This window comes from Burkholderia sp. GW821-FHT14F03 (assembly GCF_058803765.1).
In genome coordinates, this window is the sequence record NZ_JBXAPG010000052.1 from 1 (window position 1) to 50,655 (window position 50,655).

40 protein-coding genes and 1 pseudogene are annotated in these 50,655 nt (G+C 67.5%); 11 read left to right on the plus strand and 30 right to left on the minus strand.

Annotated features, from left to right (window positions below; all coding sequences use genetic code 11):
• Positions 1–20 precede the first annotated feature (20 nt).
• The 4 genes from AC1RQF_RS27705 to AC1RQF_RS27720 all read right to left on the minus strand — a co-directional run bounded on the left by AC1RQF_RS27705 (position 21) and on the right by AC1RQF_RS27720 (position 6,786).
• Positions 21–941: a type VI secretion system protein TssA gene (locus tag AC1RQF_RS27705; protein WP_492873406.1), complete on the minus strand. Its 921-nt coding sequence runs from the start codon at positions 939–941 to the stop codon at positions 21–23.
• A 1,562-nt stretch (positions 942–2,503) separates the two neighbouring features.
• Positions 2,504–4,087, minus strand: coding sequence for a DHA2 family efflux MFS transporter permease subunit (locus tag AC1RQF_RS27710; protein ID WP_492873407.1), 1,584 nt, complete (start codon positions 4,085–4,087; stop codon positions 2,504–2,506).
• Entirely contained in the window at positions 4,084–5,202 is a 1,119-nt protein-coding gene (locus tag AC1RQF_RS27715; RefSeq protein WP_492873408.1) for an HlyD family secretion protein, read from the minus strand. The genes AC1RQF_RS27710 and AC1RQF_RS27715 overlap by 4 nt, the downstream gene beginning before the upstream one ends.
• Before the next feature lie 72 nt (positions 5,203–5,274).
• On the minus strand, positions 5,275–6,786 hold the full coding sequence (locus AC1RQF_RS27720; RefSeq protein ID WP_492873409.1) for an efflux transporter outer membrane subunit: 1,512 nt from the start codon (positions 6,784–6,786) through the stop codon (positions 5,275–5,277).
• Positions 6,787–6,854: 68 nt separating this feature from the next.
• Here AC1RQF_RS27720 and AC1RQF_RS27725 point away from each other — a divergent pair, with 68 nt between their 5' ends.
• On the plus strand, positions 6,855–7,628 hold the full coding sequence (locus tag AC1RQF_RS27725) for an AraC family transcriptional regulator (RefSeq protein WP_273996104.1): 774 nt from the start codon (positions 6,855–6,857) through the stop codon (positions 7,626–7,628).
• Between the two features lie 182 nt (positions 7,629–7,810).
• On the opposite strand, the gene AC1RQF_RS27730 is transcribed toward AC1RQF_RS27725, so the two are convergent.
• From AC1RQF_RS27730 to AC1RQF_RS27785, 12 genes are all read right to left on the minus strand, one after another.
• The gene (locus tag AC1RQF_RS27730; RefSeq protein WP_273996105.1) at positions 7,811–8,626 is read right to left on the minus strand and encodes an ABC transporter ATP-binding protein; all 816 of its coding nucleotides are present in this window, start codon (positions 8,624–8,626) and stop codon (positions 7,811–7,813) included.
• Between the two features lie 30 nt (positions 8,627–8,656).
• A complete protein-coding gene (locus AC1RQF_RS27735; RefSeq protein WP_273996106.1) occupies positions 8,657–9,088 on the minus strand; it encodes an ExbD/TolR family protein in 432 nt (143 codons plus the stop codon).
• Between the two features lies 1 nt (position 9,089).
• On the minus strand, positions 9,090–9,941 hold the full coding sequence (locus AC1RQF_RS27740; RefSeq protein ID WP_492873410.1) for a MotA/TolQ/ExbB proton channel family protein: 852 nt from the start codon (positions 9,939–9,941) through the stop codon (positions 9,090–9,092).
• Between the two features lie 27 nt (positions 9,942–9,968).
• A complete protein-coding gene (locus tag AC1RQF_RS27745; RefSeq protein ID WP_492873411.1) occupies positions 9,969–10,799 on the minus strand; it encodes a TonB family protein in 831 nt (276 codons plus the stop codon).
• 43 nt (positions 10,800–10,842) lie between these two features.
• Positions 10,843–12,489, minus strand: coding sequence for an arylsulfatase (locus AC1RQF_RS27750; protein ID WP_492873412.1), 1,647 nt, complete (start codon positions 12,487–12,489; stop codon positions 10,843–10,845).
• Positions 12,490–12,546: 57 nt separating this feature from the next.
• Positions 12,547–14,202 carry an ABC transporter permease gene (locus tag AC1RQF_RS27755; RefSeq protein WP_273996110.1) on the minus strand — a complete coding sequence of 552 codons (1,656 nt, stop codon included), beginning with the start codon at positions 14,200–14,202 and terminating at the stop codon, positions 12,547–12,549.
• Positions 14,203–14,218: 16 nt separating this feature from the next.
• On the minus strand, positions 14,219–16,582 hold the full coding sequence (locus AC1RQF_RS27760) for a TonB-dependent receptor (protein WP_492873413.1): 2,364 nt from the start codon (positions 16,580–16,582) through the stop codon (positions 14,219–14,221).
• Positions 16,583–16,592: 10 nt separating this feature from the next.
• Positions 16,593–17,669: an ABC transporter substrate-binding protein gene (locus tag AC1RQF_RS27765; protein WP_492873414.1), complete on the minus strand. Its 1,077-nt coding sequence runs from the start codon at positions 17,667–17,669 to the stop codon at positions 16,593–16,595.
• A 36-nt stretch (positions 17,670–17,705) separates the two neighbouring features.
• A complete protein-coding gene (locus tag AC1RQF_RS27770; protein ID WP_273996111.1) occupies positions 17,706–18,647 on the minus strand; it encodes a TauD/TfdA dioxygenase family protein in 942 nt (313 codons plus the stop codon).
• Between the two features lie 585 nt (positions 18,648–19,232).
• Positions 19,233–19,484: a hypothetical protein gene (locus tag AC1RQF_RS27775; protein WP_273996112.1), complete on the minus strand. Its 252-nt coding sequence runs from the start codon at positions 19,482–19,484 to the stop codon at positions 19,233–19,235.
• A 103-nt stretch (positions 19,485–19,587) separates the two neighbouring features.
• Positions 19,588–20,388: a Crp/Fnr family transcriptional regulator gene (locus AC1RQF_RS27780; RefSeq protein ID WP_273996114.1), complete on the minus strand. Its 801-nt coding sequence runs from the start codon at positions 20,386–20,388 to the stop codon at positions 19,588–19,590.
• Positions 20,389–20,492: 104 nt separating this feature from the next.
• The gene (locus AC1RQF_RS27785; RefSeq protein ID WP_273996115.1) at positions 20,493–20,786 is read right to left on the minus strand and encodes an H-NS histone family protein; all 294 of its coding nucleotides are present in this window, start codon (positions 20,784–20,786) and stop codon (positions 20,493–20,495) included.
• Between the two features lie 154 nt (positions 20,787–20,940).
• Between AC1RQF_RS27785 and AC1RQF_RS27790 the strand changes: the two genes are divergently transcribed.
• Positions 20,941–21,183, plus strand: a complete 243-nt coding sequence (locus AC1RQF_RS27790; RefSeq protein ID WP_273996116.1) for a helix-turn-helix domain-containing protein — start codon at positions 20,941–20,943, stop codon at positions 21,181–21,183.
• A 174-nt stretch (positions 21,184–21,357) separates the two neighbouring features.
• Here AC1RQF_RS27790 and AC1RQF_RS27795 read toward each other — a convergent pair whose 3' ends face one another.
• From AC1RQF_RS27795 to AC1RQF_RS27805, 3 genes and pseudogenes are all read right to left on the minus strand, one after another.
• A complete protein-coding gene (locus tag AC1RQF_RS27795) occupies positions 21,358–23,157 on the minus strand; it encodes a methyl-accepting chemotaxis protein (protein WP_492873415.1) in 1,800 nt (599 codons plus the stop codon).
• A 214-nt stretch (positions 23,158–23,371) separates the two neighbouring features.
• On the minus strand, positions 23,372–24,538 hold the full coding sequence (locus tag AC1RQF_RS27800) for an alpha/beta hydrolase family protein (protein ID WP_492873416.1): 1,167 nt from the start codon (positions 24,536–24,538) through the stop codon (positions 23,372–23,374).
• A 176-nt stretch (positions 24,539–24,714) separates the two neighbouring features.
• Positions 24,715–25,501 (minus strand): annotated as a pseudogene (locus tag AC1RQF_RS27805) (transposase).
• 833 nt (positions 25,502–26,334) lie between these two features.
• Here AC1RQF_RS27805 and prnA point away from each other — a divergent pair.
• From prnA to prnD, 4 genes are read left to right on the plus strand one after another with little or no spacing between them, the layout of a single operon-like run.
• Entirely contained in the window at positions 26,335–27,954 is a 1,620-nt protein-coding gene (gene prnA, locus AC1RQF_RS27810) for a tryptophan 7-halogenase PrnA (RefSeq protein ID WP_273996119.1), read from the plus strand.
• Positions 27,951–29,036 carry a monodechloroaminopyrrolnitrin synthase PrnB gene (prnB, locus tag AC1RQF_RS27815; protein WP_273996120.1) on the plus strand — a complete coding sequence of 362 codons (1,086 nt, stop codon included), beginning with the start codon at positions 27,951–27,953 and terminating at the stop codon, positions 29,034–29,036. The genes prnA and prnB overlap by 4 nt, the downstream gene beginning before the upstream one ends.
• A 49-nt stretch (positions 29,037–29,085) precedes the next feature.
• On the plus strand, positions 29,086–30,786 hold the full coding sequence (prnC, locus tag AC1RQF_RS27820) for a monodechloroaminopyrrolnitrin halogenase PrnC (protein WP_273996121.1): 1,701 nt from the start codon (positions 29,086–29,088) through the stop codon (positions 30,784–30,786).
• Positions 30,787–30,810: 24 nt separating this feature from the next.
• Complete coding sequence (gene prnD, locus AC1RQF_RS27825; RefSeq protein ID WP_492873417.1) at positions 30,811–31,923, plus strand: aminopyrrolnitrin oxygenase PrnD; 1,113 nt, start codon at positions 30,811–30,813, stop codon at positions 31,921–31,923.
• A gap of 76 nt (positions 31,924–31,999) precedes the next feature.
• On the opposite strand, the gene AC1RQF_RS27830 is transcribed toward prnD, so the two are convergent.
• From AC1RQF_RS27830 to AC1RQF_RS27840, 3 genes are all read right to left on the minus strand, one after another.
• On the minus strand, positions 32,000–33,325 hold the full coding sequence (locus AC1RQF_RS27830) for an amino acid permease (protein WP_443111510.1): 1,326 nt from the start codon (positions 33,323–33,325) through the stop codon (positions 32,000–32,002).
• A gap of 654 nt (positions 33,326–33,979) precedes the next feature.
• Entirely contained in the window at positions 33,980–35,794 is a 1,815-nt protein-coding gene (locus AC1RQF_RS27835) for an RICIN domain-containing protein (protein ID WP_273996124.1), read from the minus strand.
• 67 nt (positions 35,795–35,861) lie between these two features.
• Positions 35,862–37,850, minus strand: coding sequence for a beta-galactosidase (locus AC1RQF_RS27840; RefSeq protein WP_492873418.1), 1,989 nt, complete (start codon positions 37,848–37,850; stop codon positions 35,862–35,864).
• 113 nt (positions 37,851–37,963) lie between these two features.
• Between AC1RQF_RS27840 and AC1RQF_RS27845 the strand changes: the two genes are divergently transcribed.
• The 3 genes from AC1RQF_RS27845 (at position 37,964) to AC1RQF_RS27855 (ending at position 41,906) form a co-directional block, all read left to right on the plus strand.
• Positions 37,964–38,380: a hypothetical protein gene (locus AC1RQF_RS27845; RefSeq protein WP_492873419.1), complete on the plus strand. Its 417-nt coding sequence runs from the start codon at positions 37,964–37,966 to the stop codon at positions 38,378–38,380.
• Positions 38,381–38,983: 603 nt separating this feature from the next.
• Positions 38,984–39,853: a MurR/RpiR family transcriptional regulator gene (locus AC1RQF_RS27850; protein ID WP_273996127.1), complete on the plus strand. Its 870-nt coding sequence runs from the start codon at positions 38,984–38,986 to the stop codon at positions 39,851–39,853.
• Positions 39,854–40,052: 199 nt separating this feature from the next.
• On the plus strand, positions 40,053–41,906 hold the full coding sequence (locus AC1RQF_RS27855) for a ricin-type beta-trefoil lectin domain protein (RefSeq protein ID WP_492873420.1): 1,854 nt from the start codon (positions 40,053–40,055) through the stop codon (positions 41,904–41,906).
• 142 nt (positions 41,907–42,048) lie between these two features.
• On the opposite strand, the gene AC1RQF_RS27860 is transcribed toward AC1RQF_RS27855, so the two are convergent.
• From AC1RQF_RS27860 to AC1RQF_RS27895, 8 genes are all read right to left on the minus strand, one after another.
• Positions 42,049–42,381, minus strand: a complete 333-nt coding sequence (locus tag AC1RQF_RS27860; protein WP_492873421.1) for a hypothetical protein — start codon at positions 42,379–42,381, stop codon at positions 42,049–42,051.
• Entirely contained in the window at positions 42,378–43,235 is an 858-nt protein-coding gene (locus AC1RQF_RS27865; RefSeq protein ID WP_492873422.1) for a CmcJ/NvfI family oxidoreductase, read from the minus strand. The genes AC1RQF_RS27860 and AC1RQF_RS27865 overlap by 4 nt, the downstream gene beginning before the upstream one ends.
• 16 nt (positions 43,236–43,251) lie before the next feature.
• On the minus strand, positions 43,252–44,013 hold the full coding sequence (locus tag AC1RQF_RS27870; RefSeq protein ID WP_492873423.1) for an SDR family NAD(P)-dependent oxidoreductase: 762 nt from the start codon (positions 44,011–44,013) through the stop codon (positions 43,252–43,254).
• 142 nt (positions 44,014–44,155) lie between these two features.
• The gene (locus AC1RQF_RS27875) at positions 44,156–44,824 is read right to left on the minus strand and encodes a methionine ABC transporter permease (RefSeq protein WP_273996132.1); all 669 of its coding nucleotides are present in this window, start codon (positions 44,822–44,824) and stop codon (positions 44,156–44,158) included.
• A gap of 34 nt (positions 44,825–44,858) precedes the next feature.
• Positions 44,859–45,695, minus strand: a complete 837-nt coding sequence (locus tag AC1RQF_RS27880; protein WP_492873424.1) for a MetQ/NlpA family ABC transporter substrate-binding protein — start codon at positions 45,693–45,695, stop codon at positions 44,859–44,861.
• A 65-nt stretch (positions 45,696–45,760) separates the two neighbouring features.
• A complete protein-coding gene (locus tag AC1RQF_RS27885; RefSeq protein WP_273996134.1) occupies positions 45,761–46,801 on the minus strand; it encodes an isopenicillin N synthase family dioxygenase in 1,041 nt (346 codons plus the stop codon).
• A 204-nt stretch (positions 46,802–47,005) separates the two neighbouring features.
• Complete coding sequence (locus tag AC1RQF_RS27890; protein WP_273996135.1) at positions 47,006–48,025, minus strand: VTT domain-containing protein; 1,020 nt, start codon at positions 48,023–48,025, stop codon at positions 47,006–47,008.
• A 107-nt stretch (positions 48,026–48,132) separates the two neighbouring features.
• Positions 48,133–49,188 (minus strand): serine endopeptidase, encoded by a 1,056-nt coding sequence (locus AC1RQF_RS27895; protein ID WP_492873425.1) that lies wholly within the window; start codon positions 49,186–49,188, stop codon positions 48,133–48,135.
• A 24-nt stretch (positions 49,189–49,212) separates the two neighbouring features.
• Between AC1RQF_RS27895 and AC1RQF_RS27900 the strand changes: the two genes are divergently transcribed.
• Together AC1RQF_RS27900 and AC1RQF_RS27905 are read left to right on the plus strand one after the other, a co-directional pair.
• Entirely contained in the window at positions 49,213–49,701 is a 489-nt protein-coding gene (locus AC1RQF_RS27900) for a hypothetical protein (RefSeq protein ID WP_492873426.1), read from the plus strand.
• A 63-nt stretch (positions 49,702–49,764) separates the two neighbouring features.
• On the plus strand, positions 49,765–50,655 hold an 891-nt coding region (locus AC1RQF_RS27905), incomplete at its 3' end, for an ESPR domain-containing protein (RefSeq protein ID WP_492873427.1).

Sequence of the window (50,655 nt, forward strand, 5' to 3'; positions counted from 1 at the left end):
TCCTAAATTAAGAAATCCAATTACCTGGCCCCTGCCGGGCGCCCTAGCTGGGCTGCCAGTGCCGCCCCTTCCGGATAAAGCTCCGCCATGACCTCCTCGAAGCCCGCGCCCAGCATGCGCCGGACCCGCGACAGGAAGATCGGCGCCGGATGGCTCGGTTCGTGAAGCAGGAAGTATTCGACGATGCGATCGAGTGCCGCCTCCACGTCCTTTCTCGTTGCCAGCTCGCCTCGAATTTCGTACACTTCGCCGCCTCGGCCCTGCTCGACGTCGCGGATCGGCAGTGCATCGTTTGCGGCGGGAGGTCCGTTCGCGCCTAATCGCGACAACGCCAGGTTCAGCAGATTCAGGACGCCCGTCACGTCGACCTGCTGCTCCGCAACACGCATTGATTCACTTATCCTCACAAAGGATTCCTGAATTTCATGCAAAAAATTCGATGCCGAGGTCCTGCTGGCAGGTTCATTGAGGATCGCACCGGCCTCTCCGTTCGCCAGTGCATTCAAAGAGATATCCGTCTCGCCGAAACAGGCACAGCCGAACTGATGCAGGAACTGATGACCCGAAATCCAGCCCAGGTGCAATGCGTGAATTTCTCCGGGCACCTCACCCGCCAACGCGCGCGGATGAATGGCATCGACCGGCAGGCTCATGATGTCGGCCAGCACCCTCACACTCTCGGCCAGCCCGGCAATCCCTCTTCTCGCCATGCACGCGCGGATGTACCAGATCGCCACGCGGATATCCTTCGCCCGCGCCAGCAGCCCCAGACAGGCTTTTTCGATCGACGTCCACTGAAACGCGCTCTCGCCTTTTCGCTGCGGTGCGTTTCCAATTGAGTCGTACTCGCAGACCGCAGCGTCGATCCGTATGAAGTCCTCGTCGAAGTCCAACCCATCGGCCGCCTGCATGGATTGCACTGGTGCACTATCGCTCATCACGATCCTCGAAATTATTCAATCCATCATGTAGGATTACTTATAACTGTACGGACAATTGCTGCAATGCATCGCCATCGGCGCGGCTGCGCCCAAAACGGCGTCAACACCTCGACGCTTGCCGCACGCGCGCCCGGCCGAATCGCGCACGACACATTCAATGCGCGAACGACGACGGCCCGCCTTGCGTATGCGAGTCCCCGTTTTAAATCAGGTCATTGTTTTTTAGGAGGTCCGCGCCCCTGGACTAATAAGCTCGCCAACCCCTGTCGCATCGCGATCAGAGGCGTCTTCCAAGCCCCGTCCATTCAAGTTATTTTGACGCGAATCAAACACCATCAAACAAAGTTTGACGGATGGCATAAACATGCCTATATTCCAATCCGTGAGCCCAAGAGACTCCGAATCGGGTTGCCTGGCGCAACGACGAAGCAATCACAAAGCTGCACAATGAGCATCGTCATATAAACCAGAGGCAATAAACCGATAGGAGACGCACGCATATCGCCACGAGCCGCTCGTATTCGAGTTGTTATTTGCTGCCAGACGCCCCCTGCAACGCCATCACCGCTTTATAAGCATGGGACATCGGCCTAATACAGACGCGATTAACCATCGCAGTCGACAAGACTGCGAGATCTTTCGCGTCAGCCAATGACTCTATTGCATATGCATCTCAGTCATGCGGCAGCATGATCGATCCATCCATGGACAACTGCATCTCCAACAAATCAAGCCAAGCCAAAGAATCATTCATTTCATGGTGTAAATATAAGCGCTCGCCACCCCCATGGCAAGCGCAAAAAATCAATGTCGATTCCCGTGTTTTGTTTCGAATAACTACTCCAATCGCACCTGCACCGGGCTCGCAACCGGTTCCAATTCTGAATAGAACCGGTTCCATAGGATACAATTGTCAAGATAGTTCAGTTTTCAAACATCAATATTTCTTATATTACCTACCAAATCGGCAGGTTTGATTTTTCATAAACAACCGAAGGCGAATAATAAACATCTGAACCGGAAAAATATTCACTCCCCGGTAGTTATAAGCAACATTTACCCCCTCAATCCCCCCATCACCTCTACGAATCAGCGATCGTCGATGCTGAATATACCGACCATCCGGTAATTTAATTTTCACGCACGCCATCACTCGAACCATCCTGCAAATCCGATCCCTCTTCGTTCATATGCTTTGCACTCCACATCAATTAACCAAGACAGGAACAAACACCCTACTCTTCTCACACTGATGGATAGACATGCATTGATCCATCGAAGCACTTCGCCTTTATATAAAGCAGACCTTATTACCTGCATCTTTGATCCGAGCGCGCGTATCAATACGTACTCGCTTTATCAATCAGACAATCAAGAATCCGTATCGATGCATCGCTGTCGTACGCGTACTAGTCAACATCGCATCTTACGACTTCGACAAGGAAGCGCGGCGCGGCGACTGATGGGCTTGCGAGATCGAACGCTGCCCATTCGCCTCCGGTAGCACGTGCGCCCATTCTCGTTTATTAAAAGGATACCGAAGCAATTTAATCCAATTCGCGTCATGCTGTCCGCCGCCTCGATCGCAACAAGAACGCCGCGAGCGTGCAAACGACCATCGCCGCGCCGGCGATCAGGAACGTATCGCTGTAGGCCATCAGCAAGGCCTCGCGCATCACGCGTTGATTGATGAGACCCAGCGCCGCCTCGCGCAACCCGTGCGTCGCCGCGCCGGGCAGCGCGTCCGCGCGCGGCAGGTGCCGGCCCGACAGCACACGCTCCAGCAGCGCCATGCGCTCCTGGAACGCACCCGCGTAAGACGACACCCATTCTCCGATCCGCATTGCGTGCAGCTTCTGGCGCTCCACCACGATCTGGCTCGCGATCGCGATGCCGATCGCTCCGCCGACATTGCGCACCATGTTGAACACGCCGGCCGCCGAGCCGATCTGGTTTTTCTCGATACCCTCGACCGCCATCACGCCCAGCGCGATCACGACGAAAGTCTGGCCGACTCCACGCACGATCAGCGACGGAACAATCACGTTCGCGGCGGCGTCCGCATCGAGATGGATGTTCATCAGGCAGCCGAGCGCGACGCACGCGAAGCCGAGGATGATCAGCACGCGCGGGCTCGTGCGCCGCATCAGCGGCGGCGTGGCAAACGACATCGCGAACTGCACGAGGCCATACGGAATCATCGTCATGCCGATGTCGCGCGCGCTGTAGCCGTGCAACTGGGCAAAGTAGTTGGGCACGAGGAACACCACGCCGAACACCACCGCGCCGAACAGAAACTGCATGAGGCTCGCGATCCCGAAGTTGTAACGACCCAGTAGACGCAGGTTGATGAACGGCTCCGCGCGCCGCAGCTCGATCGCGACGAACGCGGCGAGCCCGAGCGCCGCGACCACCGACAGGACGACGATCTGCTCCGACGCGAACCAGTCCTTGCGGCCGCCCTCTTCCAGCACGATCTGCAAGGTGCTCAAACCGAGCGCCATGGTCGCGATGCCGAACCAGTCGGCACGCCGCAAACGTCCCAGTTCGAGCGGCACCGGCCGGATCGCCCAGCCGATCGCCGCGATCAGCGCGAGCGCGGGCGGAATCTGCAAATAGAAGATCCAGCGCCACGAATACATGTCGGTGAGCCAGCCGCCGAGCGATGGCCCGGCCGCCTGCGCGACGTTGTTCGCGATCGAGAACAGCGCCATCCCGAACGGATGGCGCGACGGCGGCAGTTCGCTCACGATCAGCTGAAACGACAGCGGGATCAGCACCCCGCCGAACGCGCCCTGCAGCGCACGCGCGGCGATCATCGTCGAGATCGACGGCGCGACCGAGCATGCGAGCGAGAACACCAGGAACCCCGACGCCCCCACGAGCAGCACGCGCCGCGCCGAGAACACCGACACGAGCCAGCCGGTCAGCGGGATCACGATGATCTCCGCGACCAGATAGGCGGTCGTGATCCACGAGCCCTCCTCGAAACTCGCGCCGAGCGAGCCGCGGATATCCGGCAGCGACGCGTTCGTCACATGCACGTTCATGCCGGCCATGAAGCAGCCGAATACGCCGCCCAGCACGGCCACCCAGGCCCGGACCGAGACCGTCTCGGCGCGCGCGTCCGTCCCCGCCGCGCTCATGCGCCACCGCCCGACGCGACGCGCGTGTCGACGCGCGCAGTCACGGACATTCCCGCGCGCAGCCCAAGCTCACCCGCCGTCCGGTCGAGCCGGATCTTCACCGGGATCCGCTGCACGATCTTCGTGAAATTGCCGGTCGCATTGTCCGGCGGCAGCAGCGCGAACTCCGCGCCCGAGCCCGGCGACAGGCTCGCCACGGTTCCGCGCAGCGCGTGGCCCGCATAGGTGTCGACGTCCACTTCGACCGGCTGGCCGACCCGCATCGCGCCCAACTGCGTTTCCTTGAAGTTCGCGACGACATACACCTCGCGCAGCGGCACCAGCGCGAGCAGCGGCATGCCGGTTTCCACGTACTGCCCCGGTCGCACCGTGCGCTGCCCGATTACGCCGTCACGCACCGCGCGGATCACCGTGTGCTCCAGGTCCAGCTGCGCAAGGCTCAGCGCCGCGCGGGCGGAGACCAGTTGCGCCTCGGCCTGCGCGATCGCCGCCGCGCGCTGGTCGCGGCGCTTGCGCAGCACCGTCTGCTCGTCGCGCTGCACGCGCTGCCCGGCCTGCGTCCGCAACAAGTCCGCACGCGCCTTCAACGCATCGGCGCGCGCCTGTTCCCAGCGCTGGCTGCTCGCCGCGTCCTCGTCGTGCAGGGCCTGGTAGCGGCGCGCGTCGGCGTCGCGCCGTACGGCTTCCGCCTGCGCGGCGGCCGTCTCCGCACCCGCCTGTTCGATCAGGCCGCGCTGCTGGCCCAGTTGCGCGTCGAGCGTGTCGGCCGCCGCGCGCTCCGCCGCCAGCGTCGCGGCGGCCGCATCGACGGCCGCCTGCGCGCGGACCGCCTTCGCGCGATAGTCGCGATCGTCGAGCGTCGCCAGTACGTCGCCGCGTCGCACCGGCTGGTTGTCGTCCACCGCGACGCGCGCGACATAGCCCGCGACGCGCGGGCTGACCGTCACCACGTCGGCGCGCACGTAGGCGTCGTCGGTGTACTCGATGAAGCGGCCCACGCGCCACCAGTGCGTACCGTAGGCGACGGCAGCCAGCATCAGGCCGGCCGCGCCGGCGATGATCCAGTTTCGTTTGGACGCGCGCGCGGCGCGTTCGGGTGCGACAGTCGTACTCATGATCGATGACGGTATCGGAAGGAAATCGGACCGGCGCCCGTGCGCCGGCTGGAATGACGGTGACGACGGCCGTTACGGCTGCGCCTGCCAGCCGCCGCCGAGCGCGCGGAACAGCGCCACCTGATCGGCCGCCACCGTCTGGCTCGACGCGGCCAGCTCGGCGTCCAGCGCGACGAGGCTGCGCTCGGCGTCGAGCACGTCGAGGAAGTCGAGCGCGCCCGCGCGGTAGTTCAGCTCGGCGAGCCGGAACGCGCGGGCGCCGGCCTCGCGCGCCTCGGCCAGCGCGCCGCGCCGCGACCATGCCGCGCCGTACTGCGCGAGCGCCTGCTCGACCTCGCGCAGCGCGAGCAGCACGCGCGCGTCGAACGCCGCATCGGCGGCGACGCTGTCGGCGCGCGCCGCGCCGAGCTGGGCGCGGCTCGCGGCACGATTCGGAAAGCGCCAGCGGATCAACGGCCCGACGCCCCAGCTCAATGCATAGGGATCGCCGAGCGACGTGGGGCCGCCCGTGGTCGACAGCAGGTCGACCGACCCGCCGAGCACGATCGACGGATACTGCGCCGCGCGCGCGACGCCGACCCGCGCGCGGGCCGCCGCGAGCCGCTGTTCGGATTCGCGCAGATCGGGCCGGCGTCGCAGCAGCAGCGCGCCGTCGCCGACCGGGAACGGCCGGGCCAGCGTCGGCGTCGTCACGCAGCGGGCCGCATCGGGCGGAAACGCGGCGGGCGGCCGGCCGGTCAGCACCGCCAGCTCGTAGAGCGCCGCCTGCCGCTCGCCGCGCAGCGCCGGCAGCACCGCGCGGGTCTCGTCGGCGAAGCTCCGGGCGCGCGCCAGCGCCATCCCCGACACGAGCCCGCGCGCCCGCTGCCTGCCGGTCAGACCAGCGACCCGCTCGGCCACCGCGAGCGAGCGCTCGGCCACACCGATCCGTTCGCCGTATGCGCACACCCGCGTATAAGCCGCCGCCGTATCGGCCGCCACCGCGACCCGCATCGCATCCGACGCCGCGCGCGCGGCGTCGGCGTCGGCGCGCGCGGCGGCGCTCAGGTTCCGGACCCGCCCCCACAGATCGACCTCCCACGACAGCGCGAACGACGGCGCGTAGCCCCAGCGGGTGTCGGCGGCCGACTGTCCGCGCGCGGCGGCGACGATCTGGTCAGGCGCATGCTGGCCGTAGTCGACGCCGAACCCGAGCGTGGTGTCCGGCAGGCGCGCGGCATCCGCTTGCGCGAGCAGCGAGCGCGCCCGCGCGACATTCGCGGCCGCCACTTTCAGGTCGAGGTTCGCGGTCAGCGCGTCATGCACCAGCCGGTCGAGCACCGGATCGTCGTAGAGCCGCCACCATGCATCGGCGGGCGTATCGGCCGAAATGGGCGCGCCGGACATGGCGTCGAACGAAGCGGCAGCGGCCGATGCCGCCGTGAGCGAGCGCGGCCCGGGCGGCGCATCGACCGCGCAGCCGGCCAGCGCGGCCACGAGCGCGGCGGCGCTGGCGATGCGCGCCGCGCGGCGGCGGCGTGACGGATGGCGCAAGCCAAGCGAAGACACATCGCGAATCATCTGAACCTTCGGAATCGAACCCATGATGGCGTTCATGGTAAGGTTGCGCCCCCAGGTTGATCTCCCGCGCACTACGCATTCATCGTCGCGAAATGGACAGTTTCTTTCTCTCACTCGAGCAACAGGAAACGGACCGGCAGGTCGCCGTGGTCGCGTCCGACACGCCTGCGGGCACCTCGTATCCGCCGCATGCGCATCGTCACGGTCAGTTGATCCACGCGATCTCGGGCGTGATGGTGGTGCACGCGGACGGTGGCCGCTGGGTCGTGCCGACAGGCCGCGCGGTCTGGGTGCCGCCCGGCGTCTCGCATGCGATCGACGCCGCCGACGCGGTGCGGATGCGCACCGTGTTCGTCGGCCCGCGCGCGCGCGCCGGCCTGCCCGACGCCTGCCGGGTGATCGCGGTGAGCACGCTGCTGCGCGAACTGATCGTGACGGCCGGCGCGCTCGCGGCCGACTGCGACCCCACGCACCGCGCGGGCCGGATCCTCGCGCTGATCCTCGACGAGATCGAGATCGCCCCACCGCTGTCGCTGCACGTGCCGATGCCGCGCCACCCGGTGCTGGCCGCGCTGTGCACGCGCTTCATCGCCGCGCCGGCGGCGTCGACGGCGCTCGTGGAATGGGCCGACGCCGCGCACATGAACACGCGCACCTTCTCCCGCGCGTTCAAGCGCGAGACCGGCATGACGCACGGCGCATGGTGCCGCCATGCGCGGCTCCTGCTGAGCCTGCCGCGCCTCGCGGCCGGCGTGTCGATCCTCACGCTCGCGCTCGAGCATGGCTACGACAGCCCCAGCGCATTCGCGGCGATGTTCCGCCGCACGCTCGGGGTCGCGCCCAGCGAGTATTTCCGGTCCCGCTGAGCGGCAGGCTGTACCGCGTACCGCCCTCACCGCGTCATCACGCGAATGCATCGAGCGCCAAGGTGCGCGCAGGCCTGCGTAGCCCCACCCCAGGGCTCGTTGAGCAACGTGTCGCATAGCCTCGCCGATCCAGTGAGCGCCATACCTGTGCCGCCTTCGCTCAACGCGCCGCCCTCACCGCCTCACCACGCGAATGCATCCAACGCCAAGGTATGCGCAGGCCCACGCGCCGCCGCCCCAGGCTCGTTGAGCAACGCGGCGGTCAAGGCCTCGCCGATCCGGTGGAAGTCATGGCTGAGCCGCTCGCGCGGACGCGGCAGCGTCACCTCGACGATCTCCGCGATGCGTCCCGGCCCCGCCTGCATCACCACGATCCGATCGGCGAGAAACACGGCCTCGTCGACATCGTGCGTGACGAGCAGCGTCGTGATCCGCTCGCGCTCGCGGATCGCCAGCAATTCGCGCTGCAACTGCTGGCGGGTCAGCGCGTCGAGCGCGCCGAACGGCTCGTCGAGCATCAGGATGCGCGGGCTCGCGACCAGCCCGCGCGCGATCGCGACCCGCTGCGCCATGCCGCCCGACAACTGGTGCGGCAGCGCATCCTCGAAGCCTTGCAGGCCGACGAGCCGGACCGCCTCCGCGACACGCCGCGCCGCCTCGTCGCGCCGCAGTCCCTGCGCGGCGAGGCCGAGCCCGACGTTGCGCGCGACCGACAGCCACGGAAACAGCCGAGGCTCCTGGAACACGATGCCGCGTTCCGCCCCGATCCCGTCGATGCGCCGGCCATCGACGCGGATCTCGCCCGCGTAATCGGTATCGAGGCCCGCGAGCAGGCGCAGCAGCGTCGATTTCCCGCAGCCGCTCGCGCCGACGATCGCGACGAACTCGCCGTCGGCGATATCGAGCGAAAAGCCGCGAATCGCCTCGTGCGGCCGCCCGCCCACCTCGAAAGTCTTGCCGACGTCGCGCAGCGCGACGGCGGGATGTGCTTCATGCATGACGATCTCCTGGTTCATGATCGCGCCCGCTCAGCGCGCGCCGGCCGGTTCGGACACGAGCGCGATCCGGGCGTAGCCGGCCGCGTGGATTTCGCCCATCGCCTCGATCACGCGCCCATAAGGCAGGCCCTTGTCGCCGCGGATCTCGATGCGCCGCGATGCATCGCCGCCGGCTTCGCGCGCGAGCGTGGGCACGAGCTGCGCGGCGGACACTTCGGTCTTGCCGACGAACACCCGGCCGTCGCGGTCGAGGCTCACCGCGAGCGGCGGACGATCCTCGTTCAGCGCGGGCGCCTGCGCCTGCGGCAAGTCGACCTTCACGCCCTGCGCCATCAATGGCGCCGCCACCATGAACACGATCAGCAGCACCAGCATCACGTCGACGAACGGCGTGACGTTGATCTCGCTGACGGGCGCCGCGCCGCCGCGCGCATGCGATGTCGCGGGGAGCCGCGCGGCCATGTCACGCCCCTCCCGTCGCGGCCTGCACGCCGATCGGCAGGCCCGCCTCGCGACCGGCCGGGCGCGCCGGCGCAGACGCCGCCGGTGCCGCCGCGACGGCCGCACCGCCATCGCGCGCCGGCGCAGGTTCGAGCGGCTCGGCGTCGATCGCCGCGTCGCCCGCCTCCAGCTGGCGCGACAGCCGCACCTCGACGAGTCCGGTCAGCGTGTCGAGCCGGTTCGCATAGGCGTTCAGGTCGCCCGACGCGCGGTTGTACGCGACCACGGCGGGAATCGCCGCGACCAGCCCGAGCGCGGTGGCGAACAGCGCCTCCGCGATGCCGGGCACGACCACCGCGAGGCTCGTGTTGTTGGTCGCCGCGATCCCCTGGAATGCGTTGATGATCCCCCACACCGTGCCGAACAGCCCGACGAACGGCGCGACCGAGCCGACCGTCGCGAGCACCGGCAAGCCGCGTTGCAGGTGTTCGATTTCCACCCCGCGCGCAATCGCGCCGACGCGTGCGAGCCGCTCTTTCAGGCTGTCGCGGCCGGACGCGCCGTGTTCGAGCCCCTGCCGCCAGGTCTCGCGCCATTCGGCCGCGAGCGCGCGATAGACGCGCGCGAACGGATCGTCGGGACTCGCCTCCAGCAGGCGAGCGAGCGCGACCAGCGGTTCGCCCGCGTGCAGCGCGGCGAGCCAGCGCGCGGCGCGGCGCTGCAACGCGTGAAAGCGCCATAGCTTGTCAGCGATCACGCCCCAGCTGGCCACCGAGGCCAGCGCGAGCAGCACCATGATGGCTTTGACGAGCAGATCCGCCTGCGCGAACAGCTGCAGCGGCGACACATGAGCGGCAACTTGGATCGGTTGCATCGCGATTCTCCTGTTGAATGAACGGTTTCAGTCGGTCAGTTGGTAGACGATCACGCCGGCCAGCAAGTAGGCGCTCGCGCCGAGATCGGGCGGTTTCGGAAAGGGTGCGGCGGCCTTGATCGCCTCGCGCGCCGCGGCGTCGAGATCGTCGTTGCCGGACGGCGTGATATCGACGCGCTGCACGCGGCCGTCGGCGTCGAGCGCGAGGCGGTAGGCCACGCGCCCTTCCTCGCGGCGCAGCCGCGCGGCGCGGGGATAGCTGTCGGCTGCGTAGCGATTGACGCGCTCGAACACCTTCGTCACGTAATCGCTCGGGATGCCCGCCATCCCGAGCGTGTGGGGCACTGAACGCGTGGCGGGCGGTGCGGCGGGCGCTTCGGCCGGCGTCGCCGCGCTCGTGGCCGCGCCGACCGGCGCGGCTGACGACGGCGCGATGGATGCGGGCGACGAGGTTGCGGGCGCAACGGTCTTTGCTTGCGCTTGCGCTTGCGCTTGCGCTTGCGCTTGCGCTTGCGCTTGCGCTTGCGCTTGCGCTTGCGCTTGCGCTTGCGCCTGCGCAGCGCCAACGCGATGCGACGGCGCCGCGACAGGCGCGCGCCTGGCTTGCGGCTGCACAACCGGCGACGGCGCGGCCAGTGCGACCGGCGGCCTGGCCGGCTCCGGCGGCGCGAACGTCAGCGCGATGGTGCGCTCGCGCGGCGGCGGGCCCGGCTGCGCGGAGGCGAACCACAACGCTCCGAGCGCCGCGCCATGCAGCGCGATCGAGATTGCCGTGCCCGCACAGCTCCTCACCGGCCGGCCGACGGGCGAGACCTGCCTGTTCGCACGCGGCGCGCCGAACCCTGCGAATGTCGTCACGAGATCCTCCGTTGGAAGCGTCGAGTCCGCCCAAGGTCCGCCGTCACGCGTCCTGCGCGAACACGCGCTGCGCGCCGTCCTGGACGCCGTTGTCGATCACATAGCGCTCCCAGTGCGCGAGCAGCGCATCGAGACGCGCGGGCTCCGCGTCCGCGAGATCGCGGGTTTCGCCCGGATCGCGCCCGAGGTCGTACAGCTGCCACGCGCCGGGGCCGACCGGCTCCGGAATGAACACCGCCTTCCAGTCGCCCTGCCGCACCGCGCGCATGCCGAACAATTCCCAGCCCGTCACATGCTCGGCGTCGTGCACCTGCTGCGCCTCGCCGCGCAGATGCGCGACCAGCGACGCCCCCTTCGGCGCCTCGACCTCGCGCCCGCGATACGCGCGACCCGGATGCGCGACGCCCGCGAGTTCCAGCACGGTCGGCACCACGTCCATCACGGTCGAGAACGCATCGCTGATCGCGCGCCGCGCGAACGGCGGATAGTGCGCGAACGCGACCACGCGAATCCCGCCCTCGGTCGTGAACGCCTTGTAGAGGCGCGACGGCGCGGTGGCCGCCTGCGCCCAGCGCGGGCCGTACCACACGTAGGAATTGGCGCGCCCGACATTGTCGAGGCGGTTGTCGTAGTAGTCGCGCAGGAACTGTTGGAGATTCGGCCCGAACACCGGCAGCGCTTCGAGCAGCGCGCCTTCCGCGCCGTTGTCCGACAGAAACAGCACGAAGGTGTTGTCGAACTCGCCGTTCGCCTTCAGGTAGTCGATCACCCGCCCGACGTTCCAGTCGAGCCGCTCGACCATCCCCGCGTACACCTCCATGGTGCGCGCCGAAAACGCGCGCTCGTCGGGCGTGAGCGCCGCCCACTCGGGATTGCGCGCCACCACCGGGTGCGCGTCGACGTCCGCGTCGAGCAGCCCCAGCGCGCGCTGCCGTTCGAGCCGCGTTTCGCGCAGCGCGTCGGGGCCGTCCGCATAGCGGCCGCGATAGCGTTCGACCACCTCGGCGGGCGCCTGCAGCGGCCAGTGCGGCGCGGAGAACGGCAGGTACGCGAAGAACGGGCGGCCGTCGTCCGGGCGCTCGCCGAGGTACTGGAGCAGCTTGTCCGCGAAACTGTCGGACGAGTAGAAGTCGTCGGGCAGCGCGCCGACGAAGGCGTCGTCCTCGACATACAGCGAACGCGTGCTGCGCATCAGGCGCGGTTGCTCGGCGTCGGCCTCGACCGGCTCGAACCCATAGTGATTGGCCGCGCCCGGCAGCAGCGCGAACGAGCGCTCGAAGCCGCGCGCGGCCGGCGCGCGGTCGAGTGTCAGGCCCAGGTGCCACTTGCCCGCCATCGTCGTGAAATAGCCGGCGTCGCGCAGCAGTTCCGGCAGCGCGACCACGCGGTCGTTCAGGTAGCCCTCGTAGCCGGGCTTGCCTTGCAGCGCGGGCGACAGGGCCTCGGCCATCGTGCCGATCCCGGCCACGTGATGATCGGTGCCCGTGAGCAGCATCGAGCGGGTCGGCGAGCAGGCCGAGGCGGTGTGGAAATCGGTGAAGCGCACGCCCGCATAGGCGAGCGCGTCGAGGTTCGGCGTGGCGATCTCGCCGCCGAACGCGCCGAGATCGGAAAAGCCGAGATCGTCCGCGACGATCACGAGAAAGTTCGGTCGGGACGCCGGCGTGCGGCGCGAAACAGGCTCAGTCATGGCATTCCTGGTCAGTGAACGAAACAGAAAATGAAATACGATGCGACGACGGCGCGCTCAACGCGGCCCCCGCCAACGGGTCGCGGCGGCCTCCAGCCGGCCGCCAAGCCAGCCGAACGTCGCGCCCAGCGCGCCGACCACCACGGCCGCGCTGAGCAGCCGATCCATGCGGAACAGCTGTTGCGCGTCGAGCATGAAGCTGCCGATGCCGACGCCGGACGGCATGAAGTACTCCGCGCCGATCGCGCCGAGCCACGCATAGACGAGCGCGAGCCGCAGCCCGGCGAACAGGCCCGGCGCGATCTGCGGCCACACCAGCAGGCGCAGCCGCTGCCCGCCCGAGAGGCGCAGCGCGCGCGCCACCTCGGCCAGCTGAGGCGACTGGCCCTCGACCGCGCGCGTCGCGGCGACCAGCATCGGAAAGAACGCCGCCAGCGCGACGAAGATCACTTTCGACAGATCCTCGATGCCCGCCCAGGCGGTCAGCAGCGGAATCCACGCGAAGATCGCGACCTGCCGCAGCGCCGCGAGCGTCGGTCCCGCCAGACGGCGCAACGGTCCGCTCAGGCCCAGCGCGAGGCCGAGCAGCACGCCTGCCGCGACGCCGAGCGCGAGCCCCTCGGCTGCGCGCAGCAAGGTGTGCGTGAGCGGCACCGGCAGCGCGCCGCTCGCCAGATCGCGCCATGCGCTCAGGAGCACCGTGCGCGGCGCGGGCAGGAGCCGCGCGTCGACCCAGCCGGCCCGCGACGCGACCGCCCACGCCGCGAACAGCGCGAGCGGCAGCCATGCCCCCTGGAGCGCGGCGAACGCGCCCCGCCGCGCCGCGCGCGGATGCTCGGCGAGCGCGCCGCGCGGCCAGTAGACGAGGCGATGCTCGATCCGCCCGAGCGCGTGGTCCATCGCGAAGCCGGTCAGGCCGATCACGGCGATGCAGACGAACACGATGTCGAGCTGGAACATCTGCCGACCCCACACCATCAGGTAGCCGATCCCCTCGGACGACGCGAGCAGTTCGACCGCGATCAGCGTGAGCCAGCCCTGCGCGAGCGCGATGCGCAGCCCGGTCATGAACGGCGGCAGCGCGGCGGGCACGATCAGCCGGCGCAGCGTCGCGCCGCGCGACAGGCGCGCGACGGCCGCGATCTCGCGCAGACGCGGCGGCACCCCGCGCACGCCGAGCTGGGTATGGATCGCGACCGGCACCAGCACGGCCTTGAAGATCAGCGCGATCTTCAGCGCCTCGCCGATGCCGAGCACCACCATCAGCAGCGGCAGCCACGCGAGCGTCGGAATCTGCGCGAGCGCATAGAACAGCGGCGCGAGTGCGCGGTCGACGCGCCGCGACGCGCCCATCCACGCGCCGAGCAGCGCCCCGCCAAGCACGCCCGCCGCGAACCCGCTCGCGAGCCGCGCCAGGCTCGTCGCAAGCTGGGCGAACAGGTTGTCGGCCGCCAGCTCCAGCGCGGTGCGCCACACCAGCCCCGGCGCGGGCAGGATCTGCGGCGACATCCACTGGCGCTGCGTCGCGTACCACCAGAGCGCGCCGATCAGCACCGGCAGCGCCGCGCCGGACAGCGCGCGCCAGCGCCCGGCGCGGGCGCGGCGGCCCGCGGCGCGCTGCAGCGTGCGCGCGCTGAATGCCCCGGTGCGGCGCGACGCGGCCGGTGCGCCGGCCAGCGGCCATGCGGAGGAAACGGAACGGCTCGATCTCATGACGGGCTCTCCCGGGTCAGAAGTCGTAGCGCAGCGTCGCGCCGAACATCCGCTCGTCGCCGACCGACGCCGTGTAGGCGCCGTTGTAGCTCGCGAACGAGGCGAGGTAGTAGCGCTTGTCGAGCAGGTTGCGCACCCACAGCGACAGGTCCCATTGATGCCGCCCGGTCGCGAGGCGCCAGCCGGTCGTCAGGTTGAGCACGCCGTAGCCGGGCAGGCGGCCGTCGCGCGAATCGTCGAGCGTGCCGTATTGGTTCGAGCGCAACGAGTACTGCGCGGCGAGGTACTGGTCGATGTCGTGGTGCAGCCGGAACTGGTATTGCGCGTTCAGGTTGACGATCCAGCGCGGCGCGCCCGCCACCGGGCGGCCGGTCAGGCTGCAGGTCGCGCGAGGGTTCGGGATCGACACCTCGGCCGGGCACGGCGCGTTGTTGTACGACGAGTACGTGGCGTCCACGTAGGACGCGTTGAGCCCGAACACGAGGTTGCGCGCCGGCATCGCGCGCAGGTCCAGCTCCGCGCCGCGGCTGCGGACATTGGCCGCGTTCGACAGCACCGACACCACGCCCGTCGGCGTCGCGACGAGGCTGGTCGCCTGATAGCCGTTGACCTGGGTCCAGAACAGGTTCGCGTTCACCATCAGGCGGCGCTCGAAGAACTCGCTCTTGACGCCGATCTCTGCGTTGTTCGCGCGCTCCGGCCCGACCACGAGCGACTGCGCGCCCTGCGACGGCGCCGACGACACCGACAGGTTCACGCCGCCCGACTTCTCGCCGTGCGACAGCGTCGCGTAGCCGAGCACGTTCGGCGCGAGCTTGTAGGCAAAATTCAGCAGTGCGGACGGGCTCGCGTTGTACAGATTCAGGTCGCCCGACGCGTACTGGCCGATCACGCCGTTGCGGGTCGCGAGCGCGGCCGCCGACGGCGCGGCCGGCCCGACGGGCGCCTCGCGCGTGACGTTCGCCGCTTTCGTCTCGTAGGTGCCGCGGATCCCCGCCGTCAGGTCCGCGCGCGGGCTCAGGTGCCAGGTGCCCTGCGCGAACAGCGCGAAGCTGTCGGTCGTCATCGTCGCGGGCGCGTTCGACACCATGTTGTCGAGCGCGCCGAGGTTGCGGCCGAGGATCATCGCGTCCGCATACGGGCCGTACAGCGTGAAGGTGTTGTTGCTGACGCGCTGATGGAAGTAGTACGCGCCCAGCACGTAGTCGACGCGGCCGCCCGACGGCGACGCGAGCCGGAATTCCTGGCTCAGTTGATGATCGTTGACCGACACGCCGGTGTTGTAGATCACCGGCTTGTTCAGGTTGTCGTCGTTGGCCGGCTCGAAGTTCCAGAACCGCAGGGCGCTGATCGAGGTCAGCACATGGCCGCTCGGCAACGTGTAGTTGACCTCGGTCGATAGCCCGCCCTGGTGCACGCTCACGTGCTGGCGGCTGTCGAGGTTGACCTGGTACAGCGCCGGATTCGTGACGGGCGTCGCGCCGATCGACGCCGCGCGGCCCAGGAACTGGTTGTAGCCGTTGATGGTCGGCCCGAGTCCGTACAGCACGGTGGTGCCGTAGCTCGAATCCTCGCGGTGGTAGTCGGCGATCACGCGCACGCTCAGGTCGCCGGACGGCTTGAACAGCAACTCGCCGCGCCCGCCCTCGCGCGTGCCGCCGTTCAGCCGGCCGCCCGTGTAGAGGTTCCTCACGTCGCCGTCATCGTGCGTGCGGTACAGCACGAGCCGCCCCGCGAGCGTGTCGGACACCGGGCCGGACAGCACGGCCTTGTTCTGCACATAGCCGCGCTGACCGATCGACTGTTCGAGCGAGGCCTCGGTCCGGAAGGTCGGCTTGCGGGTCGTGATGTTGATGATGCCGGCCGTGCTGTTCTTGCCGAACAGCGTCCCCTGCGGGCCGCGCAGCAGTTCGAGCTGGTCGATGTCGAACGCATCGAACACCGCCATGCCCGGCCGACCGAGATAGACATTGTCGAGGTAGACGCCGACGCTGCCTTCCAGGCCGTCGCTCGCGGGATTGTTGCCGAGACCGCGGATCGAGATGCTCGACTGCCGCGCGTGGATAAACGCGACGTTGGTGCTCGGCAGCACGTTCTGCAGATCCTGCACGCGGTAATTGCGCTGCAGTTCGAGATCGTCGCCGCTCACCGTCGAGATCGGCGCGGGCACCTGCTGCGCGTTTTCCTTTCTGCGGCGCGCGGTCACCACCACTTCTTTCAGCGCCACCGGCGGCGGCTCGCTCGCCGCCGGTGGCGCGCCGGACGCCGCTTGCGCGGGCGCGGCCGGCGTCGTGGCCGCGTCCTGCGCCCACGCCCCCGTGATGGGCAGCCACGCGGCCGCCATCAGCGTCAGTTGGAATTGTCGTGTGTTGCGTTTCATCGAATGCCCGTCAAAGCGCCTTGTCGGCCTGTCCGTATGCCTGGTAGGCCTGCCAGCGGCCCGTCAGGTTCAGCTCGCGCAGCGCCGCGTCCAGGTAGCTGCGATCGATCCACTGATCGACGTCGAACGTGCGGCGGATCAACCCCTGCTCCTTCGCGGTGCGCACGTCGCGCTTGAACGCCTCGACGAAATAGCGATCCAGCAGCGGCGAGAACACCACCGCCGGGTCCGCGAGCGCCAGCTCGTTGCGCCACACGGTCGGCGGCAGGTTCGCCTGCTGCTGTTCCAGTGCGATGTAGGCGTCGAGATTGCGCTTGTCGGACAGCCACTGCGACGCCTCCAGCACGGTCTTCACGACCGTCCGCGCGAGGTCGGGATGGGCGCGCAGGAACGCGCCGGACGCGACGAGCCCCGCCTTCAGCGTGCCGACGCCCTTGCGCTCGCGGGTGCTGACGGGCACCTCGGCGAGCCCCTTGTCGCGCAGCACGAACACGCCCGCCGAGCCCCACACCGCATCGACGCGGCGCGCCGCGAGCGCGGCGGCGGCCGCGTTCGGATCGAGATTGACGACCCGGAAATCGCGCTCGCTCAGGCCCTCGGACTGCAACACGCTGTCGAACGACAGTTGCAGCGCGGTGCCGCGAAACACGCCGACCTGCCGCCCCTTCAGCGCGCGCAGATCGCTCACGCCGGAGCCGGGCGCGACCGCCAGGAAGCCGTTGACGTCGCGCGCGAGCGCGGCGATCAAGCGGGTGTCGAGGCCGTTCGCGCGGCCGATCACGCCGGCCAGATCGCCGAGGAACGCGAGATCGACCTGGCCGTTCGCGAAGGCCTCGTTGATCGCGGGGCCCGCGCCCTTGAAGTGCGTCCAGCGCACCTCGACGCCGCGGTTCGCGAAGGCCTTGTCGAGCAGCTTCTGGACGTAGATCACGTCGACGATGCCGCCGCCCGCGGGCTTCGGCCCCGCGCTGACGTCGGGCACCGCGATGCGGATGACTGTCTGCGCGGCGGCCGCGCCCGGGACGGTGAGCGTCCAGGCGAGCGCCAGCAGCGCGAGCGGCCTGAGCCATCTGGAAAAGAGCTTCATGGTGTCGTGCGCTCCGATGGGGTGGAAAAACGCCGCTCAGGCGGCTTTCGTCGCGACGGCGGCCGGGTTCGGCTCGCGCAAGCGGGTCACGCTGCGGCGGCCGTCGACGCTGACCGGCACATCGCCCGCGAGCGTCACGCGGCGCACCACGCGATGCGCATCGCCGTAGTCATTGACCGCGTAGTGCTGGGTCGCGCGGTTGTCCCAGATCGCGACGTCGCCCGCCTGCCAACGCCAGCGCACGATGTTTTCGAGGCGCGTCACGTAGCCTTGCAGCAGTTCGAACAGATGCGCGGAGCCGCTCGGCGTCACGCCGACGAAATGCTTGAGGAAGTGGCCGAGGATCAGCGTCTTCTCGCCGGTTTCCGGATGCACGCGCACGACCGGATGCTCGGTCTCGTAGCGGGTCGACACGAACACCTCGCGGTAGCGCTTGAGCGCCTCGGCATCGCGCCCGGCCTCGCCCACGCGCGCATGGGTCGCATAGTCGTATTCGTTGCTGTGCACCGCCCACAAGGTGTCGGCGAGCGCCTTCAGCGGCGGCGGCAGATCGTCGTAGGCGCTCGCCGTATTGGCCCACACGGTGTCGCCGCCGACCTCGGGAATCGTCACGCCGCGCAGGATCGACGCCTGCGGATAGGCGTCGACGAAGGTCACATCGGTGTGCCACGAATTCGCGCGGCCGCCGCGATGCGAATCGAGTTCCAGCAGATACGCGGTGCCGTCGACGACCGGCACGGTCGGATGCGCGATGGGATCTCCCAGGCGCTTCGCGAAGGCTTCCTGCCCGACGTCGTCGAGATGCGTCTGGGCGCGGAAAAAAATCACCTTGTGCTTGAGCAGCGCGGCGCGGATCGCGTCGAGCGTCGTCTGTTCGAGATCGCCGGACAAGCGGACGCCGCGGATCTCGGCGCCGATGCGGCCGGTGACCGGATGGATGTCGAGCGAATTCGAGGCGGCAAGGCTGAGCGTGGTCATGATGCGGATTCCTCTATGAGTGAAGGACGGCACAAGGCCGGCGCGCCGCGATGGCGCGCAGGACGAACATGGAACGGAACGGATCGAGAGAGACCGGCGCGGCGGCGCCGGACGGCGAGCGCGAAGGCTCAGCGACAGCGGCGACCGTGTCGCGGCGTGTGCGGCGCGCGGATCGGGGCAGGCAACGGGATGAAGGCGTTCGGCACGTCGGGAGTCCGGTCTGGATCAGGTGTTGGAATGCATTATTGGCGGACCGGACGCGCCGAATCTATCGCGCGTTGGACATTTGACAGAAGATGTTGGCATACCGTTATGGCGGACGGCGTGCAAACCTCAGCGGGATTCGTGCGCTGGGGCGGAACGGGCCGCGCCGCTGAAATCGTGAGTGCGCGGGTCGCCGGACGGCGGCCGCGTTCAACCTGCGCTTTCGCCCATCGTCGCGGCATCATGGAGAAAGATCCGGGAGACCGCCTGCGCGCCCGCGCACCGTTCAAGGCTGGAGAAGCAGGCGCAAGCCGACCAGGAGGCCGGCTGCCGTGCGTTCCTTGCTCGCGCGCCCCGCCCGCGCGACGACATCGATCGCCGTCAAGCCGTCAAGCGGGGCATGTATCGGATGGCGGCGCTCATGCGCAGGCGGACCCGTGCGGCGGCCTCGCCAATCGCCACGCATGCGGGCAGGAACGGGATCAGAACGATACGCCGGGACGACGCGGGTTTCAGCGCGCTCGACACGGGACGACGACCGTCCCAGGCCGCGCCGTCGAACGCGAGCGCCGCCTTCGACGCAGGATTCCCGAGCGGATCGAACGGTGGCGGAGCGGGCAACGCGCGCGACATGAGCCGTCCCATCGGCATCGCCGAGTCGCGCCGGACGCAGCGGACACAATAGAAGGATGGCGTGCGGAAATGGCCTGCGAAACGCCCCTCCCCGGCCGGCCTGCTACTCGTCCCGCTCGCTGATCGCCCGCAACGCCTCCAGATCGAGAATCGTGATCCGGCTGTACTGCGCGTCGATCACGCGCTGCTGCACGAGCCGGCGCACTTCCTTGTTCACGCTCTGCCGCGACGCCACCAGCAGCGACGCGAGATCCTCCTGCGACAGCCGGATCGTCAGCTCGATGCCGCGCGGCGTCGCCTGCCCATGCCACTCCGCGAGCACGAGCAGCTGATCGGCGAGCCGCGCGCGGAACCCCGACAGCGCGCGCTTGCCGATGCGCCGGTGCAGCGCGCGGCTGCGCATGCAGATCAGGTCGAGCACGCCGCGCATCAGGCGCGGCTCGCGCGCGAACTGCTCGAACAGCGCGGCGCGGGAGATATGGAACAGCGTGGTCGGACCATGCGCGCGCTGGTCGTGCATCGAACCGCCGCCGTCGATCACGGGGATGAAATTGATGACCTCGTTCGCCCACATGTACACGGCGACCGCGCGCGCGCCGGACGCGCTCGTCCAGCTCATCTCGATCGCGCCCGACAGCACCACCTGGATATCGTCGCAGGGCGCGTCGCGCGCGAAGATCAGCTCGCCCGGCATCCAGGTGCGCAGCCGCCCGGTATCGCACAGCGCATCGATCGAGTGCGCGGGCCAGTCGCGCAGGCAGGGATTGGCCGTGAAGGCCGCATGGATCGCGCGGCGCGTGCCCGGGTCGAGCGAACGGCCGTCGCGGTACGGCGTGAACGGCAGGGCCGCGCGCGCGGGCGCGCCGCTGCGAGCGGGCAGGACTGCTTCGGTGAATACGCTCATGGAGACGCCGGCACGTTGCGCGTAGGGACAATCCGTCCGATCTAACCAGCGTTCCGCGCCCGCGTAAAAGACTTCTTTTTTATGTGCTTATCACCCGCGCCCGGTCACTCGTCGATCAGGAAGCGCTCCCGCTCCTGCCCGACGATCCAGGCGGGCGCGCGGCCCCGGCCCGTCCAGGTGGCGCCCGTCTTCGGATCGCGGTAGCGCGGCTTCGGGCGCTGCTCGTCCTTCTTCGGCCGCCCCAGGCGGGGCGGAAACAGATCACGCTGCGTCAGCCCGTAGTCGGCGATTTTTTGCCGAATTTCGGTGACCACGGCTTGCAGCTCCGCATCCCTCGCTACTCTCGCCTGCCGCGTCAAATCATTCAGTCTGGCGAGCAATTCCTTGTATGTTGCCATTACCCATTCCCCGTATGAATCCGACAACCCCGGCCCGCGAGCATCAAAACCATGCCTGTTGTTTGAATGATTTTTATTCCGCGGTCAGGATTCAGTTATCATATCCGAAATAGGCCAATGTGGCCTATTTTGATTCAGCAGGGAGCATTCGCCCATGCTCCCGTCCATTCACCATCCTCGCTATGTCATCCTCCGCACCCACCTGCGGGCGCTGAGGAGAGCAGCCGGCCTGACCCAGACGCAGCTCGCGGAGCGCCTGCGGATCGACCAATCCTATCTATCCAAGATCGAACGTGGCGAACGCTACGTCGACATCCTGTTCTATCTGGACTGGTGCCGCCATTGCGGCGTGGCACCCGGCGACGCCGTCCTCGAGTTAATGGATGCAGGCGGTTGAGCTCACATGAAATGAAACAATACTCAACCGAATTTCAATATGAATTTCGTTGCGGATCAGCCAAAGGATCATTACCGACTTCAGGTTTATTTTTTGGCATACCTGATACCAATTACTTTTGAAATGCCGTTGAATGCGCGGCGCCCGCCCGGGACGCCGCGCGCGATCGCCGGATCAGGCGACGCGGAACTGGCCCACCGTCGTGGCCAGCGCATTGGCCTGGGTCTGGAGCGCGGCCGCCGCCGCGGTCGACTGTTCGACGAGCGCCGCATTCTGCTGGACCATCTCGTCGAGCTGCGTGACCGCGCGGTTGACTTCCTGGATGCCGCGCGTCTGCTCGTTCGCCGCGTGCGTGATCTCCGAGATGATGGTCGTCACGTTCGAGACGTTGGTCACGATCTCGTTCATCGTCTGCCCGGCCTGGCGCACCTGGCTCGATCCCGCCCCCACGCTCTCGACCGTCGATTCGACCAGCACCTTCACCTCGCGGGCCGCCTGCGCGCTGCGCTGCGCGAGGCTGCGCACCTCCGCCGCGACCACCGCGAAACCGCGGCCCTGCTCGCCCGCGCGCGCCGCTTCGACGGCCGCGTTCAGCGCGAGGATGTTGGTCTGGAATGCGATGCCGTCGATCACGCCGATGATGTCGCCGATGCGGCTCGACGCCCCTTCGATCTTCTCCATCGTCGCGATCACGTCCGCCACCACCACGCCGCCGTGCGACGCGATCTTCGACGCCGCCGCCGCGCGCTCATCGGCCTGCCCCGCCGCGCTCGCCGACTGGCCGACCGTCGCGGTGATCTCCTCCATCGAGGCAGCCGTCTGCTCCAGGCTTGCCGCCGCCGACTCAGTGCGCGACGACAGGTCGAGGTTGCCGGCCGCGATCTCGTTCGCGGCGGTCCGCACCGATTCGCTCGCGTCGCGGATCTGCACCATCACGTCGTGCAGCTTGTCGACGAAGGCGTTGAACGAGCGCGCGATGTCGCTGACTTCGTCGCGGCCGTCGGCCGGCAGACGCTGGGTCAGGTCGCCCGAGCCCGAACCGATCGCGGCCATCGCCTGACGCACCATCGACAGCCGGCGGAACGCGGTGGCCGTGATCGCGCCGACGATCAGCGACGCCAGCACCGCGATCACGATCATCGACACAATCTCGGTCGTCAGCATCAGCTTCGTGCCGGCCGTCGCCTCCGCGCGATCGAGCGCGACGATCGCATACCAGTCGGTGCCCGTGATCGGCAGCGCGCGAACCAGCTTGGTCTCGTCGCCGACCTTCACTTCAAGCGGCGCATCGGCGCTCGCCAGCGAGGCGAGATTGACGTTCTTCAGGTCCGGCGCGAAATCGGCCAACGGCTTCAAGGTCAGCTTCGAATCCGGATGCGCGACGATATGGCCGCTGCTGTCGATCAGCATCCCGAAGCTCGCGGGCGTCGGATGGATCGCCTTCACGTTCGCAATCACGCTGTCCATCGCGACGTCGCCCGACACCACCGCCTTCACCGCGCCGTCGCGCACCACCGGCACGGCGAACGCGACCACCAGCTTGCCGGTGCCGACATCGACATAGGGCGGCGTGACGATCGGCTTGCCGGCGTCGGCCGCTTGCCGATACCACGGGCGGCCGGTCGGGTCGTAATCGGGCGGGATGCCGGATGCATCGGAGAACTTGGCGGTTTTGTCCGCGTAGCCGACGTAAACGTTGGTGAAGCCGCCCGCCGCCGCGACCTGCTTCAGCGCGGGCAGCGGATCCGGCGACAGCACCGCGTCCTGCAGCGACGCGACCATCTGGCTCTTCGATGCGACCCAGTCGCGAATCCCGACCGCGTGGCCGTTCGCGACGGCAATCAGGCTTTGGTTGATCGACTCGTCGTTGTAGGACTTGCTGACGAGATAGTTGAGCAGGGTGCTGATGACCAGTGCGAATACGACGATGCCGACACTGGCGGCGATGATACGGGCGCGGATAGACGAAAACATGTGGCAGCGACTCTTGGTAGGGAGCGGGACGCCCGATTGACAGGTGTCTCTGTATACGGCCCGCCCCCGCTTTTCTTGAGGACAATGTCCGGATCCCGAGCCGTCGCGCACCCGTCGCTTTCGTCTGATTTAAGCGTCCACCGGACTTTTCACGCCGTGTCCTTGCGCGCCGCGCTTCGCCGTGCGCGCTTCGCGCCGCGTTATTCGCTATTCGTTATTCGCTATTCGCCCCCGCATGCGCCGCGTGCCGATACACGACCTGTTGATCGACCGCATAGAGTTCGCAGGCGGCCTGCGTATGCGTCGCGCAATGCGCGAGCGCGAGACGCGCGGCGTCGTCGCCGACCGCGTAGCCGCAATGGCCGTCGGGCGATACCGCGAACGCACGATGCGCGCGCGGATCGGCGTCGAGGAACGCCGCATAGAGCCCTTTTCCCGCGCCCGTCACGGGCACCGCGTCGAGATCCTCGACGTCCGGTCCCGCGCCGGCAGGCCCGGCGCCATCCGCCCCCGCGCCCTCGCCGCGCAGGCTATGCGCCTCGAACGGCAGCCCCAGCGCGGCGAAGAAACGCGCATAGGCGGGCAGCCACAACGGCATGCCGCTGCGCGACGCGAAGGTCTGGTGCGAATCGCTGCCGAATACGCCGTAATCGACCCACTCCGCCCGCCCGCCCGCCGCGACATAGGCGTCGTGCATCGCCTTCGGCAGCGTCTGGCCCCAGTAGGAATCGTTGTCGCCGTACATCCACAGCGACGGCGCCTCCGATTTCGCGCCATATTGCGCGTAGGCGTCGACATCCGCGCGCTCCCAGTCGATGCAGCGCTCGCGCCGCATCCCGCCCGCCATGTTGATGAGCCCCACCACGCCCGGCAGGTTGCGCTCGCCGAGCGCCATCGTCGCGAGTCCGCCCTGCGACTGGCCGATCACGACGATGTGCGCCGCGTCGACATAGGGCAGCGATTTCGCATAGCCGATCGCCGCCTCGATGTCGTCGGCCTGCAGGCGGCCGGTCTCGGCGATATTGCAGCCGCCGTCCGCGTAGAGGCCGCCGGAGGAGCCGAAGCCCTGCCGGGTCGGCACGATCACGGCATAGCCGCGCTGCACGAACGCACGCGCCTGGAAGTAGTAGCCGCGATCCTTCTGGAATGCGGGATTGCCGTTCGCCTTGCCGTGATTGATCACGATCAGCGGAAACGACCCGTCGCCGGGCGGCGTGTAGATCCGCGCGGTCAGCTTCACGCCGAACAGGCCGTGCGATTTCGTGACCTTGACGATCTCATCGCGCATGCCGGCCGCCTCGGCGGGCCGCCCCCACGCGCACATCACCACGCACGACAGCACGCAGGCCGCCGCGCGCCATCCCGCTCGCGCCCGTTCCATGATCCGCCTTACAGTCAACCGACAGAAAACCGGGCGGCGCAGCACGGCCGCCCGGGCCAACGCCGCATCATGCTACGTCGCGCGCGCGGCGCGCAAGGTGCGACTGGCGGCCCGCCAGGTCGCAACTCCAATGCGACGTCGCGCGCGGCACGCAAGCGCCCGACGCCTGGCGCCTGTCATGAACCCATATGAATGAAGTCGATGATTTTGGGCCGCATCAGACAAGCGAAGGCGAGGACATGGAATCCGGCCAGCGTGTGAGGCAACCGTTCATCGCCGCGCGCGAGGCGTCAAAGGCGCGCGGCCCGTGCGAAGCGGCGCTCGGCCACCCGGGCGTCCGGGCAGCAACACGAAACCACGTATGGCCTCGGTGTGCTTGCCCCCTCCATTCGATGCAGCGGCTTTGTGCAGCCTGACGAGTCGCTTCGCTGGTATCGCCCTGATCCAGATACGCAAGCGTCAACCTCCGGCCGGTCGATTCCTGTCCCGCATGGGCCAATTGCTCGACCTGCGCGCGATCCTGCTCATGGGCCGGTGCCACTTGCCGCGCCGGCAACCGACCCGGAGTATCAACCGCCAGATGCACTTTCGAACCCTTGCGGCGTGCGAGCCGGATTCCGGTGTCGATTGCAATGTGCGGCTGTCCCGGATCATGGCGCCGGGTTGCGCTTTGCCCTCATCGCACGCGCTCGACAGTTCTCGCAGGCCATGCACGATCGCCTCGAAACAACCCGCTCGCCTCCAGCGCTGCGTCGGTTGACAGAGTGCTTCCCACGAGAGCAGGTCAATAGGCGACATGCGCCGCGGCGCGCCGCTTCGGAACTACCAGCGCGGCGCATTGAATACCTCGTGAAGCGCGTGGCGGCATTGTTCACCGCCTTCTCGCACCAGCGCCAGATACGCCACGACGAACGACCGTTGTTCGTCGCTTGCATCGCTCCGATAAGGCTTGCGGGTTTGCATCCCGACGTCTCGTCCGACCAGCGGCCAAGTTCATCACACCCCCTAAACGCGGGCAGCAGGCCAAGACCGCCGAAATGCGCCAAGGTTGGCATCTTTGCCTCAGAAATGGCGACGGATTTATTTTTATTTTAATTCTGTATTCAATTTCACTTTTTATACAAAAATCCATCGGCGCGCCCTCTCCTTTCGCCGATATTTTCCGGGATTGAGTATTCCTCTGGATCAATTCAGATTGATATGAAATTTTGCGAGATACCCGTCGTTAACATTGCTAAGGTGTATCGGAGAGGTTACGTACATGGGATGGCAAGCCTCGCGAAGCTGACGTTGTCCGAACCTCTCGATGCGCTAATGACGATGCCGCATCGGCAAGTCAATCTGTTGATGCGGCATCCCTTACGCGGTGCGCCGACGGTGCGATGAGCGACTCATATTGCTAAGTTGTCCTTTTGTTTAAGTTGAGAGAAAAACAGCCTCGCATCACCCTCTCGGGATGCAGGCAACGGTGTCCGGGTATTGCGTTGATGGACATCCCCCACTGCCCTGGAGACGTGGCAGGCACCCGAAAGACGGTCTCGTCGGAGGGGCCAGTGCGTCCTCTGCTGCGGACCGGTGCGCTGGACGGCGTGCTGTGGTCGGGTGATGCGGCGAGGGGAAGTTCTTTCACGCAGCGCTGCCCAACTTCGTTGCGATTCACCATGCCTTCCCGGTGTCATTTGTCGATTTGTCGTGATGAGCCAGACACGTTATGACGCGTTACCGGACGAGTGGCGAGTTCAGTCCGATAAGACGGCACTATCCATTCAGGTTTTAAGTCCTATGGGAAGAGTGTGATGAGCAACCCCATCAAGAATATCGTCATCGTGGGCGGCGGCACCGCGGGCTGGATGGCCGCCTCGTACCTCGTCCGGGCGCTCCAGCAGCAGGCGAACATCACGCTCATCGAATCCGCGGCGATTCCCCGGATCGGCGTGGGCGAGGCGACCATCCCGAATCTGCAGAAGGTGTTCTTCGACTTCCTCGGGATACCGGAGCGGGAGTGGATGCCCCAGGTGAACGGCGCGTTCAAGGCCGCCATCAAGTTCGTGAACTGGAGGAAATCGCCCGACCGCTCGCGCGACGATTACTTCTACCATTTGTTCGGCACCGTGCCGAACTGCGACGGCGTGCCGCTTACCCACTACTGGCTTCGCAAGCGCGAACAGGGCTTCCGGCAGCCGATGGAGTACGCCTGCTACCCGCAGCCCGAGGCGCTCGACGACAAGCTCGCGCCGTGCCTGCCCGACGGCACCCGCCAGATGTCCCACGCGTGGCACTTCGATGCGCACCTGGTGGCCGACTTCCTGAAGCGCTGGGCCGTCGAACGCGGCGTGAGCCGCGTGGTCGACGAGGTCGAGGGGGTTCACCTGAACGACCGCGGCTACATCTCCAGCCTGTCCACCAAGGAGGGACGGACGCTGGAAGCGGACCTGTTCATCGACTGCTCCGGCATGCGGGGGCTCTTGATCAACCAGGCCCTGAAGGAACCCTTCATCGACATGTCCGACTACCTGCTGTGCGACAGCGCGGTCGCCAGCGCCGTGCCCAACGCAGACGCGCGCGTGGGGATCGAGCCGTACACTTCCTCGATCGCCATGAACGCGGGGTGGACCTGGAAGATACCGATGCTGGGCCGGTTCGGCAGCGGCTACGTCTTCTCGAGCAAGTTCACCTCGCGCGACCAGGCCACCGCCGACTTCCTCGACCTCTGGGGCCTCTCGGACAAGCAGCCGCTCAACCAGATCAAGTTCCGGGTCGGGCGCAACGGACGGGCGTGGGTCAACAACTGCGTCGCGATCGGGCTGTCGTCGTGCTTTCTGGAGCCCCTGGAATCGACGGGAATCTACTTCATCTACGCGGCGCTTTATCAGCTCGTGAAGCACTTCCCCGATACCGCGTTCGATCCGCGCCTGGCCGACGCGTTCAACGCCGAGATCGTCCACATGTTCGACGACTGCCGGGATTTCGTCCAGGCGCACTACTTCACCACGTCGCGCGAAGACACGCCTTTCTGGCTCGCGAACCGGCACGACCTGCGGCTCTCGGACGCGATCAAAGAGAAGGTTGAGCGCTACAAGGCCGGGCTGCCGCTGACCACCACGTCGTTCGACGATTCCACGTACTACGAGACCTTCGACTACGAATTCAAGAACTTCTGGTTGAACGGAAACTACTACTGCGTCTTTGCCGGCTTGGGCATGCTGCCCGACCGGTCGCTGCCGCTCTTGCAGCACCGACCGGAGTCGATCGAGAAGGCCGAGGCGATGTTCGCCCGCATCCGGCGCGAGGCCGAGCGTCTGCGGACGAGCCTGCCGACCAACTACGACTACCTGCGGTCGCTGCGCGGGGGCGACGCGGGGCCGTCTCGCAGTCAGCCCGGGCCGACGCTCGCGGCGCCGGAAACCCTGTCATGATGCGCGCCCTGGACCGGGTATGCGCATTCGCGGCCACGCACGCCGCGGTGGCGGCCTGCGATCCGCTGCAGGCGCGGGCGCTCGTTCTGCAGCTGCCGGGCCTGAACCGTAAAAAGGACGTGCCCGGCATCGTTGGCCTATTGCACGAGTTCCTCCCGGCGCGCGGCGTGCCCTCCGGCTGGGGCTTCGTCGAAGCCGCCGCCGCGATGCGGGACATCGGGTTCTTCCTGGGGTCGCTCAAGCGGCACGGACACGAACCCACGGACGTGGTGCCCGGGCTCGAACCAGTGCTGCTCGACCTGGCGCGTGTGACCGGCCTGCCACCGCGCGAGACGCTCCTGCATGTGACGGTCTGGAATCCCGCGACGGCCGACGCGCAGCGGAGTTACACCGGGCTCAGCGACGAAGCGCACCTGCTCGCGAGCGTGCGCATCTCGATGGCAAACCTCGAGGCGGCCATCGCGTTGACCGTCGAGCTGTCCGACGTGCCCCTGCGATCGCCCGCGTTCGCGCAAGGATGCGACGAGCTGGCGGCCTATCTTCATAAAATGGTCGAATCGATCGTTTACGCGTTCCGCTTCATCTCGGTGCAGGTCTTCTACGACGAACTGCGCCCCTTCTACGAACCGATTCGAGTCGGGGGCCAGAGCTACCTCGGCCCCGGTGCCGTGGAAATGCCCCTCTTCGTGCTGGAGCACGTCCTATGGGGCTCACAATCGGACCACCCCACTTACCGAGAATTCAAGGAGACCTACCTGCCCTACGTGCTTCCCGCGTTCAGGGCGGTCTACGCGCGGTTCGCCGGGGAGCCGGCGCTGGTCGACCGCGCGCTCGGCGAGGCGCACGCGTTCGGCGCGCGGGACGAGTCCGTCAGGGCCGGGCTGGCGGCCCTCGACCGGGTCTTCGAGATCCTGCTGCGCTTCCGCGCACCCCACCTCAAATTGGCGGAGCGGACGTACGAAGTCGGCCGCAGCGGCCCCGCAATCGGCAGCGGGGGATACGCGCCCAGCATGCTCGGCGATCTGCTCACGCTCACGCGCGCCGTGCGGGCCCGCCTCCGCGCCGCGCTCGACGAGTCCTGACGCCTGACGCGTGCGGCCCTGTGTTCCATCCCACCAGGAGAGTTGCCCCATGACTCAGCTGAACCCCGCGAACGGGCGCGATAGCAACCACTACGACGTGATCATCCTCGGCTCGGGCATGTCCGGCACCCAGATGGGCGCCATCCTGGCCAAACAACAGTTTCGCGTGCTGATCATCGAGGAGTCGTCGCACCCGCGGTTCACGATCGGCGAATCGTCGATCCCCGAGACGTCGCTGATGAACCGCATCATCGCCGATCGCTACGGCATTCCGGAGCTCGACCGCATCACGTCGTTCTACGCGACGCAGCGTTACGTCGCGTCGAGCACGGGCATCAAGCGCAACTTCGGCTTCGTGTTCCACAAGCCCGGCCAGGAGCACGACCCGAAGGAGTTCACGCAGTGCGTCATTCCCGAGCTGCCGTGGGGCCCGGAGAGCCACTATTACCGGCAAGACGTGGACGCCTACCTGTTGCAGGCCGCCATTCAATACGGCTGCACGGTCCGCCAGAAGACGAACGCGACCGAATACCACGCCGACAAGGACGGCGTCGCGGTGACCACCGCCCAGGGCGAACGGTTCACCGGCCGGTACATGATCGACTGCGGAGGCCCTCGCGCGCCGCTCGCGACCAAGTTCAAGCTCCGCGAGGAGCCGTGTCGCTTCAAGACGCACTCGCGCAGCCTCTACACGCACATGCTCGGGGTCAAGCCGTTCGACGACATCTTCAAGGTCAAGGGGCAGCGCTGGCGCTGGCACGAGGGGACCCTGCACCACATGTTCGCGGGCGGCTGGCTCTGGGTGATTCCGTTCAACAACCACCCGCGGTCGACCAACAACCTGGTGAGCGTCGGCCTGCAGCTCGACCCGCGCGTCCACCCGAAAACGGACATCTCCGCGCAGCAGGAATTCGATGAATTCCTCGCGCGCTTCCCGAGCATCGGAGCGCAATTCCGGGACGCCGTGCCGGTGCGCGACTGGGTCAGGACCGACCGCCTGCAATTCTCGTCGAGCGCCTGCGTCGGCGACCGCTACTGTCTGATGCTGCACGCGAACGGCTTCATCGACCCGCTCTTCTCCCGGGGGCTCGAGAACACCGCGGTGACCATCCACGCGCTCGCGGCGCGCCTCATCAAGGCGCTGCGCGACGACGACTTCTCCCCCGAGCGCTTCGAGTACATCGAGCGCCTGCAGCAGAAGCTCCTGGACCACAACGACGATTTCGTCAGCTGCTGCTACACGGCGTTCTCGGATTTCCGCCTGTGGGATGCGTTCCACCGGCTGTGGGCGGTCGGCACGATCCTCGGGCAGTTCCGGCTCGTGCAGGCCCACGCGAGGTTCCGCGCGTCGCGTGACGAGGGCGACCTCGATCACCTCGACAACGACCCACCGTACCTCGGGTACCTGTGCGCGGACATGGAGGGCTACTACCAGTTGTTCAACGACGCCAAAGCCGAGGTCGAGGCCGTGAGCGCCGGGCTCAAGCCGGCCGAGGAAGCCGCGGCGCGGATCCACGCCCTCATCGACGAACGCGACTTCGCCAGGCCGATGTTCGGCTTCGGGTACTGCATCACCGGGGCCAAGCCGCAGCTCAACAACTCGAAGTACAGCCTGCTGCCGGCGATGAAGCTGATGCACTGGACGCAAACCAGCGCGCCGGCAGAGGTGAAAAAGTACTTCGACTACAACCCGATGTTCGCGCTGCTCAAGGCGTACGTCACGACCCGCATCGGCTTGGCGCTGAAGTAGTCGGCCGACGCCGGAACGAAAACGATGAACGACGTTCAATTGGATCAAGCGGGCACCCGGGAGCATTCCCCGGGGGCGTACGACGCGACCACGCGCCTGGCCGCGAGCTGGTACGTCGCGATGCGCTCGGACGACCTCAAGGACAAGCCGACGGAGTTGACGCTCTTCGGCCGTCCGTGCGTGGCGTGGCGCGGCGCGACGGGGCGGGCCGTGGTGATGGACCGCCACTGCTCGCACCTCGGCGCGAACCTGGCCGACGGGCGGGTCATGGACGGGTGCATCCAGTGCCCGTTCCACCACTGGCGGTACGACGAGCACGGCCAATGCGTTCACATCCCCGGCCACAGCCTTGCGGTGCGCCGGCTGGAGCCGGTCCCGCGCGGGGCGCGCCAGCCGACCTTGGCCACCACCGAGCGATACGGCTACGTGTGGGTCTGGTACGGCTCCCCGCAGCCGCTGCACCCGCTGCCCGAAATCGCCGCGGCCGACGTCGACAACGGCGACTACATGCACCTGCACTTCGCGTTCGAGACGACGACTGCGGTCCTGCGGATCGTCGAGAACTTCTACGACGCGCAGCACGCGACGCCCGTGCACGCGCTCCCGGTCACGGCCTTCGAGCTCAAGCTCTTCGACGATTGGCGCCGGTGGCCGGAGGTCGAGTCGCTGGCGCGGGCGGGCGCGTGGTTCGGCGCCGGGATCGACTTCACCGTGGACCGCTACTTCGGCCCCCTCGGCATGCTGTCGCGCGCGCTCGGCCTCAACATGTCGCAGATGAACCTGCACTTCGACGGCTACCCCGGCGGGTGCGTCATGACCGTCGCCCTGGACGGGGACGCCAAATACAAGCTGCTCCAGTGCGTGACGCCCGTGAGCGACGGCAAGAACGTCATGCACATGCTCATCTCGATCAGGAAGGCGGGCGGCGCCCTGCGCCGCGCGACCGACTTCGTGCTGTTCGGATTGCAGACCAGACAGGCCGCGGGGTACGACGTCAAGATCTGGAACGGGATGAAGCCGGACGGCGGCGGCGCGTACAGCAAGTACGACAAGCTCGTGCTCAAGTACCGCGCGTTCTACCGGGACTGGGTCGACCGCGTCGTCGAGACGACCGCTCGACCGCGCGGCCGCGAATGAGCGGCGATGCGCGAGTCGGCGGCCCGCGAGATGGCCATGCGCTTTGCCGCTTATCGGGATCGGTTCACGACAGGCGCTAGGCGTCGGGCGACGCGACCGGCGCGCGCCGGCCCGCGTGGTACACGAAATAGAACACGGTGAGGCCGACGATCCACAGCGGGCCGACGACCAGCGCGACGCGCGTGTCCGGCGACAGCGTCATCAGGCCCACCACGAACGCGAGGAACGCGAGCGCGACGAACGACGACAGCGGATAGAACGGCACCCGCAGCGGCAGGCGCGCGAACTGCGCCGGCGACAGATGGCGGCGGAACCGCAGCTGCGCGACGAGGATCACGCACCAGGTCCAGATCGCGCCGAAGGTCGACACCGACGTGAGCCACACGAACACCTTCTGCGGCGCGAAATAGTTGAGCACGACGCCGATCAGCAGCAGCGCGACCGAGATCAACACGCCGTACACCGGCACGCCGCGCCGGTTCACCGAGGCGAGGCCGGCCGGGGCCTGGCGCTGCTGCGCGAGGTTGTACAGCATGCGCGCGGTGCTGAAGATGCCGCTGTTGCACGACGACAAGGCCGCCGTCAGCACCACGAAATTGATGATGCCCGCCGCCGCCGGGATGCCGAGCCGCGAGAACGTCATCACGAACGGGCTGCCCTGCGTGCCGATCTGATCCCACGGGTAGATCGACATGATCACGAACAGCGCGCCGACGTAGAAGATCACGACGCGCCAGAACACCGAGTTCACCGCCTTCGCGAGCGACTTCTCCGGATTGCGCGCCTCGCCCGCCGTCAGGCCGAGCATCTCGACGCCGAGATACGCGAACATCACGATCGGCAGCGCATCGATCACGCCCGTGAAGCCGTTCGGCATGAAGCCGCCGTGGGTCCACAGGTTCGAGATGCCGGTGGCGACGCCGCCGTTGCCGAAGCCGAACACGATCATCAGCGCGCCGCTCGCGATCATCAGCACGATCGTCACGATCTTGATCAGCGCGAACCAGAATTCGAACTCGCCGTACAGCTTGACCGCGATGAAGTTCACCGCGCCCATCAGCACCAGCGCGGCGAAGGTCCAGATCCAGTTCGGCACGTCGGGGAACCACATGTGCATGTAGACCCCGACCGCGGTGATTTCCGCCATGCAGGTGACGATCCACATGAACCAGTAGGTCCAGCCCGTGAGATAGCCCGCGAGCGGCCCGAGATAGTCCTGCGCGTAGCGGCTGAACGCGCCCGCGACCGGGTTGTGGATCGCCATCTCGCCGAGCGCGCGCATGATCAGGAAGATCGTGACGCCGCCGAGGATGTAGGTGAGCAGAATGGCCGGGCCGGCCGTGCGGATCGCGGCGGCGGAGCCGAGAAACAGGCCCACGCCGATGGTGGCGCCGAGCGCCATCAGGTTGATGTGCCGCTCTTCCAGGCCGCGATGCAGTTGTTCGTCTTGCGCTTTCACTGGGATCTGCCTCCTGGCGGCGTGCCGTCGCGCGCTGCCGTTGTCGTGTCGGATCAAACGACCGGCGCGAGCGAAGTCCCGCATGCCATTCACGGAATGCGCATTGGGATTGGCATCGAAAATGATTCGAAATCGATCGGATTCAACGCCGTATTCGCAATAATGCGAATGCGTTAATTCGCTGCGATCGGGCCGGACGCCGGCTATATCCAGGATCGGCTTTCGCCGCCGGCGACAGAAGCGCGCTCACGCCCGCGGGACGGGCGCTGGCGCGCGCCGCGCAAAGGCGCGGCGCTCCAGCAATGCGATGCTCGACAGGCGAACCTCGGACGGTGTATTGGCGTCTTAAATCAATCTCGCGCGGTCGGTCAAAATGCAGGAACGATTATAGAGATAATTCATGCCCGCCCGCCACCGATTTTTACGCGCGACTGACACCGGCCTTAATGCCGCCTTAAACGGATCGCCCGGTGAGCGTCGCGCGTCCGGCCCACCATCGCACACGCGCGGCGATGCTCGACGAGCCTGACCCGGCCACTGCGTCGTCGGCGCAACGTGCGCTCGCGCCAGGATCCCCGCCTCATCCGCGCGCGCGACTCACTTCGCGACCAGGCGCAACGCCTGCTGCGCCCGGGGCCACACCGCGATCGACGCGCGCGGCGCCGCATCCCAGCTGCGGATCGGCACGGTCGCCACGCCGGCGAGGTTCGCCGTCAGTGCGCTGCCGGGCACGTTCAGCGCGAGCCCGCTGTCGCGATTGACCAGCCGATAGCCGCCGGCCGCGCCATCGCCGATCTTCTGGAAATACCATTGCTGCCGCGCGCCCGCGGCGCTCGACGTCCAGATCGGCGCCGCGCCCCAGGCGCGTCCGGCAGCGCCGCCGCCCACGCCGAGATAGCGCTTGCCGAGCCGCAGCGTGAAAAAGCCGTCGCCGACGGCGTCCAGCGTCCATGCGCCGTCAGCGGCGGCAGGCAGATTCGTCGCCGCGCTGCCCGGATGCACGATGTACACCCGCCTCGACCCGGACGCGACCGGCACCGTGACGCCGCCCGCATCGGCGTACGCCGCCGGCGCGTGGCCCTTCGCCGGCTCGAGCGCGACCGTCACGTCGATGTATTCCGCATCGTACTTCGAGCAGGAACCGAATACGCAATACGTGCGGAACGTGCTGCCGAGCGTCGCGGCCGACGTCTTCGACACGCTGTCGGTAAACCAGCGATACCAGGAGGTCGACGAATACGGCACGCTGCCGGCGAAGGCCCAGCGTTGCGTCGCCAGATCGTCGGACACATAGAACTTCAGCGTCGTGGCCGGCGCGCCGTAGTCGAACTCGCGGGTGCCGGGATTCGAAATCGTGCGGTCCTCGGCAATCGCAAGGTACTTCTGCAGGTACACGTTCCATGCGACGCTCATCACGCGCATCGTGCCGTTCGTATAGCCGGCCGACAGCAGGTCGCCCGCGCCCTGCGCCGGCGGCGCGAACGTCTCGCCGCCCGTCTGGTCGGCGGCCGGCCCGCCTTGCGCGCTCAGGTCGGTCGCCGGCCCCGCGAGGTTCGATTCGAGCGCGCTGGACACAGGCGCGGCCGCGCACGGCGTCGCGGCGGCCGTCGCCGCGTCGCAGGTCCAGTTCGTGCCGCCCGCCTGCTCCCACTTGCCGTCGTGGAACTTCCGCCACGACGACGGCTTCATCTTGTCGCTGATCGGCGCGCGCGCGGCGTGCGCCCACATGTAGTTGTCGAAGCCGCTCGGGTTGCCGTTCTGCCCCAGGATGCGGCTCGTGTAGAAGAGGTAGAAGTAACCGGACACGTTGTCGACGTACAGGCGCGGATCGCCGTCGCCGTAGTAGTAATACGGCGTCTTCGGATCGCCGCGGCCGTAGGGCGACGTGAGGATCGGCGCCTGCAGCGTCCAGTTCGCGCCCTGGTCGGTGGAAATCGCATACGAGATCGCGTCGACGCGCGGGTCGTTGCCGAACAGCTCGTTGTGAACGATCCCGTACCAGTCGCCCGAATCCGGATCCACCCACACGCCGATCAGGTCGCAGTAGTCCGCTTGCGTGTAACCGGTGTGCGACTTCACCGGCTGACCGAACAGCGCGATCGCGACCGGGTTCCTGGCGTTGCACAGCACGCGGGTGTCGTACTGGGAATGCGCGGCGGACTCCGTCAGCGAATCCACGTTCGGCCCCGTGTAGAACTTCCAGTAATGATTGGCGGGCACGTCGTCGTATTGCGCGAACGCGTTCTGCACGTAGAACGCGCCGTTGCGATCGATGAACAGCGAGTTCGGACTGTCGGACACAGGGCTCGCCTGCACCGCCGATGCCGCGCTGAACGTCGCCGCGTGCGCGCCCCCCATGCCGAGCGCGCTGCTCGCGCACATCACGGCAAGCCATCGTAGCGTCGATTTCATGGTATCTCCCGGAATCTGAAACGGATCGAAGGCAGCCGGCCGCCGCCGGCCGAATGAAAACGGCCGCTCAGGCGAGCGTGCGGGCGAACGCGATCGGCCGGCTGTCGACCTGATGCAGATCGAACACCAGGACTTCGTTGAGTCCCGGCCGCAGCCACGGTGCGGGACAATAGAGCCGATGCTGCGGCCCGATCTTCCAGTAGCGGCCGAGGTGGCGGCCGTTCACCCAGACGAAGCCCTTCGTCCACGCGCTCATGTCGAGATAGGTGTCGGCGGCCGCATTCAGGTTGAACGTCGCCTTGAAGAACAGGCCGCTCCTGCGCGGATTCGTCACGACGGGCCGCAGGCCGGCCACGTACGCGGCGTCGAACGGCAGCAGATGCACGCCCCAATCGAGCAGTTCCGCGTCGGCCCCGCCGTTCGGCTGCAGCGCGATCGACTGCAGGATGCCCTTGCGATCGACGATCGCATGGCCGTAGTTCACGCGCCCCATCCCCTCGACCAGGATGTCGAGCGTCGGCGCGGGGGACGTCGCGAGCGCGGGAGACAGCGTCAGCGGCGCATGATGGGTCAGGTTGAATGCCTGCGCGTAATCGGCCGGCAGCGCGGCGCGCGAGATGCCGCCCGCATAGTGCTCGTCGACGTACACCGTCGCATAGTCGTGGACGTCGGTTGCGGTCAGCACGCCCCCGGCATACCCCCGCAGCGCCCGCCGATACAGCACGAGGCCGAATGCCTGGCCGTACGCCTCGAACGGCTGCGGACGCTCCGCCGGCAAGGCCGCCGGCAGGTTGTCCCACAGCGACGCGAACGGCGCGGGCGTGATCGCGGCGACGCCCGAGAGCGTCGGAACCGGCGCGGGAACCGGCGGCAGCGGCATCGGCAGGTAGCCGGCGATCAGCTTGCGATAGCGCAGGTAGTGCGCGGTGGCGACGCCCTGCTCGCTGATCGGCGCGGCATAGTCGTAGCTCGTGATGTCCGGTTGATACTCGCCGCTGGTCCCGTCGGTGTTCGCGCCGGAAAAGAAGCCGAAACTCGTGCCGCCGTGGATCACGTACAGGTTGAACGACAACTTGCCGCGCATCAGGGCGTCGAGCGTCGTCGTGATGTCGGTCGCGGTTCCTTGCAGCACCGCGTCGCCCCAATGCGTGAGCCAGCCCGGATACACCTCGCCCGCCATCGCCGGCACGTCCGGATAACGGGTGCGCGCCGTCGCGATGTCGGCAGCCGTCCCGCCGCTCAATGCAATCGCGCCGCCCGTCACGTTCGACTGGTTCTGTTCGAGCTGCGTCAGGCCGTCCTCCGTGTAGAACGGGCCGTTGATCCCGCCGTTCACCCACAGCTGGCGAATCTCCTCCATGTACGCCGGATCGCGCGCATAGGAGCCGAACTCGTTCTCGATCTGGATCATCAGGATCGGGCCGCCGTTCCCGACCAGCAGCGGCGCGACCATCGGCACCAGCCGAGCGATGTAGCGCGACACCGCGGCCATGTAACGCGGGTCGGTGGTCGAATTGACGCGCAGCTGGATGTCGGGATAGCGCAGCAGGTAGGACGGCATGCCCCCCAGGTCCCACTCGCCGCACACGTACGGGCCGGGGCGCAGCAGCACCCACATGTTCTCGTCCTGGCAGAGCCGGATGAACGCGGCGATGTCGCGGTTGTCCGTGTGGAAATCGAATACGCCCGGCGCCGACTCGTGGTAATTCCACATGATGTAGAGCGCGATGGTGTTCATCCCCATCGCCTTCGCCATCCGGATCCGATGACGCCAGTACTCGACGGGAATCCGCGCGGGGTGCATCTCGCCGCTGCGGATCTGGAATACGCGACCGTCAAGCAGGAATGCCGAGCCGTTCCGGGCGAACGCGAACGTATGGCGCCCGCAGCTGCTCGGTTGCGGCGCCTGCGCCGCCTCGACGGACGAGTCGACGCCGGCCGCAGCCGACGTCGACAGCGGCCCGCCACCGCCCGTGCCGTCGTCGCCGCCGCCGCCACACGCGGCCATGACCGGCGCCAGCGTCGTGAACGCAAGGAAGTTTCTTCTGTTCGTCATCATGCCCGCCCTCGTTGTGATCGCGCAGCGGGTTTTCTCCGTTGCGCAAGCCTGTCTCTCATTAGGATTCCATAGCGAGCGGCGCGGACCTGATCAATCCGCGCGATCCGCACGTGAACGACCCGTGCCTATCGCAGCAGCCGGGCCGTCGCAACGGCCCGGCCTTCCGCTCGTCTTGTTTTCTTGAAAAAATCCTACATGGCAAATCTCGATTTGTCAGCAAGATCGTGTTGAATCCCAAAAACGCTCGGCTTCATCGCCTGTTTGCTGCATCCCAGCATGTCCTCGGCATCGAGGATTCGTATCGGCTGTTTCATGGCGTCGAATCCGGCTCAAGGGAAATGCGGGGCGACGGCCATCCTGATGACGGATGCAACGCCGTGCCGGACCCCGTCCTTTCGGCAGCAGCGCGACGATCGCCGCCATGCCCGCATGACGGGGCTCGGCATCGCCGCTCCCGTTCGACCGACCGACGTGTTGCCAATCGACCCGACACACGAGGCGCTCGCTTCGAGATCATCGCCTTGTAAAAATCCTACATATTGGATCGATTCACGCTCCAGTATGGATCGCCCCATCATTAACGTGCTATCAAGCCTTTTAAACGAAACAATCCGGCACCGATCGGAAAGTGCGAACGGCCTTTCTTTTCATGTTTGAAATTTTCATACATTGATCTACACTACCGCGGCACAGGAGCGGGGCCTCAGCATCCGCCGGGCACCAGGGAGGGGACGGACAGATGAACCAGTTCGGGTTAGTCCAGAACGCGGGCGGCGGCAGCGGCTGCGCATCGCGTCGTCGTCTCGCGGCGCTTGGCGATCCGGGGCTCGTCCGCGCCGGCACCACGGATTCGCCGCCGACCGGCCCGACAGAACGGCTCGCCGACGTGCGAACCCTGTACGCAGCGCACGCCACGCGACGCCGCCCCGGGCCAGGCCCGCGCATGCCCGGCGACGCTGCCCGATGCGAGATGACGTGTCGCCAGGCGGGCCGGGCACCCGCGTCAGACCTTAGAATGACCGCTTCGCCACACCGGTGCGGCCGACGCGAACAGCGGCAGATGCCTGAATCGACGCCACGGGCCTCGCATCTGCCGCCGCCGCGCGCCGCACGCGCACCCAGGGAGTACCGTGTCAGCGCCCAATTTGATTCCGCACATCCGCAAGCTGTTCGGCGAACTGCGTCCGGCCGAACAGAAAGTCGCGGATCTGGTGCTCGACGACGTCGATTTCGCCCTGCACGCGAGCATTACCGAACTCGCCCGCCGCGCGGCGGTGTCGGAACCGTCCGTCACGCGTTTCTGTCGAGCGGTCGGCACCGACGGGCTGCGCGATTTCAAGGTGAAGCTCGCGCAAAGCCTCGCGGGCGGCCTGTCCTATTCGCAGGCGTCGATCGAGCGCGACGACACCACCGCCACGCTCGTCGACAAGGTCTTCCGCACGACGGCCGCCGGCATCCAGCACGCCTGCGAGACGATCCATACGGCGGAACTCGATGCGGCGATCCGCGCGATCTCGAGCGCCCGGCGCGTGATCTTCATCGGCGTCGGCTCGGGCTCCGGGCTGGTGATCCAGGATGCGCTGCTGCGCTTCCTGCGGCTCGACATTCCGGCGAGCGCCTTTTCCGACGCGCACTTGCAGCGCCTGCACGCGGGCCTCGTCGAACCGGGCGACGTCGTTTTCGCGATCTCGCACGCGGGCCGCAGCGAAGAGATCAACGACAGCATCAGGATCGCCCGCAAGCGCGGCGCGACCACCATCGCGCTGACGAATGCGGGCGCGCCGCTCGTCGCGCTCGTCGATGTTCCGATCATCCTGCATCTCCCCACCGCGATCGACCCCAACATGCCGGGCGTTTCGCGCATCGTGCAGCTCTGCGCGATCGACACGATCGCGCTCGGCGTCACGCTCAATCAGGATGGCGAGGTCCTGGAAAAAATCCGCCGCGCGAAAGCCGCGCTGCATTCGAGTCCGTCGCGCAAGCCACGCGGCGCCTCCTGACCGCCGCGCGGCGCGACACCCTGCGCCGCCTATTGCCCGCTCCGTCTTCATTTCACCCATTAATTTAGGAATCCAAATGTAGATCGCCTCCCGAAACGACCGAGCATTGCCTGTCCTTTGACCGCCGATCCAGCAGAGTCCGGCGCGAACGGCGCGACGGCGCCCGCGCGGCCTTCTGCCCGCCCATCTGGAGAATCGAATGCGCATTCCGTTCGTCCGACTCGCCTCAGGCGCGCTCGCCTGCGTGCCGCTCTGGCTCAGTCATGCGGCCTACGCCGACCCCGTCGCCGCCAACACCAACACGCCGCTGTCGCTGACGCCGCCGATGGGTTTCAACGACTGGGCGCGTTTCCAATGCGTCCCGCAAGCACCGCTCGACGGCAGCGCGCGCGCCGGCTATTCGTTTCAGCGCTTCATGCTCGATCAGGCCGAGGCGATGCGCGGCACCGGGCTCGTGTCGGCCGGCTACACGATGCTGATGGTCGACGACTGCTGGATGATGCGCAACGGCGCCGGCCAGATCCAGGGCTCCACGCGCTGGGGCGGCTCGCAACAGCCCGGCTTCGATCCCGACCTGGGCGCCTACGCGACCTCGGTGCACGGCGCCGGCATGCTCGTCGGCCTCTACAACACGTCCGGCGCGAAAACCTGCCAAGGCGTCGCTGCCGGCGAGCAAGGCTACCAGCAACAGGATGCGCAAACCTATGCCGCATGGGGCGTCGACGCGCTGAAACTCGACAATTGCGGCGCGACCGGCAACGCGACGCCGCAGCAACTCTTCAAGCAGATGGCCGACGCGCTTGGCCAGGCAACGGCCGGCTCGCCGCGCAAGATCCTGTTCGACGAATCCGCGCCGGCGGGCTACGGCCCCGGCGGGCCGTCGAAGTACGCGACGCTCGCCTGGGTGCGCCCGCTCGGCCAGATGTGGCGAACCGGCCCGGACATCAAGACCACCTCGGTGGACGCGAACGGCCGGCCGGTCGGCGATCCCTGGGATTACTACAACGCGGACGCGTATCAGGAAGGCGTCTACCAGAGCTACAACGACACGATCGCGCTGTCCCGCTACGTCTCGCCCGGCAACTGGAATGACCCGGACCAGCTGCTGATCGGCGACAACGGCTTGACGCCCGCCGAGGAGCGCAGCCAGATGGCGCTGTGGTCCGCGCTGGCCGCGCCGCTGATCATCAGCGCCGATACGCGCAAGATCGCCGCGAATCCGCAGGACGCCCACCTGAAGCAATCGCTCGCGACGCTGACCAACGCCGAGGTGATCGCGGTCGACCAGGATGCGCTCGGCATCGGCGGTTATCGGGTGTCGCGCGACGATCCGTCGACGAGCGCCGGCATCGACGTGGTCGCCAAGCCGCTCGCCGACGGCGGGCTCGCGGTCGTCGTGCTGAACAAGGGGAGCACGTCCGTCGACTATACGCTGCCGTTCGCGAATCTCGGCTACAAGACCGGCGTCGGCGGCTCGCCTTGCACGCTGGCCGTGCGCGATCTGTGGGCGCACAGCACGTCGAGCGCGACCAGCCGGCTGCAGGTGTCGATCGGCGCGCACGACAATGCGATGGTGAAGCTGAGCGGCACCTGCGGCGGCTGGACGCCGACGGGAGAGATCGAAGCGACCCAGACCGACTGGGGCGCGACGCCGCTTTGCATGAACGCCAACCAGGCCACGGCCGGCGCGGCCGTGACGCTGGCCGCCTGCAGCGCGGCGCCGGCACAGCGGTGGAGCCGCAACACCGACGGCACCGTGCAGCTCGCGGGCACCGGCCTGTGCCTGAGCTCGACCGCTCCGGACAGCACCGGCGCCGTCAACGGCGCATCCGGGCAATGGGCGACGCTCGCCGCCTGCAGCGCGCAGGACAAGAAGCAGCGCTTCGCCTACAAGCTCGCCGGACAACTCGTCGCCGCCGCGGATGGACGCTGCGTCGACGTGTATCAGGGCGCCGTGGGGGCGGTCGGCACGCCGGTCGATCTGTATTCGTGCGGAGTGAACCAGTCGAACCAGCTTTGGGCCGCACCGCACCTCGCCGCGCCGGCAAGCTGATTGCCGGAGAACGCATCGGGTCCGGCGCGCAGCACTCGAGGCCGGACGTGAGTTGCAGCGCCGGGGCAGTCCAACTCGCAAACAGGGATGGGCTGCCCCGGGCCATGCCGCGCCGGCTTGACGCTCCTGGCCGAATCCCATGTCATCGCAGGGTTTCCGACTCCCTGCCTGCTTCGCGATTCGGCGCGCGTCGATCCATGTCGGCGGCCGGAGCCGGGCGGCAGGCCATGTTCGCCGGCACGAAGCGGGTTGCGGCCCGATACATCTCGCCCGCTTCGAAAACCCTGTGGATGACGCGGGCATGGCGCGCCCGGTAAGCGTCGATCGCCCTGCCGGACACCAGATCGCCACGCCCCGCCACGCCCGCCGTCGCCGAACAACCAAACAGCCGAGCAACATGATCGATGGCGGCAATACAGGCGCGGCCGACGCCGCGCGTTGTGCCGCGCCGCGCGAATCGCCCGGCGAACGTCACGCGCCCGGCGGCCAGAACACCAGTGCGCGCACCTCGATGCTGCGTCGCGCGGGCGCCGTCTCGGGCGTGGTCGGATCGTCGAATGCCGTGTGCGCGGTCAGGCGCGCTCGGCCGTCGTCGAGCGAATCGTAGATCTTCAGGAGCGCCACCTCGTCCGGACGCTGGCGCCGGAAGTAGTACCAGCGATGCGCGGGATTGGCCGTGATCGAATAGGTTTCGCCGACCTTGTCGCGGTAGACGAGATCGCTCGGCACGAGATCCCCGCGCGCGATCGAGCGGGCATCGCACAGCGCGAGCGGAAGGCGCTCGACGACATCGAGCGGCCGCCACACGTTGACGATCGCGAAGCGTTGCCGCAAGCGCGCCTCGGCCTCCTCCGCCGGGAGATGGTCGCGCACGCGGCGCGGCGCCGACACGAAGGTCTGGTCGTTGTGCACGCGCCGCACCGGCTCGCGCAGCGAAGCGGTCGCCCGCGAGCCTTGCGCGCTGTCGCGCAGCGTGTGATCGAAGATCACGATCTTTTCCGCCCCGGTCGCGGCGCGCAGCAGCGCGTCGACTTCCGCGTAGTACACCGAACGGATCACGGCGTCATCGGAGAAATCCGTCAATGCGGTGCGATGCGCGCGCAGCTCGAAACCGCTGACGTCGAGCCCGAATTCACCCGCGGCCGCGAGCGGCCGCGCGTCGCGGATCGTCACGCGGTGCGGCGCGAGCGCGCCCGTCACCCACGGCGTGCCCGGCGGCGGCTCGAACGTATAGGCCACCGGCCGGTCAACGCCCGGCGCCAGGTAATTCACTTCCGCCTCCACTTCGCCGCCGCATACCGGCGGATGCTGTTCCAGTACCGTGCTCATCGCGATTCCTCGTCAGTCAGAACGATTCCTTGTAGGGGCGCAGGTCAAGCTCGTGCGTCCACGCGCTGCGATGCTGCCGATGCAACTGCCAGTAGCTGTCGGCGATCGCGTCGGGCGACAACAGCCCATCCTCGCCCGCCAGCGCGGCGAGTTGCGGCGCGCCCTGCCGCAGCCGCTCGCCGTCGATCCCGCCGTCGATCACCGCGTGCGCGACATGCACGCCGCGCGGCCCGAACTCTCGCGCGAGCGTCTGCGCGAGGGAACGCAGGCCCGCCTTCGCCGACGCGAACGCGGCAAACGGCGCCCGACCCCGCAGCGACGCGGTCGCGCCCGTGAACAGCAGACTGCGCGGCTCGTTCGTCGCCGCCGCGTCGAGCAACTGCGGCAGCACCGCCTGCGCGAACAGCAGGCCGCCGATCACGTTGGTGCGCCACGCGCCTTCGAAATCGGCCACGCGCAGTTCGAGCGTCGGGCCGCGCACCGCATTGCCCGCGTTGAATATGCCCGCGCGCAACGCACCCAGCTCGCGCACCCGCCCCGCGATGCGGCGCACGTCGTCCTCGTTCGCGATGTCGCCGACGAGCGCGTGCGCGACGCCGCCGTGCGCCCGGATCTCCTCCGCGACGGCTTCCACGCGCGCCGCGGTGCGGCCGCTCAGCGCCACGGCATAGCCTTCCCGTGCGAAGCGCCGCCCCACCGCCGCACCAAGCCCCGCGCTCGCGCCGACGCCCGCGACCCACGCGAGCGGACGAGAAGCGGACTGCGATTGATCTGTCATGTCATTCACCCTATCTCGCCGGACCCGGCGATGAAAAGAACAAAACGGACTAAGCTTATCGACGCCGCTGCAAACCCCTCTTTGCATGGCCCGATGAGCATAGTCCGTTTCGAAAACCCTGCGGATGACGCTGGTATGCGCGTCAGCGTCGTTGCGCGAGCACCCGTGTCAGGCGATCGCCCGACATCTGCACCGCCTGCACGAGCACGACCAGCACCACCACGGTCGCGAGCATCACGCGCTGGTTGAAGCGCTGATAGCCATAGCGGATCGCGAGATCGCCGAGCCCGCCGCCGCCCACCACGCCCGCCATCGAAGAGAAGCCGATCAGCATCACGACGGTCAGCGTCAGCCCCGCCAGCAGCGACGGAAACGCCTCGGGAAGCAGCACGTCGCGCACCACGTGACGCGCGGTGCCGCCCATCGCGACGATCGCCTCGATGCGACCGCGATCCACCTCGTCGAGCGAGGCCTCGACCACGCGCGCGAAGAACGGGATCGCGCCGATCGCGAGCGGCACCACGGCGGCCGTGCTGCCGAGGCTCGTACCGACCACGAGACGGGTCAGCGGAATCAGCGCGATCAGCAGCACGACGAACGGCACCGAGCGTCCGATGTTGATCGCGAATCCGAGCACGGCCGCCGCGCGCGGCGCATCGAACACGCCGGGCTTGCGCGCGACGCACAGCAGCACGCCGAGCGGCAGGCCGCCCGCGATCGTGGCCAGCGTGGCGAGCGCGACCATGTAGAGCGTCTGCAGCGTGCCGGTCGCGACCAGCGCGGCCACCTCGCTCCAATCCTGCGGATTCATCGCGCCTCCCTGCCCGTCATGCCGACGACGCGCCTCACGACCCCGCTCCCGGCGCATGCACCGGGATCACCGAGCCCTGGTAGCGATCGCGGATGAACCGCGCGACGGCCGGCGAACCGAGCGCGTCGGCCAGCTTGCGAATGCGCGGATCGCCGGCCAGCTGCGGCGTCGTCACCACCACGTTCGCATACGGGTTGCCCGCGACCGGCTCGAGCCCGAGCGCATCCTTCGCGGGCGACAGCCCGGCTTCGAGCGCGTAGTTGCCGTTGATCACCGCGAGCGCGACGTCGTCGAGCGCGCGCGGCAGCTGCGGCGACTCGATCTCCAGCACCTTCAGGTGCTTCGGGTTCGCGACGATGTCGCGCGGCGTCGCGAGGCTGCGATCCACGCCGGTGAGGCCAGGCTTGAGCGTCACGAGGCCCTGCGCCTGCAGCAGGAACAGGGCGCGGCTCAGGTTGGTCGCGTTGTTCGGCACCGCGACCGTCGCGCCCTCCGGCACCTGATCGAAACGGCGGTACCTGCGCGAGTAAACGCCGAGTGGCTCGATGTGCACGCTTGCCGCGACCACGAACTTGCGGCCCAGCGCCGCCTCCTGCGAATGCAGATAAGGCACGTGCTGGAAATAGTTCGCGTCGACGTCGCCGTGCGCGAGCAGCTCGTTCGGGTTCACGCCGTTCGGAATCTCGATCACATCGAGCTTGAGTCCCGGCGTGATCTTCTGCGCATACGCGAGGATTTCCGCGTGCGGAATCGCGTCGGCGGCGATCCGCAGCGGCGGCGCATCGGCCGCGCCGGCGGGCGCGACGACCGCGAACGACACCGCCCAGGCGGTCAACAGACGGACGCAGCGTCCGGAAACGAAATCGAACATGGCACACCCACGGGAAAAGGAAACAGGAAGCGCCGCGCGAGCGCGCGGCCGCGATGCGATAAGCGTCAGGCCGCCTGAGCGGCGAGCACGTCGGCGTAGTGACGGCGGGCGACGTCCGGATGCGAGCGCAGCCGCCCCTTCAGGTAGTTCGGCCCGACCTCGTGGAACAGCGGGTTGTCCGGGTCGCTCGCCGGCCCGCGCGCCTGCGCTGCCAGCCCGGGCGGCAGCGTGAGCAGCGGCACCGTGGCGTCGAGACGCGCGCCGAGGAAAAAAGCGATCGACAGCCGGTCGCGGCCGGCGGGCGGCGTCACCACCCGGTGCACGGTCGCGCGCAGATAGCCGTTGGTCGCCAGTTCCAGCAGTTCGCCGATATTGACGACGAAGGTGCCCGGCAACGGCGTCGCATCGATCCATCCGCCGTCGTCCGCCGCCACCTGCAGCCCGCCCTGCTCGTCCTGCAACAGGAAGCTCAGGAATCCCGAATCCTTGTGCGGCCCGACGCCCTGATCGTCGCCCGTCGCCTCGCGGCCCGGATAGCGGATCAGCTTGATATGTTCATTCGGCGTCGCGCCGTAGATCGCCTCGAACGCATCGGCCGGCTGCGCGAGCGCGACCGCGAACGCCTGCAGCACGCGGATCGCGACGCCCGTCAGCTCGCGCTGCCAGCGCAGCAGCGCCGGCTTCAGGTCCGGCAGCGCGTCCGGCCACTGGTTGGGCCCTTGCAGGCGGGTCCAGGCCGGCAAGCCGGCCTGCTGCGCGATCACCGGCCGTTCCGCGCCGATGTCGAACTGCTCGCGCCAGTCGCGCCGGCCGCGCGTCAGCTCGTCGCCGGCGCGCGTATAGCCGCGAAAATGCGCCGAATTCGCCATTTCAAGCGCGAGCTTGTCCGCCTCCGGCAGCGCGAAGAAACGCCGCGCGGCCGATTGGATCGACTGGCCCAGCGCGAGATCGATGCCGTGACCGCGCAGATAGAAGAAACCGACATCGCGCGCGGCATGGCGCAGCGCGGCGAGAAAACCGTCGCGCGCGGCGGCGTCGGCGGAATCGAAGTCGGACAGATCGAGGATGGGCAGTGCGCGGGCCTGTTCGTCTTGTTGCAGCGTCATGGTGCGTGATTCCGGCAGAAAGTCTGGAAAGCGTAGGCATCGCGGGAAATTGATGCTAACAAAGCGGGAAATCGCGGCAAAACAACAAAATCCGCTATGGATATGCCGGAATCGGTGGCGCGAGCGCGCGCGAAATACGCAGCCGCGCCGGACGCGCGGCGCGGTGAAAGCGCGGGCCGAACGGCCCGGCGGAGGATGAACGGCTTACTTCGACAGGCTGGCGCGCACCGTGTATTCGCCGGCCGAGGTCTCTTCCTGATGCACCGTGTAGCGTGTCCCGTCGAAATCGGACGGCAGCGGTTCGACCGGGTAGCCGTGCTTTTCCCAGGCGTCGAGGCCGCCCTTCAACGCGCGGACATCGCGGATGTTCTTGCGATGCAGCTGCGCGACGATGCGCTTCGCGGTGGCCTCGTTCGGGCACACGCAGTACACGACGATCGCGCGCTTGAGCAGCACCGGATCCAGCTGCTCGGGGGTATCGAGATCGAGCGGATAGGCGCCTGCGATCCGGTAGGCCTCCTTCTCGCGCACCGCGCGCGGCCGCGCATCGAAAATCAGCGGCGGCTCGTTCGACTTCATCATCTCGTCGAGCTGCTGCGGCGTGATGCGCACCTTCCCGAGCCAGCGCCGGAACTGCACGCGCCGCACCCATCGGTACAGCAGGAAGGTGACGAAGATCGCGGCGAACGCGTCGAAGATGGTGCCACCGCTGTGGCGCACCCACAGCACGAGCTGCACGATCTCCTCATGCAGCAGCGCGCCGCCGAACAGCCAGACACTCGCCCACAGCGACGCACCGGCCAGGTCCCACAGCAGGAACACGCGCACGCCGACCGCGGTCGTGCCGAGCAGCGGCGCGGACACGAGCCCGAGGCCCGGCAGGAATTTCGCGAGCACGAGGAGCGGCGCGCCATAGCGTTCGAATACGTTGCGCGCGATACGCACGGTGGTGTCGAGCGACAACGAGAAGCGCACGAGCCCGTTGAGCAGTCGCCGGCCGCGCAGGCGCCCGGCGAAGAACCACAGGGAATCCGCCAGCATCGTCGCGCCGATCGCCGCGCACAGCATGCCCGCGTAGGAAGCCTGCCCCATCGCCGCCATCGTGCCGCCGAGGATCAGCATCGGCACGGCCGGCACCGGCATCCCAAGCTGCGTGATGAGGACGCTCAGGAAGACGGCCCAGGGGCCGAGCGACGACGGAATTGCGACTGGAAAATGCCACACGGGGCGCTCCTCGAAGGCGGGGCGGCCGCCGGGCCGCCCCGACCGGCAGCATGCCTCGGCGCTCCCGTGGCGTAAACCGGTATCTTCCGCATTCTAGACGCGTTTGATTACACCTGTTTTGCGCCCCCGGGCGCGGCCTGGGCGCCGCATGCCGGGCAAAAGCGGCTGAATGCGTTCTTGCGCGCGCGGCACTGCCCGCACGCGTCGAATACGCCGATGCCGCAGTGCGGACAGAAATTCCGCTGCGAGTCGGCCGTATCGAGCGGGCGTTCGCACCCGGGACAGATCTTCTTGTCGATCTGCGCATAGGCACTGACGAAATCGATCGCGCCGCGCCGGGCCGCATCGGGTTGCTGCTCCTCGCTACGCTGCCGCTCGAGATAGCGCGCAAGTGCGCGGATTGCGTACTGGCCCGCCGCGACCGTCACGGCCAGCCCGACCAGATAGCGCACATAACCGCCGTAGCTCGGCAGATACGGCACCAGCTCGACGAAAAATCCATACAGCGCGAACAGGATGAAACCCCAGACGAACGGCCAGTAGCGGCTCTTGCGCTGCGTCGCGAACAGCCAGCCGGCGATCAGCACCGGCGGCAGCGTGAACAGCAGCCGCACACCGAACACGCGCAGTTCCTGGCGACGGCGCGCCGCGTCGAGACGCGTCTGCGCGGCCGCATCGAGCGCGGCGCGCGCCGCGGTCAGGCCGTCGCGCTCGCGTTCGAGCGCCGCCCCCTGCTGCTTGAGATCGGCCAGCTTCGCCTCGGCGGCGCGCTCGCGCTGCGTCGCGCCCTCGAATGCGCGCGCATGGCCGAGTACCGACGGATCCTCGTCCGCACGGTCCGTCACGTGCCGGGCCGATGCCGTCGCCTGGAATGCCTCGCGCGCCTGACGCGTGTCCTGCCGCGCGGCATCGAGCAGCACGCCGGCCTGATCGAGCGCATCACGATTCGCGGTGATCCGGGTGGACAGCGCCGCCAGTTGCGCATCGAGCGGACGGGCCGCGGCCAGGTCGACGAACGTATCGCGCTGCAGGTCGGCCGCCACGCGCGGCAGGTCACCGACGATCAAGCCGCCCAGCCCGGCCAGAAACACGGCAAACACCACCGCAATGATCCACAACGCCCGCTGATACCAGACCTCAGCCACGCGCAAGCCCTTCGACATCGTATCGCCCTCCTGAAGAAACGGATGCCGGGCGCGCCGGCGTCATCCGCCACCGGCTCCGCGCCCGCCGCCATGATCGCGCCATCGCACGCGGCAATCAATCTTCATATCAATTGCCTGTTCAAATCATTTTTGATTCCAATGATTATTTCCGGGCAATTTTCGATTATCCGACCCTCTCGATATTCAAGCATTAAAAGAGCATCTTTAAAAAGGCGCGTGAACTGCGACAGCTTGTCGCAGTTCACGCGCCTTTTTATCTTTCAGCGAGCCTTCCGCGCGCCTTCAATCGACCTTCCAACCGCTTGCATACCTTTTTCTGCTGACCCTCTCGAATTAACGGAACTTGACAAGAAACGGGAAAATTTACATCTCGCCAGATTGTCAGATGACGTCATTTTTCAATATTTAACGTCAAATTTACAGAATTTATCGGTTGACGTGTTTTTATCTGACCTTTGTCTCAATAAAATTCACTTTCAAATTCATTACGCCATATTTCATGCCGATTAAATCTGACCTCTTCTGACTGATTGATCGGTGAACTCATCACGTCATTCAGAGGGGTTGGACACCATGAATCGCACTTATCGCAGCATTTGGAACGAAGCACTCGGCGCGTGGATCGCGACGTCGGAACTGACATCGTCGCGCGGCAAGCCGAACAAGTCCGCGGTAAGCGCCTTGGTGCTGGCCCTGGGCATCGCCTGCTCGACGGGCGCGCAGGCAACCTATCTCGCGGGCGGTGGCACGGACGGCGACGGCACGGGCGACGTGATCGCGATCGGCGCCCAGAACGCGGCGGGCGGCAAGGGTTCCATCGCGTACTCGATCCGCGGCATCGCGATCGGCTCGGGCGCGGAAGCCGACAGTTCGCCGGGCGGCACGCGCGGCCTCACCCCCATCAACGCGGACACCATCGCGATCGGCACCAATGCGCGCACGCTCAACGCGAGCGGCGGCGGCAGCATCGCGTTCGGCGCCAACAGCATGGTCGGCCAGACCGACGGCATGGCGCTGGGCGCGGCCTCGACCTCGACGCAAATCGGCGCGGTCGCGCTGGGCGCAGGCTCGGTCGCAAACCGCGCGGGCGGCGCGGTCGTCGAGAGCTTCTCGGGTACCAACGTGACGACCACGGGCGCGCTGTCGGTCGGCAACGGCACGACGCTGCGGCAGATCACCAACGTCGCGGGCGGTACGCAGGACACCGATGCAGTCAATGTGCGCCAGCTGACCACCGTGTCGACCTCGGCATCGACCGCGATCAGCTCGTTGTCGACGTCGGCGTCGACGGGGATCGGCTCGTTGTCGACGGGCCTCAGCTCGACCAACAGCAGCGTGACTTCGCTCTCGTCGTCCGCTTCGACCGGCCTTTCCACTGCTAACAGCGGTATCAGCTCGCTTTCGACCGGCCTCAGCTCGACCAACAGCAGTGTGACTTCGCTCTCGTCGTCCGCCTCGACCGGC

Excerpts from the sequence above, each read along its gene's own strand:
- AC1RQF_RS27765 (WP_492873414.1), bottom strand. The coding sequence starts at position 17,669 with ATGAAGCTCTTTTCCAGATGGCTCAGGCCGCTCGCGCTGCTGGCGCTC.
- AC1RQF_RS27720 (WP_492873409.1), bottom strand. The coding sequence starts at position 6,786 with ATGGGTTCGATTCCGAAGGTTCAGATGATTCGCGATGTGTCTTCGCTT.
- AC1RQF_RS27780 (WP_273996114.1), bottom strand. The coding sequence starts at position 20,388 with ATGAGCGTATTCACCGAAGCAGTCCTGCCCGCTCGCAGCGGCGCGCCC.
- AC1RQF_RS27895 (WP_492873425.1), bottom strand. The coding sequence starts at position 49,188 with ATGTCGAAGGGCTTGCGCGTGGCTGAGGTCTGGTATCAGCGGGCGTTG.
- prnA (WP_273996119.1), top strand. The coding sequence starts at position 26,335 with ATGAGCAACCCCATCAAGAATATCGTCATCGTGGGCGGCGGCACCGCG.
- AC1RQF_RS27795 (WP_492873415.1), bottom strand. The coding sequence starts at position 23,157 with ATGTTTTCGTCTATCCGCGCCCGTATCATCGCCGCCAGTGTCGGCATC.
- AC1RQF_RS27730 (WP_273996105.1), bottom strand. The coding sequence starts at position 8,626 with ATGCATGAAGCACATCCCGCCGTCGCGCTGCGCGACGTCGGCAAGACT.
- AC1RQF_RS27755 (WP_273996110.1), bottom strand. The coding sequence starts at position 14,202 with ATGAGATCGAGCCGTTCCGTTTCCTCCGCATGGCCGCTGGCCGGCGCA.
- AC1RQF_RS27775 (WP_273996112.1), bottom strand. The coding sequence starts at position 19,484 with ATGTCGCGCGCGTTGCCCGCTCCGCCACCGTTCGATCCGCTCGGGAAT.
- AC1RQF_RS27880 (WP_492873424.1), bottom strand. The coding sequence starts at position 45,695 with ATGTTCGATTTCGTTTCCGGACGCTGCGTCCGTCTGTTGACCGCCTGG.
- AC1RQF_RS27790 (WP_273996116.1), top strand. The coding sequence starts at position 20,941 with ATGCTCCCGTCCATTCACCATCCTCGCTATGTCATCCTCCGCACCCAC.
- AC1RQF_RS27835 (WP_273996124.1), bottom strand. The coding sequence starts at position 35,794 with ATGAAATCGACGCTACGATGGCTTGCCGTGATGTGCGCGAGCAGCGCG.
- AC1RQF_RS27875 (WP_273996132.1), bottom strand. The coding sequence starts at position 44,824 with ATGAATCCGCAGGATTGGAGCGAGGTGGCCGCGCTGGTCGCGACCGGC.
- AC1RQF_RS27870 (WP_492873423.1), bottom strand. The coding sequence starts at position 44,013 with ATGACAGATCAATCGCAGTCCGCTTCTCGTCCGCTCGCGTGGGTCGCG.
- prnC (WP_273996121.1), top strand. The coding sequence starts at position 29,086 with ATGACTCAGCTGAACCCCGCGAACGGGCGCGATAGCAACCACTACGAC.
- prnD (WP_492873417.1), top strand. The coding sequence starts at position 30,811 with ATGAACGACGTTCAATTGGATCAAGCGGGCACCCGGGAGCATTCCCCG.
- AC1RQF_RS27735 (WP_273996106.1), bottom strand. The coding sequence starts at position 9,088 with ATGGCCGCGCGGCTCCCCGCGACATCGCATGCGCGCGGCGGCGCGGCG.
- AC1RQF_RS27715 (WP_492873408.1), bottom strand. The coding sequence starts at position 5,202 with ATGAGTACGACTGTCGCACCCGAACGCGCCGCGCGCGCGTCCAAACGA.
- AC1RQF_RS27885 (WP_273996134.1), bottom strand. The coding sequence starts at position 46,801 with ATGACGCTGCAACAAGACGAACAGGCCCGCGCACTGCCCATCCTCGAT.
- AC1RQF_RS27900 (WP_492873426.1), top strand. The coding sequence starts at position 49,213 with ATGCCGGGCGCGCCGGCGTCATCCGCCACCGGCTCCGCGCCCGCCGCC.
- AC1RQF_RS27750 (WP_492873412.1), bottom strand. The coding sequence starts at position 12,489 with ATGACTGAGCCTGTTTCGCGCCGCACGCCGGCGTCCCGACCGAACTTT.
- AC1RQF_RS27800 (WP_492873416.1), bottom strand. The coding sequence starts at position 24,538 with ATGGAACGGGCGCGAGCGGGATGGCGCGCGGCGGCCTGCGTGCTGTCG.
- prnB (WP_273996120.1), top strand. The coding sequence starts at position 27,951 with ATGATGCGCGCCCTGGACCGGGTATGCGCATTCGCGGCCACGCACGCC.
- AC1RQF_RS27710 (WP_492873407.1), bottom strand. The coding sequence starts at position 4,087 with ATGAGCGCGGCGGGGACGGACGCGCGCGCCGAGACGGTCTCGGTCCGG.
- AC1RQF_RS27840 (WP_492873418.1), bottom strand. The coding sequence starts at position 37,850 with ATGACGAACAGAAGAAACTTCCTTGCGTTCACGACGCTGGCGCCGGTC.
- AC1RQF_RS27760 (WP_492873413.1), bottom strand. The coding sequence starts at position 16,582 with ATGAAACGCAACACACGACAATTCCAACTGACGCTGATGGCGGCCGCG.
- AC1RQF_RS27785 (WP_273996115.1), bottom strand. The coding sequence starts at position 20,786 with ATGGCAACATACAAGGAATTGCTCGCCAGACTGAATGATTTGACGCGG.
- AC1RQF_RS27740 (WP_492873410.1), bottom strand. The coding sequence starts at position 9,941 with ATGCAACCGATCCAAGTTGCCGCTCATGTGTCGCCGCTGCAGCTGTTC.
- AC1RQF_RS27855 (WP_492873420.1), top strand. The coding sequence starts at position 40,053 with ATGCGCATTCCGTTCGTCCGACTCGCCTCAGGCGCGCTCGCCTGCGTG.
- AC1RQF_RS27725 (WP_273996104.1), top strand. The coding sequence starts at position 6,855 with ATGGACAGTTTCTTTCTCTCACTCGAGCAACAGGAAACGGACCGGCAG.
- AC1RQF_RS27865 (WP_492873422.1), bottom strand. The coding sequence starts at position 43,235 with ATGAGCACGGTACTGGAACAGCATCCGCCGGTATGCGGCGGCGAAGTG.
- AC1RQF_RS27770 (WP_273996111.1), bottom strand. The coding sequence starts at position 18,647 with ATGACCACGCTCAGCCTTGCCGCCTCGAATTCGCTCGACATCCATCCG.
- AC1RQF_RS27830 (WP_443111510.1), bottom strand. The coding sequence starts at position 33,325 with ATGGCGCTCGGCGCCACCATCGGCGTGGGCCTGTTTCTCGGCTCCGCC.